We start from the raw sequence: 46,944 nt of genomic DNA, 5'->3' as shown, positions 1-46,944 counted from the left end.
TCGTCGCAAGCTGTCCCGCCTACTTAGTGGACGTGTCCACCAACGTCCCGGAGAACAACGCGGGGCCACGCGTCTTGAGCAGGGTCAGAGAAGTGTAATCAAGGATCGACAACCCGCCATCGATGGGGTGGTCATCGCGTTGCAGCGCTTCCTGAAAAAGAACTTGGCCGCTGGCAGATCGCGATGTTCGCTGAAGGACTTGCACCGTATCGCCGACGCTGCCGATGGCATGGTAGCTATAAATCCACTCCCACGAGCCTTGCCGTCCTCGACAATGCCTCTCCCCGCATGGCTGAAAGAGCCGCCCTGGTGTTCTCTGCTGTCCATGGCCACTCCCTCAGCCTGCTTTGGCCCCGATTTCCTTCTGAAGTGCGTGATCGTCTCGAAGCGAGTCGCTAACCTCAAGATAAGCCATCTCTAGGAAATAGTTGATTAATCTTTGATTTGAGCCCCTGGCAATCGGCAGCAGTTCGCGCAATGTCGATCGGATGTATTCGATATTTTTCCGTTCGGACGGTCTGAGCGAGCTACGCGGCATAGCTGTCTCCCGCAAAGCTGCTGGCCAGGCGTTGACGCGATTTGTGGGTATCCGAACGTTCGACAAACTCCTGCAGTTCACTGCGTATCTTGAGCATTGTTCGATCACCTGTCATGGAAAACTGGTGCTTCAACAGCCGCGCCTGACCAACTCACTTCCGCCAAGCTGAAGCGCGCTCGCCCCGAGCGGCGCAACCCCGGTCAGCGTTGACCGTCGCGCCAGTGGTTCTAACCACACGAAACTTTGCAACTGACAACGTTGTTCACCCCAACAAAACTGCGCCCGTTGGAGGGAGGATCCAACGGGCGCTCGCCTGCAGCCTGACTCCGAATAGGTGAGTTCGATGGCTGCGGCGTACGTCACGCCCCGGCTTTTTAGCAGCCTCAAGGGCCTTCGAAGTAGTGGCAAGGATGTCCGCAGCCAGCCGGTCGGAATTTGCGATCGCGACAAACCAGTTGTGACGCGGGTGGATGTGGGAGCAGCGGCGAACACATTCGCCGTCGGACTTCGCCGTCCAATGACATTTTTCTACGCTCGCGACGAACAGGGAAGTCGTGGTCGGATGATCGGTGATGTTTACTTTCAGGCCCAGTACACGGCGTGATCGGCCCTGCCATCGGTGATCATCGTGGCGATGCGATTCATGTACTTCACGCCGCCTACCTTCTTCAGGCCACCGACGCTCTCGATAAAAGACACAACTACAAGCAGCCTCGTTGAGCGAGTGAAAAAGTAGCGCGATCACGCCGTAGTGCGCGGCGCGTATCAAGCTTTGCCTCCACTGATCTCGCGCGACATCTGGGCATTTCCCGCCGTCAGGCCACCGTCAACGACAAGACTTGCCCCGTTGACGAAGGATGCCTCGCTACTTGCCAGGAAGATGATGGCCGACGCGATTTCCTCCGGCTCCGCTATCCGGCCGAGCGGATACCACTTCCGCAGTGTGTCGAGAACTTCGGGTTGCTCCTTGATGCGCCAATCCCAGGTGCCTGCCGTCCGGATCGTGGCAGGCAGAACCGCATTCGAACGAATGCCGTGTGGACCATAGTCCACCGCCAATTGGCGTGTGAATTGCAGCAATCCTGCCTTGGCCGCGCTGTAAGCCGGATTGCCGACGTTGAAAAGGGCGTTGACAGAGGCGACATTGACGATCGCGCCGGACCCTCTTTCGACCATACCGGGCAGGATCGTGCGCGCAACGATGTAGGAGGCGGTGAGATTGAGGTCAAGTTCTGCTCGCCACCGTTCGACGTCGAGATCATTGAATGTTTCGTATCGGGTCCTGCCAACATTGTTGACCAGGATGTCAACGGAGCCCAGCTTTGCGATCGTGCCGGCGACCGCAGCCTGGACCTGCGCCTCATCCATGACGTCAACGGCAAATGTGAGGCAATTCTTGAAGGCCGCGGCAGCGCGAAGCAGTGCAGCTTCGTCCTTGTCGACGATCGCCACTCGTGCTCCTTCGGAGAGCAGACGATCGACAACGGCATATCCAACACCGGCGGCTCCGCCAGTCACAAAAGCTACTTTTCCGGTCAAGCCTTGCATGTTGCTTCTATCGACCCCGTCGATTGCTGTGCTTACGGTTACGGTGTGGCTTTGTCGTTGATCTGCCGTTCAGCATCAACCGGCCGGCCAAGCAGCACCCTCGCAGAATTTGTGAGGCAGTTTGGTGTCTGGGTCTATTAATGATGTTTGTGTTCTGCATTAATGTTCGAGTTAATCCAGAAAATTGGGTGATTGCATGCTGTCGATCGATGACCTGCGTTTTTTCGCCACCTTGTCAGTAAGCTCATCTCTGGCGGGCGCTGCGCGTGAACTTGGCGTAACGCCTCCTGCGGTAACGCAGCGTCTTCGCCTGCTCGAAGCCAAGCTTGGATTGCGCCTCGTGGATCGCTCGACCCGGCACCTTCGGTTGACGGATGAAGGGCAATTCCTCGCTTCAAGGGGAGGCCGGATCGTCGAAGAGATCTTGAAACTCGGCGCGGACCTGGCGGCGCGAAAGGGGGACGTCGTCGGGCATCTCCGGATCGTCGCTCCCTTTGGGTTCGGTCGTCGCTTTGTGGCCCCGGCAGTCGCGGCTTTTCGAACCGAGAACCCGCAAGTGACCATCAGTCTCACGTTGTCGGAAAGCCCGGTCCGGCTCGGTGACGACCGCTGGGACCTCCTTGTGCATGTGGGCGAGCTCAAGGATTCCTCGCTGATCGTCCATCGGCTTGCGCCCAACGAAAGGGTGATTTGCGCCTCGCCGTCTTACCTGGCGGCGCGCGGGGAGCCGAGGCAGCCCGAGGATTTGAAAGGCCATGATTGTGCCGCCCTGCGCGAGAACGACGAGGACGTCACCCTGTGGCGCTTTACCGAGGCTGCGGGCGATACGCATGCGATCCGCATCAATCCGCAGCTCTCCAGCAATGACGGCGAGGTGGTCCGCCGCTGGGCGATAGCGGGTCTCGGCATCATCATGCGGTCCGAATGGGACGTGGCCGAGGACCTTCGGGAAGGGCGGCTAGTGCAGGTGCTGAATGACTATCATCTTGCTTCGGCCGACATCGTCGTTCTGCTGGGAGCGCGCGAGGGCCGTACAGCCCGTACGGCACTCTTTCTGCGCTACTTGTCGGACGCGCTCAGCCCCACTCCGTGGCGAAGCTTCGATGCGGGCGTGCAGCACCGCTAAGCAGGTTTCGTACGCACCTCATGCCACGCGCCGCAAGACCCGGCCGGATCGCCCGGGCTCCACCTTGCCGTCGAGCACAGCGGCCCTGCCGTTCACGAATACGGCTTTGATGCCGGCTGCCTGCTGTATCGGCACATCGAACGTCGCGGTATCGGCGATCGTGGTCGCGTCGAACAGGACCACATCCGCATAGCCTCCCGGGGCGATAAGGCCGCGATCCCTTAGCTTGAAGGTCGTTGCGGGCAGGCCGGTCATCTTGCGGACAGCTTCTTCGAGCGAGAACAGCTGCAGATCGCGGGCATAGTGCCCAAGAACGCGTGGAAACGTACCCCACAGCCGCGGGTGAGGATGCTGGTCATGCGGCAGTCCGTCCGAGCCGATCATGGTGGCCGGGTGGCCAAGAATGCGGCGGACATCCTCTTCGCTCATGTGGAAATAGATCGCTCCTGCCGGCACCAGGCGCTCTATCGCGTCTTCGATGCTGCAATCCCACTTTCGCGCAATGTCAGACAGATCCTCTCCCCGGATCTCGGGATGAGGCTTGGACCAAGTAATCAGGACGCGCGACGATTTCTTGACCATCGCACCCATCAGCACGGTTGAGCCGGCGACGTAGGGGTAGGCGTCAAGACCGACCGTCTGCGTAGCCCGCGCCTGGTCGATCAGCTTGAGGGTCGAAACGCTGCGCCCGTGATTTTCTATGCCCATGCATTTGTGATGCGAAATTATGAGCGGCACGTTCGCCCGCATAGCGGCGTCGAAGGATTCGCGGAGCGATTCCTCAACCCCCTCCTCTTCGTCCCGCATGTGCGTCGTGTAGACGGCACGCAGTCGCGAGACCACAGCGAGCAGTTCGATCACCTCTTCCGTCGGAGCGGCCCGAGCGAGCGGGTAGTAGAGGCCCGTGCTGAACCCTATGGCACCGGCCTCCAGTGACTCTTCGAGGAGCCTGCTCATCGCCTTGATTTCCGCTGGCCTAGCGGGGCGGTCGAGCGTGTCCATGGTGGCGACGCGCAAGGTGGTGTGGCCGACCATCGGCGCGACATTGACGGCGGGCGGACGGGCGTCGAGTTCGGCCAGATAGTCGGCAAAGCGCGCGTAGCGATAGCTTTCCTGTCCTCCGAGCAGGTCAAGAGGCGCGGGTGGCGAGCGGTGGAGCACGAGGGGGGCAAGGCTGATGCCGCAATTGCCGGTGACTACGGTGGTGACGCCTTGGGTCACTTTCGGCTCCATGGCCGAGCCGCCTATAGCCAGCGCGTCATCATGCGTATGGACATCGATGAAGCCCGGCGCCAGCACAAGACCGTCGGCGTCGATGTCCTGCCGCGCACGGGCGCCCGCGAGATCGCCCACCGCGGCTATGCGGTCGCCGGCAAAGGCGACATCGCCGATCCTTCCCGCAGTTCCTGTGCCGTCGATAATGAGCGCGCGGTGGAACAAGATATCGAAGGAACCATTGTTCTCAATCATTATTGGTCTCCTTCATGGGCTTGATGCGCAATTAAATTGGCGAGGCCGCCATAGGCCTGAAAACAGGTCGCGATGCGGGTCCGGTCATGGTCTGCGGCGAGTAGCAGCGTGAGCAAAAGCCGCGCCTTTGCCGTCTGCAGCCAGCCGCCGAGAATGATGCCGCGGCGCAACAGGTCGATCTCGGAGCCGACGAAGCCGTAGGTTCTCCTCAAAACCTCGCCGCCAGTGACGCGCGTCGAGAGCACGACCGGGATTTTTGTCGCGATCTTTTCGAGACGATCGGCGAAAGCCGGCGGCACGTGGCCGGCGCCCATGCCTTCGATGACGAGGCCAGCGCACCCACGCTCGACCGCCGCCTCCGCGAGATCGCCCTCTTCGCCCATAGAAGCTTTCAGGGCCGCGACGTTCGGCAAAGGACCGAGCTGTGCGACAGGAATGCGAGCGAGCCCCGCGACTGGACAAAGAGCGAATGTTGCGATGCCTTCACTCACCCAGCCGATTGGTCCTGTCGGAGTCGATCGGAAGGCGCCGACACTCAATGTGCCGGCCTTGTGAACGAAACGGGCGGCGTGGATCTGCCCATCGAGCGCGACGGTGACGCCGGCCCTTGTGGCGTCACCGCTCGCCGCCACGGCGATGGCATCGCGCAGGTTGGCCGGGCCATCGGCGCCAGGCGCATCGGCGTGACGCATCGCTCCCGTCACGACGATCGGCATTGTCCGGGTTGCGATGATGTCGAGCACGAAGGCTGTCTCTTCGATCGTGTCGGTGCCTTGCGTAACGACGACGCCTGCATAGTCCATCGCGGCGAGCCCGTCGATATGATGCGCAAGTTCAACGAGATCTTGGGGCCTCAATTGCGCGCCCGCCACCTTTCTGAGCGTGATCGGCTCGATCTCGAGGCCCGAAACAGCTGGCTGGAGACTGGCGAGGAGGTCCTTGCTCGTCAGCGAGGGGACGACGCCACCCTCGGCTTGCGCGGTCATGGTGATGGTGCCGCCGAGAGAGACCACGGCGATTCTCTTGCTTGAACTCTGTTGTGCGACCACGTCTATGTCCTCGGGATGTCAGCCACGCCGGCGCGGGGCGGCTGGGTCGCCAACCAATGGCGTGCGATGTCGATCCGACGCGCCACCCAGACGCGATCGCCAAGATCCTGAAGATACTGCATGAACTTCTCGAGCGCCCAGAGCCTGGCCGGTCGACCAACAATGCGTAAGTGCAGGCCGATATTGAGCATCTTCGGTTCGCCTCGCTTGCCCTCGTCGAGCAGGAACTCGACCGCACAGCGCAGGTAGTCGAAATAGGCCTGAGGGGAGCCCCACGGATCGCCCGCGATGAACTTGAAGTCGTTGCTGTCGAGCGCGTAGGGGACGATCAGCATCGGGCCACCGGGCAGACTGGTGTCGTAGTAGGGCAGGTCGTCGTTGTACGCGTTCGAATCGTAAACGAAGCCGAGTTCCTGCAGGATACGACGCGTGTTCAGGCTCGGCGCCCACATACTGTAGAAGCCGAGCGGCCGTTCGCCCGTCACGCGCTCTATCACCTCATTCGCCTTCTGCAGTTCCGCCTTCTCGGTCTCGTAGTCCTTGAACAGGGCATGGCAGACCCAACGATAGCCATGACATGCTGGTTCATGGCCCCGCTCGACGATCTCGCGGGCAATTTGCGGGGAGCGCTCGACCGCGCGACCACACATGTAGAAGGTGGAGGTGCGGGAATAGCGGTCGAAAAGATCCAGAATGCGCCAAACGCCGGCTCTCAGGCCGTATTCATGGAGTTGCTCCATGGCGAGGTCGCGCATGCCGTCGGGCAACGCAGAGACGAACTCGCCGAGCTTGTCGTTCGTCGGTTGCCCATCCTCGTGGGCGTTCTCCGCGCCCTCTTCGAGATTGACGACGAAGGAGATCGCCAGTCCAGCATTGCCAGGCCAGTCCACCTTCGGCTTCACCCTGCCGTAGCCAAGGAAATCGCGCGGACGGGAATCGGATTTTTCACTCATCGAAGTACCACTCGTATCGGTCAAAACATCACGTCCCCGCCATTTGGCGACAAAGTCTGGCCCACGTAGTAGTCTCCATCGCTCGAAGCCAACAGGACCGCCGTCGGCGCGATCTCGTCGGGCTTGCCGAAGCGGCCAAGGGGAAGCTGAGCACGTTTCCAGGCCCTGTACTCGTCGCTAAGCGTATCGTTCAGCCGCGTGTCGACGGGACCGGGCGCGATTGCGTTGACGAGTACGTTGTGTGGCGCGGCCTCATGGGCGAGCGCCCGCGTGAAGCCGATCAGAGCGGCCTTGGCGGCGCAATAATGTGTAAGACCCGGCGCGCCCTTGTAGGCAAGTTGGGATGTGATGTTGATGATCCGCCCCCAGCGGCGTTCGCGCATTCCAGGGTAGACCTGTTGGGCGGCGCGGAAGGAAGCCTTCACATGCACGTCCAGCATCCGATCGAGGCTGTCCGGCCGAATGGCCTCGAAGGGCGTCTCGCCGCTCACGCCGGCATTGTTGACGAGAATGTCTGTAGGCCCGAGCCTCGCCTCGGAGGCTGCGATGAAGGCGGTCAGCGCTGCGGCATCCGCGACGTCACAGCGTTGGGTCGCGCCGACGCGGCCCAGGCTGCATATCTCCTCGACAATCCGGCTACCGCCGTCGTCATCGTCATCGTGGCAGACCGCGACGTTGGCGCCCGCCCGAGCGAAGGCGAGGGCGATCGCCGCGCCGATACCACGACTACCCCCGGTAACAATGGCGTTGCGGCCAAGAAGGCCCTGTGTGGTCATGGGTTGCTCCATCAGGCGCTGGTCCGCATTTCACGCCCGGAAATCAGCATCATGACGATGATGATGACGCCATAAGCGATTTGACGGGCGGAGTCGGGCACCTGCATGACCGAAAGCATGCTCAGAAGGATGGTGATGAGGAGACTGCCGATAACAGTCCCGAGCACGGTCCCACGTCCTCCGAGGACATTGGCGCCTCCGATCACGACGCCAGCGATGGCCGGCAGGAGGTAGGGATCGCCCATGGCCTGATAGGCCATCCTGGAATAGCCAGCCAGCATCACCCCGGCGAGAGCGCTGCACATTCCCGCTGCGGCAAAGGAAAAGATCAGGACCAGGCGGGTATCGACACCCGAAAGATAGGCTGCGCGCTCGCGGTTCCCTATGGCGAAGATATAACGGCCGAGCGGCGTCAGGCGAAGGATGAAACCCGCAAGGATAGCGAGAAGAATCCAGACCAGGGTGGCATTGGGCACGCCGAGAATGCGCCCCCCGGCGAGCCATTGCATGAGGCCGGTCGCGCGATCCTGTGGCGCATAACCGCCCGTGTAGAGCACCATCAGGCCCTGCACGACAGCATTGACGCCAAGCGTGAAGATCATCGACGGAATGCGAAGAACCGCCACGCCTAGCCCGTTGACCGTGCCGACGATCAGCCCGCAGAGGAGGGCGAAAGGAATGGCCAGGGCGGTGCCTCCCGGCCCGAGATTGCCCGCCGCGGTTGCCATCATTCCTCCCATGGTCACCACCCAGGGAATGGACAGATCGACATGTCCGAGAAGCACGACCATGAGGACGCCTATGGCGATGATGCCGAGGAAGGCGCCGATCTGAAGCTGCTGGAGGAGGTAGGTCGGCGAAATAAAATTGCTGGAATAGAAGCTGCCCACCAGCAGCAGCAGCACAATGACCCCGACGGCGATCAACGAAGGGCGATCGATGTATCGGCCGAGTGCGCGAAACGGCATCATTGGAATACCTCCATACGGTTGCGAAGGCGGAAGATGCGCACCGCACCGAGACTGACGGCGCCGAGCAGGACGATCCCCTGAAACAAGGGCTGCCACAGCGGAGGCAGCCCGAAGGCAAGCAGCAGATCGTCGATGGTGCGGAGCGTGAACGCGCCGAAGATGGAGCCGAAGGCGCCGCCGGCCCCACCGTAAAGAGAGGTCCCGCCGATGACCACGGCCGCGATCGAGTTCAGCGTGTATGCACCGCCGATGGTGGCCCCGGCATCACCCGAATATGTTACGAAGGTCACGAAGAGCCCGGCTATTCCGGAGAGCAGGCCGGAAAGCGTGTAGGCAACGAGCTTCGCTCGGCTGACGGAAACGCCGGACATGTAGGCCGCGGATTCGGCCGATCCGGCAGCGTAGCAGTGGCGGCCGACGACGGACATGCGGAACGGCACCCAGACCAGCAGGACAACGGCAAGCAACAGCACGAGGGAGGTCGGGATCGCCCCAAAAAGATGCGAAGTCAGGAAGTCGGCGAGGTCCTCGTTGATGCTGCCGCCAGGTGTCGGCCGTATCGCCAAAGCAATGCCGGAATAGATCGAGCCGGTCGCCAACGTAACGATGATCGAGGGAAGCCTGCCGAAAACCACCAGGAGGCCATTGCACAGACCGGCCAGAGCGCCCGCCAGGAGCACGCCGCAGATGCCGAGCGCGACCTCGCCAGGCGTGCCGGTGACCAACGCCGACGCGATGCAATTCGTCATGATGAAGATCATGCCCGCCGAAAGATCGACGCCGCGCGTGATGATCACCAGCGTCTGCGCCATGCTGATGAGGGCCAGCGCCACGGCCTTGTTGGCAGCGGTGTCAAGTACGGCCACCTGCCAGCCTGCGGAACCTTTGGTGATGTAGGTCGCGAACATTGCGGCAAAGACGAGGCCGGCGAGGATAGGCGCATAATTTTGGGCGAGCCAGATGCGGACGTTGGTCATTGAGCCGCCCTTCCTTCATCCGAATGGGCGGCCGCATCGAGTGCCAGCGAGGCGGCAACGATGTTGTGCTCGACGATGTCGTCGCCATCAAGCTCCCGTCGCACCGCACCATCGTAGAAAATCGCAACCCGGTCGCAGCAGCCGATCAACTCGTCATAGTCCGTCGAATAGAACAGGATCGCAGTACCTTCGTCCGCGAGCTTTCGCATCAAGGCATAGATTTCCTGCTTGGTGCCGACATCGATGCCGCGCGTCGGATCGTTGAGAAGGAGGATCCGCGCGCCGGTCATCAGCCATTTGCCGATCAGGACCTTCTGCTGGTTGCCGCCGGAGAGGGTCCCCACCACGACATCGGGGTTTGCAGCCTTGATCGCCATGCGCTCGACCTGCCGGCCAATTTCGGCGTTCTCCGAAGCGCGATCGATCATAAGGCGCCGCACATAGCGCCCGATCGAAGCGAGCGACATGTTGTCCCGTACCGTCATCGGCAGGATGAGGCCCTCTGTTTTCCGATCCTCGGGGACAAGTGCGATGCCCACCGCCTTGGATTTCGCCTTGCGGGGGCTGGAGATGGTGACGGAGGCGCCATTGACGCGCACGGTACCGGTGACGCCGCGTAGGACGCCGAAAAGTGCAAGGAACAGTTCCCGCTGGCCTTGGCCGTCCAGACCGCCAAGGCCAACGATTTCGCCGGCATCCACAGAGAGCGAAACATCTTTGATGCGATCGGCCCAGCTAAGATGTTCTATCTCAAGGGCCGGCCGGGGCGCCTTTGTGCGTGCAGGTTTTTCTGGAAAGACATGCTTGAAATCGCGGCCGATCATCATGCGCACGATCTCGCCGTCGGTGTGCTCGCCATTGGCGAAAGTCGCGACGTTCTGCCCATTGCGAAAGACGGAGCACTCATCGGCCAGATGAGCGATCTCATGCATGCGATGGGAGATGTAAAGTATCGCCACGCCTTCGTTGCGAAGGCGTTCGATGAGGCTGTAGACCTTCTTAACATCTTCGCCCGTCAGCGCGGACGTTGCCTCATCCAGGATGACTAGGCGCGCCCTGCGGCCGAGCGCCTTGGCGATCTCGACCATCTGTTTGCGCGATAGCGACAAGTTCCGGACCAGTTCGCCGGGGTGGATGTCACCGCAACCCACGCGATCCAGGAGGTTCTTCGCGAAACGCCGCTGCGCCGCAAAGTTGACGAAACCCAAGCGTCCCGGCGGCGACGTCAAACAGATGTTCGCTTCGACCGAGAGGTCGGGGATCAGGGACAATTCCTGAAAGATGCCCACGATGCCGTTTTTCATGGCATCGGCCGGAGTCGCAAAGCTGACCGCTTGCCCGTCGAGGAGTATGGCGCCGTCATCGGGGCGAACGACACCGGAGATGATCTTGATAAGGGTCGACTTACCAGCGCCATTTTCGCCAAGCACCGCATGCACAGCCCCACGCTGACACGCGAAGTTCACGGTGTTCAGCGCCGTTACGCCGCCATAGCGCTTCGAGATACCCGAGAGTTGCAGGAATGGCGCCTGACTCAGCTCGCGTGTTCGTCTCGCATTAGTATCGATGGGCGTCATGGACATGGGCGTGGCTAGCTCCGAACACGATGGCTGCACCAAGGATGTGCGCCAAGGGACCCGAATGACCGGACAATGATGTGTCCGCGGCATGCCCCTGCGCAAGGCTTGTGAACAAGGCGAAAGTGCAGGCGCCCCCGCTCATGCGGTGCGAGGTGCGCCATGGCATTTCGTATCCGCCTTCTCCCCATTGCGGCGGGCATTGCCGAGGCAAAGCCCGCCCACGGACCGAACTGGTCATTCGACGACCTGCTTCATGATCTCCTCGGTGCTCTGGTCGACACTGCAGGCTGGAAACGTGTTGTCGGGGAAAAAGCCGCTGCCAAGTTCGGGGAAGAAGCTTATGCCCTGCTTGAAGTTCGGTGCCTTCGTGACCGGCAGAGGCAACGCGATATCCTGTGGCATCACCTCGCCTTGCAGCGCCGACAACGCGGCCTTGATCGCCACTGACGAGATGGCGGGCGGGGCTGCAACGGCGAGACATTTCAACCCCTCGGCCTCGTGCTCCGCGCACATCTGATTGAAGCCGTTCTCACCCTCGCCAGCGATCGGAATCATCGCATGATGAGCGTCCAGCAGGGCTTGCAACGTCCCGTCCGAGCCGCCCTGGTTCGCGATGCCGTCAAAATGGCCATAGACCGCGATGGCGTCAGCAGTCACCTTGTGCGAGGTACCTGAGTCCCAATTTCCGACGACTTGAATAACCTCGTAGTTCTTCCCGCTACCATCGACGATCTCGTGGAAGCCCTTGCTGCGATCGCGATCTGCACCCGTGCCTTGCAAACCCCGCACTTCCAGGATCCTGCCGCCCGGTTTCACATTATCGACCATCCAACGGCCCTGGATGCGACCCATTTCGAAGGTGTCAACATTGACCTGGAGGATCTTGTTGGAATCCGCCCTGTTGTCGAAATTGATCATGACGACGCCGGCTGCATTCGCGCGCCGGATAACGGGCGCAATGCCGGCGGGGCTCACAGCGTCGGTCAGGATCGCATCGAACCCCTGGTTGATGTAGTTGTCGACTGCGGCGACTTGGGCGGCGACGTCCGTTCCCGTGCTGATGGCAGCAAATTCCTTGATCTGGTCCTTAACGCCGGGTTCGCTCGCGTATCCCTTCGCGTTCTTGATCATCTGGATGCGCCATGTGTTGCCGACAAAGCCGTTTACAAGCGCGATACGGTAGGGTCCCGGCTTCTTGGCCCATTGAAAGAATGCCGATTTGGGGAAGGGCGTGAAGCAGTCGGGCAAATAGCCCGGCCCGGAAACCACTTTATAGCCGTCGGCAGCGCTTGCGACACCCGCCCCGAGGGCCAGGATCGATGCAAGAGCGGCGGTGACAAGATGATGGTGCTTTCTCATTTCAACCTCTCTGGATGTTAATTTCTTCTGTGGTCGCTGCCGATATGCTTCGGCTTCATTCGGGCAAAGTCAGGGGCTGTCTTGACCTCCCATGCTCGCCTTCGATGGGGTGGTATTCTCACGTTCGGCAGTCCGGATGGCGATGGCTTCGATCTCGATGAGGTAGCCGTCGTGGAGATGAGGCACCGGCACGACCGAACGCGCCGGACGGACCGCGCCGAATATCTCGCCGAACAGCTGGTTGAAGATCGGCCATCTCTCGATGCCGACCAAGAAAACGGTCACTTTGAGCACCTGCTCAGGACTGCTCCCCGCGGCGCGCAGAATTGTGAAAAGATTGCTTAGGGCCTGCCGCACCTGAGCTTCGAAGCTTCTGTCGCTTTCGCCGCCGTCGGGACGCACCGGCAACTGGCCAGAGACGAATACGAGGTCTCCATGTGCCGCGGCCTGGCAATAATGACCGGTCGGCGTCGGCGCATCCGCCGTCTGGACGCTGAGTGGAGTGCTCATATTCACCATCCCGAGAAGCGATCCCACACGGCGGTAACCTCGCGGGAGCCTTTTGATACGACATTGTAACGATGATGCTGCGCCGCTGTGGCGCATGCGTGATTTGGCAGGATCCGAACCAGCGTGCCAATAGGAAGGTCAGGCAACGCCCTGCGGCTGTCCGGTCGCAGCGAAAGGATTCCATGCTCCTGGCTCGCTCCGCTCATGATGAGATCGGGGATGATCTCACCGTCGAGGTCGCAGACGACGCCATAGCCCTGGCTGACGCGCTGACCTGCAGTGCCGAGATCGCGCGACATCGCCATCCACCCGGCATCTACCAGAATCCGCCGGCCGTCATGCTGATGACCAATGACAGTTGCAAGCACGCTCAACGCGATGTCATCGACCGAGCAGACGCCGAGGCCGGCCATAACCAGGTCGAAGAAGGCGAAAACGCCGGCGCGCACCTCCGTCACCCCCGTGAAGTCGCGAGAAAAAAGGGCTGTTGGCGTCGAGCCGACACTGACGATTGGGCAGGGCAGGCCGGCATTGCGCAGGAGCTCTGCGCTCCGTGTAGCGGCTCGCCGCTCCCGCTCGGCAACGGCCCTAATTTCGTCCACCTCACGACACTCATATGTGGCGCCGGAATAGGTGAGAATACCGCGTAGTTCTGCGCCGCCCTCATGCAATGCGCGCCCTACTGCGAGTACTGTCTCGGTCTCATCCGCGGGCACGCCACCCCGATAACCATCCGCGTCGATCTCGATCAGGACCGGAATCGGATCGCCCTCGAGCCGAGCCTTTGCCGCGACGGCCTCGGCCTGCGCAATGCTATCGACGAGGATCGAAAGATCGACCCCCTTTGCCCGGAGGGCCAAGACCGCATCGAGCTTGTTGGGCGCAATTCCGACAGCATAGAGGATGTCACGCACGCCGGCGTCAGCAAATTGTTCGGCCTCCTTGAGCGTCGACACAGTGATCGGGCCTCTGGGGCTCGTCATGACTCGCCGCGCAACCTCGACGCATTTCGCCGTCTTCATGTGTGGACGAAACGTGACGCTTTGAGCTTCGATCCTGCTCAGTAGACCTGATATATTATTCGACATCCTTTCTTCATCAAGAATGAGAGAAGGAGTCTTCACAAGATCGATTGTCGTATTATTGGACATGAATACGCCCATCCTTGTGTATTGTTACTTTGAGATGATGCCATAGTCGCTTGTGTAAGAAACTAAACTCGCCTCGATCTGTCAGTGTGATTGCTGCCATCCCAATTTAGAATAGGATGTCCGCTATCGTCGATTCATAATCGATGCGTTCTGCGTTAAGGCTGACCTTAATTCTGTCCCGCTTCCGGCTTTGCTGAACTTGCGCCCGAACAGGGTACGCGGAGAGCGGCGAGTGTCGCGCCCTTTCTGCAGAAGGAAGTCATCGCCCGGATTAGAATAGTTATGCGCCCAGCATGTCGAATTGCTTGGTCAGGACGCCTGCTCCAATATGCCTCGTTCCGAGCTAGGGATAAGGCGCAGACGGCGCAACCATGCGGTCATCTCGAGCGACTTAGCCGTGCGTATAAAATATCTGCTCGGATGAAGTTCGTCACTTGATTTCCTCCCGCTTGCCGACCGACCAAAGCGGAGCCCTACGTCGACACACAGATGTCTGCGCGTTGGTCGTCATGATGGCGAGCGATGTTCCGAGGGCGCCTTTCGAGGTCGGCGTGAAGGACGATGTTCGGAGCTTTGAGGGCTTCGACATATGACGATTTCAGAGCTTACGCTTAAGTCGAACGACTTGGAGCCGGTGCGCCAGTTCGAGGTGTTCGCGGGCTCAGGTCGGCGCCGCGAATGGCCTCCAGAGGAGAAGGCGCGGATCGTTGCGGAGAGCTACGAGGCTGGCGAGACGGTTTGGTGGCGGTGGCAGAGTTTCCATGCAGGCCACCCGGGTGGCAGAGCGCGCGGTATACCGGCTGATGTCACACCTGAAAATTCTTCCGCTGGCCAACGAATGGAAGGAGGAGAGCGAAAGCCGGCTGATGCGCGCCAGCCAACAGCACTATTTCTATGCCGATCGCGACGGAATCTTTGAGCCGGCCGCGGCCTTGGGCGATGAGGTCGCAAAGGGCGACCTTGCGGGCACAGTTCTCAACCCTGAAACCCCCGCACAACCCGGCACGAAAGTCCTGTTCCCCGCGTCCGGAACCTGGATTTGCGGCAGGGCAATCGGAAGGGTTCGCAGGGGCGACTGCCTTGGTCATCTGCTTGCCGATGTTTCGCGTGATGAAATCCTGGCCGCGGAATGAACAGGGATTTTCGATCCGACAATGTGGCTCCGCCGCTCCCGCAAATTCTTGATGCAGCCATCCGTAGCGGCGGCCTGTGGATGGACGCCTACGCTGACGACCAAGCCACTGGGCGTTTGGAGCAAAGACTAGCCGCTATGTTCGAGCACGACGTTGCAGCATTTCCGATCCTGACGGGAACGGCGGCGAACGCGCTTGCTCTCGCGCAGATATCGGGACGTTTCGGTCAGATTCTTTGCCACAGATCCTCGCATATCCATGTCGACGAGTGCGGAGCCGTGGAATTCCACAGCCAGGGGAACCGACTGAAGGCCCTTGAGGGCAAGGATGGAAAACTGGAAGCGGGACACATGCATCCGTGGCTTCGGACCTCTCGATGATGTGCATCAACTGCGCACGACGGCGCTCTCGCTCAGTCAGGCGACAGAAGTTGGGACATATTACTGCGCAGACGAGGTGCTGCGGCTGGCGGGCTGGGCCAAGGACAATGGCGCCGCGGTGCATATGGACGGCACCCGCTTCGCCAATGTCGTCGTCGCGTCCGGTTCGACACCCGCCGAGCTTACCTGGCGCGCCGGGGTCGATGTCCTATGTCTCGGAGGCACGAAGGGCGGCGCAATCGGTGCCGAGGTTGTGGTGTTCTTCGACCGCGAAATGGCTGTTGATTTCAAACGGCTGATGAAGCGCTCGGGCCACCTGGCATCCCGCTTGTGGTTTCTGGCGGTTCAGCTCGAGGCCTATTTCGGTGATGATCTTTGGCAAGAGACGGCTCGGCATGCAAACGCGATGGCGCGCCTGTTGGGAAACACGCTCTCGGAAAGCGGCCTGGTGTCACCTTGTTACCCTGTGCAGACCAACATGGTTTTTCTGAAGGCGGGGATGAGCACATATGAACATCTTCGAGAGCTCGGGTACAAATTCTATCTGATAGAAGATGAGATCGAGGGTAAGGTCGCCAGATTTGTTACGTCATGCGCTACAAAACCGGAAGATGTTGAAACGCTGGCTGATGTGATCATCAGTGCGCGCTCCATTGATGATTGATGATGATTATGCGGGCCGTCAAAAAGTCGGCTCGTGCCAGGCCCTGCCTACAATCTCGCCAATCAGCGCTTGAAGCGTGTGGTGAACCCGGAGTCACGGTTGACCACGACTTCAAGCTCTGGCGCAATGAGCGGTCATCCCTGCCGAACCGGGCGAGAAATAGCGGCGTGACATCCCCGCCTTTTCATGCTCCCATTCTCGGACGGAACGGTGTCCCCATCTTCGTTGGCCGCCCCAGCACAAGGGCGGTCAATGTCATCTCCTAAGCGGAGGACTACGAGTGGAAACCCGTCATATCTCTGTAACGAACACTTTTCATAGTAATCCTGTAGAGATTGCTCCTTGCGCATGGCACGTGTCATCCAAGTCGCGATCTGATGGCACTAAAGCCGATCGAGAGAGCCGACAGATCGTCTCCAAGCGTTACAAAGGTCGGCGAGAGCGCCAGTGCTGCTTCGCGCAACCTCGGATCTGCCGCGGGTAGTGCCCACTTTTTTCCCTCGCGCAGGGCTGCGTTTGCGATATGACTCAGGTCCGCCACATCTTCATCCGATGCTGTAAAAGCGCCTCGTGCTCGGGTCATCGAAAGATCCGCCGGCCCCATGAAGAGCCCATCAACGCACGGCAGAGCTGCGATTGCCGAGGCATCCGCGAAGGCTTCCGCCGTTTCGATCATCGCATAGCAATGACGCTGTTCGTTCTCTATCCGAAAAAAATTGTCGTCCGCACCTTGATAGCGCTGTGTCCTGCTGTAGCCCACTCCTCGCGTTCCGCGCGGAGTGAACTTGGCGTATTCAGTTACTTCCCTGGCATGCGCGATGTTACGAAGCTGCGGCAGGACGATGGCATCGGCTCCTATATCCAAGGCATTCTGGATATTAGGGCGTGTCGCTTCCGCGAGCCGTACATAAGCCTGCAAACCGATTGACTGGCAAAATGGTAGCAATTGATCCAAGGCACGCAAATCCAATGTGCCGTGTTCCATGTCGAAAAGCACAAGGTCGAACCCGGCCAAGCGGGCAATCTCACAGGCTTTTTGATTATCGCTTTCAAGCCAGAAGCCGATCGCAGGTTTCACCGATTCACGCGCACTCGTCATCGAGGTCTCAATCCTTCAATTTGCACGAAAGTAAGTTAGATCCGTTGTCAGGCGACGCTCTTGCGAACATGGGCAGCCAAGGCCTTCGCAACACCTTCGAATCCCTTGTCGCGGAAATAGATCACGACCTCCGCATCCGACAACCGAGGCAGGCCAGAATCGGCCCCCAAGACCCGCAGGCCTTCGGTCACCTCGGTCTTGCCCATTGCCGTGATCCCGATGCCCGCGATGACCGAGGCTCGGATTCCGGCCATTGTGCTGCTGTTGCAGACCGCAACCCATTGCTGTCCGACGCTTGACAGCGCCCGCACGGCAGCTTTCCGGTAGAAACAAGGATCCGGGAGGATGACCAGGGGAAGTGGCTGGCGCATGGGACTCGGAACAGCGCTTGACGCTACCCAGACCAGTTGCTCCGACCAGAGGGGGACCGAATTCGAACCATTTGCCTCGGCGGCGATGACGATGAGATCGAGGCGGCCCTGCAACATTTCGAGCATCAAATTGTTGCTCAGCTTGACCTGAACCTGAAGGTTGGCATCAGGAAACACTTTGGAAAAGGAGTGTAGGACGGCTGGAAGTCTGTAATTGCCGAGTTCTTCCAATATCCCAAGCCGCACGAACGCTTTGAGGCTAGGCAAGGTCAGTCTGGCCATTGCTTCGTCGTGCAATGCAATGATCTGGCGCGCATATTCCATCAGGGTCAGACCGACAGGTGTCAGCGGCACGCCGCGCGTCGAGGTTCGCTCGAACACCTGGCTGCCGACCCGCTCCTCCAACCGCTTGATCTGCAAACTGATCGCCGGCTGACTGCGGCCGAGAACCTCGGCTGCCTGTGAGAAGCCGCCCGATTGATAGACGGTGGCAAAAGCCCTGAGCAAGTCGACATCCAGATCGCCCGGCATTTTGTATTTCATTTCCATATGGAGTTTATAAAAACAATAAATTTGTAAAATACCATAACGGCAGATAGCCTTGCACACAAGATGCGGAGAGCGCTGGTGAACGTTGGAGAAAATGCACGACGACGAGGCGAGCGCGGGCAACTCGCGTGCCTGCTGGTTCCGCCATTGCTGACGCTACTCGTTCTGTTTGTCGCGCCCATTTCGCTGATGGCGGTCTACGGCTTCTGGGCAACCGACGAGAACTATCTGATCCAGCAGTCGCTACAGCTCACCCAATATGAAAAGATCGTCCACGATCCGCTGTATCTGGGGACGCTTGTTTCATCTGCCGGCATGGCGTTGATGACAACGGTCGGTGCACTGTTGCTCGCACTGCCGCTCTCTTACTATCTTGTTCGTTTCGTCTCGCCGCGATGGCGCGTCCTGCTGGTGCTGGCGCTGATCGTGCCCGGCTGGGTCAGCGTGCTGATCCGAACCTATTCTTGGAACCTCGTGATTGGCGAGGCTGGTCTGATGAACTGGCTTCTGCTCTCGACAGGTGTGATCAACGAACCAATCAGGCTACTATTCACCAAGACATCGGTCGTCATTGGTCTCGTCTATATTTACCTGCCCTACATGCTGGTGCCGATCTATGCATCGATCGAGCGCCTCGACGAGTCCCTGCTCGAAGCCGCAGAAAATCTCGGAGCAGGGCCGTTCCGACGTTTCCTTCACGTAACGCTACCCTTGATATCGCCTGGCATCGTTGCCGGCTGCGTGATCACGTTCATTCCCGCCGTGGGTGAATATGTGGTGCCGAACATGCTCGGCGGTCTGAAGGGCATGATGTACGGCAATCTCATCACGACGGCCTTCTCGAATTTCGATTGGCCCTTAGGGGCTGCGCTTTCGATGGTTCTCTTGGCGAGCATCTTGGCCTGCCTGTTGATTGTCGGTCGCTTTCTCGACGTCAACCGCAGCGTTCTGGGTCGCGAGTAGGTGGCATGTTGACACGTTGGGCTCTCGGAACATTTTCACTCATCATCTATGCAATCGTCTATCTGCCGATCGCACTCATCGTCCTCACCAGTTTCAACCAGAGTCCGATCACCACATTGCCGATCGAGCATCTCGACATCCACTGGTACAAAGCACTGTTCGACGACACGAAGACGCTGCAGTCGCTCTGGACGAGCCTTCAGGTCGGGGGGATCTCCACTCTTGTCGCCACCATTCTTGGCCTTATGTCCGCCCTGGCGATCGTTCGTCACAATTTTCGCGGCAAGAATGTTTTTCTGCTTTTGACCATCATGCCGATGCTTGCGCCAGGCATCATCATGGGTGTCTCGCTTCTGCTGTTCGCGCGCGCTGTGGGCTTCCAGACAGGGTTCGTCGCCGTCCTGCTCGGCCACATTCTGCTGGCGTTGCCCTACTGCACCTTCATCCTTATCTCCAGCCTGGCCCGTTTCGACCGGTCGCTGGAAGAGGCTGCGCGGGGTCTGGGCGCTGGTGAACTAGCGGTGCTGCGGTGCGTCACCCTGCCGGGCATCGCGCCGGGAATTATCGGCGCTGCACTCTTTGCCTTTACGATTTCGATCGGCGAGTTCGTCGTCAGTTTCTTCCTGACGTCAGCTGGCACGACGACGCTGCCCATCCGGATCTATTCGATCGTCAAGGTGGGAATTACCCCCGAGATTAATGCCGTGTCCACGCTCATCCTCGTGGCGACGCTCGCCTTGAGCGCCGTGGCACTCCGTCTAACTTGGTCCAAACGCAACTAATATCAGTGGGAGGTTATGCATGAATAGGCGTCAAATACTCGTGGCAAGCGCGGCAGCCATCACGATCGCGCTGCCCGGCGTCAGCTGGGCAGAGGATGAGAAAATCGGCGGTGAAATCAACGTATTGAGCTGGGGCAACTATATCGACTTCGCCTTACCTGCCTTTGAAAAGAAATACGGCGTCAAGGTCAACATCGACTACTACGCCGACGAGAAGGAGGCGATGAATAAGATACGAGCCACTGGCCTTGGCACTTACGACATCGTCTTTCTCGGCGTCGGACAGGAAGAGGTGGCTATGAAGCAAGGGCTGACCGATCCGATCGACGTCTCGAAGCTCAGCAACTTCAAGGACATGTATGAGCCATTCCAGAAGCCGAAGGCAGACGGCACGTATGATCACGTCACCTACTCGTGGGGTGCCAACGGCCTGATCGCCTACGATCCCTCCAAGACGGGCGGGCCAATCAAATCCTGGAAGGATGTTTATTCAGGCAAGTTCAAGGGCCGCATCGGCAAGATCGACAAGGCGAACGAGCAAGCCTACCGCAGTGTCTTCCAGGCCGGCCTCAAATACGGACCAATGAACGACGAACAGTGGGGCACGGTCGAGAAGACGCTGGGGGCCGACATGCCTCAGGTGCGCACCGTGTACCAGCACTATGATGAGATGACACAACTGCTCGCCGCCGGCGAAATCTGGATCGCCGACACCGACGACGGAGGCTTCCGTCAGGCGAAAGCCAAGGGCCTGAACCTCGAACTTGCTTATCCAGAGGAAGGCTTCATTGCTTGGTATGACGGTCCCTGCCTCATTAAGAACGCGCCGCACCCGGAAGCAGCCTATGCCTTCATTGATCACATGATCTCGGCGGAGACGCAGGCCCAGCTCGGCAAGGAACTCGGCTACGCGCCGGCCAACTCGAAGGCTGTCGCCTTGATGGATCCGGCGCTCCGCAAAACCCTCGGCGTCGATAAGAGCGAGGAGAACCTAGCGCGCGTCCAGTTCCAACGCGACCTCGGTGCCGCATATGAAAACAAGGCAACTGAGGTCTGGCAGAAAGCCAAGGCTCAGGTTCAATGAAGCGCGCGCGGCTAGGCGGGAAGCCGCCTAGCCGCCACTACTTTGGTGAAAAACAGTGACGCTCCAGCTCAATAGTATCGAAAAATCCTTCGGCGAGGCCCATGCTGTGAGGGGAGTTAGTTTCTCACTGTCACAGGGCGAAGTTTTAAGCCTGCTCGGACCCTCTGGCTGCGGCAAGACAACGACCCTGCGCATGATCGCTGGCTTCGAGCAGCCGAGCGCTGGCACGATCATGCTCGCCGGAAAGGACATTACTCATACACCGGCCAGACACCGGAATATCGGCATGGTCTTCCAGTCATACGCGCTGTTTCCGCATATGAACGTCGCTGACAATGTCTCTTTCGGACTCCGGATGCGCGGGATGGGACGCGCTGAACGTGAAGAGCGCATCAGGTCGGCGCTCGACATCGTTCGCATGGGCTCGTTCGCCGATAGGTCGACGAAGCAGCTCTCTGGCGGCCAGCAACAGCGCGTGGCCCTGGCGCGCGCGCTGGCGATCAGGCCGGACATTCTTCTTCTGGACGAGCCGCTATCAGCACTTGATCTGAAGTTGCGTGAAGAAATGCGCGACGAAATTAGTCGCATCGTGCGAGAACTCAAGATCACGACGGTTTTTGTCACCCATGACCAGAGCGAGGCGCTGGTTCTGGCCGACTACGTCGCGGTGATGAATGGCGGCGTCGTCGAACAGTTGGATACGCCAACGCGCCTGTATCGGAATCCGGAAACGCCATTCGTGGCCAATTTCATTGGTGGTGCAAACGTAATCAAGGGCGCGGTGTCGCGGCTTGGAAACTTCACCGCCGCAGGTGACATTGCCATTCCCTTGCCCTGCGGCGCCGAGTCGACCGTGAAGGCGATCGCCATCCGGCCAGAAGATATCCGCCTGCTGCCCCTGTCCGCGTCTGCTGACCTCGCCGGCACTGTTGAACAGTGCCGTTTCCTCGGGGGCATCACCGAATATGTCGTGAGTGTCTCACCAGCCCTGGCATTGACGGTCCGCACTGAAAGCTACGAGCCCTTCAAGATTGGCCGTCGCGTCCATCTCGAGATCCGGCGCGACAGAGTCATCTGTCTACGTACCAATTGAGTGATCAAGCATGAAAATTACCGGGCTGGAGACTTTCTGTCTCGACTATCGCATGCCTTACCCTCTCACCTATGCTCGTGGCGAGTACCGGTCCCGCGAGGCCGTGCTGGTCAAAGTCCACACGGACGATCCCGATATTTTCGGCTGGGGCGAGGCGGCGATGTGGGGGGGGCCTTGGGCTACCACCGCAACTGTCCTTGAGAAGCAGATCCAGCCGCTGATTGTCGGCCAGGATCCGCGACGCCTGGAGTATTTGTGGGAGAAGGTCTACCAGGAGACCTATTACCATGGCCGAAAGGGCATTTTGCTCTCTTGCCTGTCTGGGGTCGACATTGCGCTGTGGGACATTCTAGGCAAGATTGCGGGGCAGCCCGTCTGGCGGCTGCTGGGCGGCTTCGCGCGCCCCCTTAGGGCCTATGCCTCCTCGGGCTATTACCGGCGCGGCTATTCCACCAACGACCTCGCCAATGATGTCGCCGCGGCGCGGGCTGCCGGGTACCTAGGCTATAAGATGAAAGTCGGAAACATAGCCACGGCGGTACATGCCCGCGTTCTCGACGAAACGCCGCTGCGGGTTTCACTTGGCGAGGATTTTGCCCGCGTGCGAGCCGCGCGTGAAGCGCTAGGCGGCGACTTGGACCTGATGTGCGATGCAACGACGTCGCTCGACGCCAGGACGGCCATGACCTATGCGGATGAATTCGAGCGCATCGGGGTCCGCTGGTTCGAAGAGCCGACGCAACCAGAAAACATCGCCGGCTGCGCGGACCTCGCCCGCCGCACGCGCGTGCCGATTGCTGGCTTCGAAACCGAGACCAGCAAGTTCAATTTTGCCGCACTGATCGATGCTGGCGCCATTCAGATGGTCCAGCCGGACCTCATCCAGGTGGGCGGTATCACCGAGGCGCGCAAGATCGCTGCCTATGCGCAAATGCGACATCTCGGTTTTTCGAGCAAAAACTACAGCACTGCGGTCAGCCTTGCCGCCTGCCTGAACCTGCTCTACGCGCTGCCAAATGGCGACTACTTCGAATGCGACATGGATCCTTCACCTTGGCGGGAGCAAATCCTGAAGGCACCCCTGTTCGATTTGGACGCCGGCATGGCTCAGCCGTTTGACCGCCCGGGCCTTGGATTAGAGATCGATGAGGCCGTTCTCGCGACATGGCGGGTGACACCATGATGCGCCGGACATTCGATAGCGCGCTATTTCGCGGCAAGGTGGCACTGGTGACAGGCGCGGCGAGCGGTATTGGCGCGGGGACCGCGCGCGCCTTCGCCGATCTTGGCGCTCATGTCATCATCCAGGACATCGACACGCGGCAACTCGAACAGCGAGCGAAGGAAATTGGCAGGGACTGCCAGACGATCACCGCCATCGGCGGCGATCTTTCGGCTTGCGGGACGGCCGACGTGGTGTTCGACCAGGCGCTTGCGGCCCACAACCGTGTTGATTTCCTGGTCAACAACGCTGGGCGTTCCTGGGGTGTCACAACCGACGCCATTACCATGGACCAGACCAATGAATTGATGGAACTGAACTTCAACAGCGTCCTGTGGCTGTCGAAGCGATTTATCGCGCATGGTCGGGAACATGGTGAAGGTGGTTCCATCATCCAGATATCGTCGACGGCCGGCATCGCCGGGTTTCAGCGTCGGGCCGTCTACTGCGCGACAAAATTCGGCGTCATCGGCCTGACCAAGGTGCTTGCGCTGGATCATGCGCGCGACAATATCCGCGTTAACGCGATCTTGCCGCATGTCGTGGAGACCGACATGTTCCGTGCTGTGGCAACACCACTCGATGCGTCGACATGGCGAGCCGGCATTCCAATGGGAAGGTTCGCGCAGGTCGAGGACGTCGCCAATCTTGCGATGTTTTTGTGTTCACCGGCTGCAAGTTATCTTACGGGTGGCCTCTATCCCGTTGATGGCGGTGCCATGGCGGGATCATTTGGGGGGGAAGCATGACCGTAATACGTATGGCAAGCCGTCACACCGAACTGGCGTTCTGGTTGATGACGCCGAACGAGAATGCCTGCGAGATCGCATCGATCCTGGGCTACGGCACCGTCATTATCGACATCGAGCATGGTACGTTCGAACCATCGACCGCCGCGCGCAGCATTACGATCGCCAAGGCCCTTGGCATGACCGTCTATACACGCGTCGACAGCGCAGAGCGCGTGCCTATTCAACATGCGCTCGATTTTGGCAGCGACGGTGTGATACTGCCACAAATCACCGGCTTGGCTCATGCACGCGTGGCGACAGCCTTTGCCAAATTCCCACCCCTGGGTGTACGCGGCTTCGGCGGTGGCAAGACGGTCAACTACATGCCGGTTCCGCCGCAATTTGTTGCGGCCGAGAACCGACGCACGAAATGCTGGGTCATAATCGAGACCGTGCAGGCGCTTGACGATGTCGAGCAGATCGCAGCGTTGGAAACGGTTGATGGCCTTTTCATTGGTCCCAACGACCTGTCGCTGGCCCGCGGGCGCGGTGAATATCTCGCTGACGGCCGCGACCACGACGATATCCGGCGGATTGCCCGGGCGGCGCAAGCCCAGGAAAAGCCCTGGGCAATGCCGATCGCAAGCATCCCAGACCGCGACCTGGCACGCAGTCTCAATATCGCCTTCATGGCAACCACCGACGATCTGACAGCACTGCGCGACGGTTTGGTCGCCGGCTTGCAGATGGTGGAGGAGCCAAATTGACGGGCGACAAAACGATCTGGATCAACGGCGTTTGGGAACTTGGCTCGGAACCGGGCTTGCCTGTCATCAATCCAGTTACGGAAGAAGAAATCTCTATTGTTCTCAGCGCTGGTCACGATCAGATAACACGCGCGATTGAAGCAGCGGCATCGGCGCAACCGGCCTGGGCCAGTCTCGAACCGTGGCGGCGGGCTGAAGCGCTGCGCGCGATCGGCGCTTGTCTGCTACAACATCAACAGGAACTTGCGAATCTCATTTCGCTTGAGGTTGGGAAACCACTTCGCAAGGCGCGCGAAGATGTGGAAGGCGCCGCCAGTTACCTTGAATATATGGCGCAATGGGACCGCCGCATAGAAGGCGAGATCCTTCCAGCCGACAATCGTGATGAGACAATTTTGCTGACCCGCGTGCCGATCGGCGTCGTGGCCGCCATCACCGCCTGGAACTATCCGCTCGACCTTTTTATCCGCAAGGCGGCGCCGGCACTGATCGCCGGCAATACAATGGTGGTGAAGCCCACGGAGGTTACGCCGCTCGCTTGCATCAGAGCCATCCAGCTAATTGCCGCTAATGATTGCCTGCCTGCCGGGGTCTTGAATCTCGTCACCGGGGGCGGTGCGGTAGGGGCGGCCTTGTGCTCGCATTCCTTGGTGAACATGATCACGATGACGGGGCATCGCGACACCGGCAAGAGGATCATGGCCGCGGCAGCGGCAAATCTTTCGCGCGTTTCGTTGGAGCTTGGCGGCAGCGCCCCGGCCATCATCTGGAAGGACGCGGATCTAGACCTCGCAGCTGATGCCATCGCATTTGCCAGTTTCGAGAATACCGGTCAGGTCTGCACCTCGTCGGAGCGTATTCTTGTTCATCAGGATGTGCACGACGACTTTGTCGAGCGTCTGGTTGAACGCGCCAATGGAATGCGGGTCGGCAACCCTTGCGACGATGTCGATCTCGGTCCTTTGGTCAATCGCACCCACTTTCGTAAAGTGACCCACGCAATTGATCTGGCCCAAACAGAAGGCGGCGCACTTCGCTGCGGAGGGCACGGCATCCCGTCACTGCCGGGCAACGGATATTGGGTGCGTCCCACGGTGATTACCGGCGTCACGCAGGACATGTCACTCTTCAAGGAAGAAACCTTCGGGCCGATAGCGCCGATCATCCGCATCGCCAGCTACGAAGAAGCAATCAGCCTTGCCAACGCGACGCGTTATGGCCTGTCAGCCTTTCTATTCAGCAACGACTATCGCCTGATCATGCGCGCGCAGAACGATCTGCGCTTTGGCGAAATCTATATCAATCGGAGCATGGGAGAGGCACTGCAAGGGTTCCACAATGGGCATCTGGAGTCCGGCATGGGCGGCGAGGACGGCAAGCACGGCGTGCTGAAATACACTCAGATCCGCGCCGTCTACCACCGTTACACCTAGGCGGACCATGGAGGAGTTCGATTTCATCGTCATCGGTGCGGGCTCGGCGGGCTGCGTACTCGCCAACAGGCTCAGTGCTGACAGCCGAAATTCGGTCCTGCTCGTGGAAGCCGGCGGCAGCGACAGTTCGCCGATTATCAAGATGCCGGCGGCGACCGACCTTTACGGCATCGGTAACCCGAAATACGACTGGCGCTACCTCACGGAACCGGACCCGACCAGGAATGGCCGGCGGGACGTGTGGCCGCGCGGAAAGGTCATCGGCGGCAGCAGCTCGTTATGTGGGCTGGTTTATATGCGCGGCCAAGCCAGTGACTATGACAGCTGGGCGGCGCTCGGGAATGCCGGGTGGTCTTACGCAGATGTCTTGCCCTATTTCATCCGCAGCGAGGCGAACGAGAACGGTGCGAACCAGTTTCATGGTGGCGATGGTCCGTTGCACACATCCAATCTTCGAAGCCGCCATCCGCTGGCAGAGACATTCGTGCAGGCAGCAATCGCCTCCGGCCTGCCAGTCAACAATGATTTCAACGGGGTGTCGCAGGAAGGAGCTGGTTTCGTCCAGGCCAACCAGATATTCGGCCGGCGCCACAGTGCCGCCGACGCCTATCTGAAGCCAATTCGAGGTCGCAAGAACCTGCAAATCCGCTCCAAGGCGCAGGTATCACGTGTGCTGATTGAGGACCGGTGTGCGATCGGGATCGAATATTTTCGGCCCGACAACACTCACCATTTCGTCCGCGCGCGTCGCGAGGTCATCCTGTCGGCAGGCACGATCGCCTCACCGCAGTTACTTATGCTTTCTGGTATTGGCGATGCCGCTGAACTCTCTGCCTACGGACCGGTGACCCATCATTTGCCCGGTGTCGGCAAGAACCTGCAAGATCACGTCGGCGTCTATCTTACCTATCGCGTCGACCAGCCAACTTACAATTCTGAGGCGGGCTTGTTCAGGTCGGCGCTGCATGGACTCAACTGGTTGTTGCGGGGGCGCGGACCTGGAACAGCGCCTGGCGCGCAGGCCATGGCTTTTGTGCGATCAGACGTGACGCGGCCGGATCCGGATCTGCAGCTTCATTTCACGCCGATAGGCTACAAGCTGACGCCGGACGAACTCGTCATCCTCAAGGATCCGGTGGTGACCGCGATACCGAATGTCAGCCGTCCAGAAAGTCGCAGTCACCTTGCCCTGCGTAGTGCCGATTTCCGCGACACACCTCGGATATTCAGTCGACTCTTGGATGCGGAAGCCGATGTGCGGTTACTCACCATCGGCTGCCGACGCATTCGAGAGATATTCGCAGCGCCGCCGCTCGCACAGCATGTGATCGAGGAATTGGCGCCAGGACAAGGGGAGATGACGGACGAGGGCTGGGAGCGGTTCCTCCGCCGAGAAAGCGTTACGGTCTTTCACCCGGTCGGGACCTGTAAGATGGGGACTGATCCGATGGCGGTCGTCGACAGCTCACTGCGTGTGCGTGGCGTTGCCAGGCTGCGGGTTATCGACGCTTCGATCATGCCGCACCTTGTAAGCGGCAACACCAATGCACCGACAATGATGATTGGCGAACGCGGGGCCGATCTGATCTTGGCGGACAAGGGGGCGTCATCATCGTGACGCGCATTGAGACCATCGATTTGTTCCTGCTGCAGGTACCACGGTTCGATCCTGCCCGCGACCCCATCAGGGACTTGCTGCTGGTGCGGGCGCGGGCCGGGCAATACGAGGGCTGGGGTGAATGCGAGGCCGCGCCTTTCGTGTCGCTGGCGGCCTTTCTCACGCCGGAATCGCACAGCACCTGTCGGCCGGTCGGTGCCTCGGTGCTTGGCCAGAGGCTCGAAAGCCCAGCTGATATCGCCGATATTACGCGCCGCGTCTGGCAGGACAGCATGAATGTTCTTCAGGCGCCGCATATCTATTCCGGCGTGGAAATGGCGCTGTGGGACCTGCTGGGGAAGAGATACGAGGAGCCAGTCTATCGGCTGCTCGGCTATGACAAGGCTTTCGCCAAACAGCCTTATGTTGTGGTGCCCTTTGCCGCGGTGCCTGAACAGACATTCGAGCGAATGCGCCACATCCGGCAGGCCGGCTACAGAGCGGTCAAGACCGGTTGGAGCGGATTCGGTCACGGCAATATCGCCAGCGACCTCTCCCAACTTGCCGCGGCGCGGGAGGGTCTGGGCGCTGATGCTCGCCTGTTCATTGATGCGGCACGCATTTGGGGTTGTGACGTTGTCGCCGCAAAGCGCTACTGCCCACTGTTCGATCAGTTCTCCATCGAGTGGGTGGAAGAGCCATTCGACCCGACAGCGCTCAACGCCTATGCGGATTTTGCCGCTCATCACGGTCGCATGCGGCTTGCCGCAGGCGAAAACATCCACAGCATCCAACAGGCGCAGCAATTGCTCAACATCGCCGGCATTGGCGTCATCCAGATCGATTGCGGGCGTGTCGGTGGGATTGGAGCGGCCAAAGAGATTGCCCAATACGCCGATCTGCGCTGTGCTCGCTATATCAATCACACCTACACGTCCCACCTGGCCCTGAGCGCGTCCCTGCAGGCCTATGCTGGACTTGAACGGCAGGATCTGTGCGAATATCCGATGGATCCGACATCACTGTCGTGGTCGATCTGCCGAGAACACCTGTTGGTCGGTGGCGATGGCGAGGTTACGATTCCGAACGCACCGGGCCTCGGGATAACTATAAGTCTTGACGACCTGCAACGATACGTCGTGGACTTGGAAATCCGGATAGGCCGAACGACACTCTATAGAACTCCAAGCATTCGATAGTTTTGTCAGGCCGCCGTCGAACGTCGCGACAATACAACGGGGGCGCGATGATGACCGCTTGCGGGTCGGTTCAACGACTCCAATAATTTCGGTATATGTCCGTATGGCGCAAAGCGGCCGGTACTCATGCTTGCGCCGGCACCCAGTTCGCCAAGCACCGGGCCACCAAACTCCGTGTATTTCGCCAGGGTCCCCTGCTTCGATATCCGCGCTTCCGGACCGCCGCTGGGATGGACGTCTCCCGAATCTAGGACACGGCCGTCCGCCGTCGTGATCTGCACATCCGCCCAGCGGCGGTCGGAAAGCACTGCAGGTCGCGAACACCAGTGCAGTTGTATTTGATTTGGGAATCCCAGCCTCCCAATTCTCATAACCGCCAAACAGGACCGAAACGCGCATTCTCACATTTAAGTGCCAAGCGACTGACGCTATTTCGCTGATTCAGTGATTGTGTGATGCAGCCGACTGGGCGCCGAGCCAAAGCTGATACCATCGATCTGTCCACGAACAATCTGAGACGTGTTCCATCCGTCAGTCATTTGGTCGGTCGCTTTTGACCAGGCCCGGTTCGGATCCGGCCAAGGAATGGCATCTACAAGCGCGCGCGTATAGGGATGACGCGGTCGTTCGATTACCTCGCGGGGCGCGCCAGCTTCGACAACACGGCCCTGATGTAGTACCAAGACGTAGTCGCTGATGTGATATGCAGTTGCGAGATCGTGGGTGATATAGATGATCGAAATATTGTGCTCATCCTTGAGGGCTCGCAAATGCTCTAGGATCGACATCCGGAGAGAAGCGTCGATCATCGATACTGGCTCATCGGCAACGATCAGCTTAGGTCGCAGCGACAGGGCCCGCGCTACCATCAGGCGCTGCCTTTGTCCGCCCGAAAGTTGATGCGGAAAGCGGTCCAGCACCTCCGGCGCGGAGAGACCTACAGCCGCGCAGGCATTGGTCATGATTTCATAGATTTCGTCGCGATGTTTTGCGACCCCGAACTGCAGCAGCGGCAAAGCTAGCGTCCGGTCAACCCGGTAGAAAGGATTGAAAGACCCGTAAGGATCTTGGAAGATCGCCTGCACCTCTCGACGGTACCGGGCCGCAACTTTGCCATGCAGCCGTTTAATTGCCATTCCACGGTAAAGCACTTCCCCGCCGGAAGGCGACTCGAGGCCTAGGATCAGACGTCCCAGCGTGGTCTTGCCGGAGCCTGATTGGCCGACTACCGCGACCACGCTAGGCCGATCCTCCGAAAGCGAGAGGCTGAAGGGTTCCAGGGCAACTTTCTGTTTGCCACCGAAGATACCGCCAAAGGTCTTGGACACGTTCCCGAGGCTGAGAAGCATGCGACCTGAGGCCGGTTGCGCCTGCGCCTGATTTCTCTCCTTGCGGTTGCTGACCGTCGGAACGCTGCTGATCAGCAACTTGGAGTACGGGTGGGCAGGTTTGGCAAACATCATCCGGATCGGCGCGTCATCGACGATGCACCCATGCTGCATGACGACGACACGGTCGGTCGCTTGCGCCATTAGTCCCATGTCGTGGCCGATAAGGAGCAGACCGCTGCCAATGCGGTCCTGTATCTCGACGAGCATATTCATCACTTGCCGCTGCGAAATTACATCAAGGGCGCTGGTCGGTTCATCGGCAATGATTACTCTTGGCTGCATCGCCACCGCGATGGCAATACAGACGCGCTGTTTCATCCCACCAGAAAGTTCGTGAGGAAACATCTCAGCGACCGCATGGGATAGGCCGACGCCTTCCAGTCCCGTACGGATCGCTGCCGCCTCTTCGTCTCGCGAGCGCTTCTGGCCGTGGTCCCACAACCCATCGAGGAACTGCTCGCGGATGCGTAGGACCGGATTAAGCGAATTCATTCCACCCTGGGGGACATAGGCGATTGTTTGTAATCGTGCTCGCCGAATGCCTTCTTCATCCAGCTTCAGGAGATCTACCCCATCCAGATGAGCCGAGCCGCTCACGATTCGGCCGGGCTTCTTGATCATTCGCACCAACGCCAGCGCGGTGGTCGTCTTGCCTGATCCTGACTCACCTACGATGCCGACTTTTTCGCCGGCAGCTATAGAAAAACTGACGTCGCGTACCGCATGGATGAGACTCGTCGGAGTTGCGAAGTCGACGCTGAGGTTTAGAACGCGGAGCAATGTCATGGTCAGCCGAGCCGCCGCAATCGCGGATTGGAAAGTTCGTCGAGCCCCACATTGACGAAATAGAGACCGACAAAGAGCGTCATCAGGATAAGGACTGGTGGTAGAATCCACCACCACATGCCGGAAAGGAAAGCAGAATAGGTCATTAGCCAGTAAATGGTCATACCCAAGGTGGGTTCATTCTGCGGCCCTAGCCCCATTGCCTCCATGCCGATGCTGGCGAGAATCGCGTCGGCCATCGCCGCGACGAAAGCGGACATTAGGAATGGGAGCAGGTTTGGAGTAATTTCGGCCAAGATGATACGGAAGGGTCCTTCGCCGGAGATTCGAGCGACATCCACGAACATTGATGTTCTCATCACCAGCATTTGACTTCGGATCTGTCGCGCTGGAACCCGCCACGCTAAGGCTGCGATGATCAGCGCCATTCCCATCGAGGTCAGGCCCGTCTGAACCACCGACGAGATCATCACGAGGAAGAGGAGCGCTGGGACAGTCAACGATACGTCGATTAGCCAGCTAATGATGCGATCTGTCCATCCACCGAAATAGGCGGCAACGAAGCCGAGCGCGGCGCCGAGTAAGGTCCCGATGGCCCCCGCGATCAGCCCGGTTCTGACGGTCAAATAGGTTCCCTGGATCATGACGGCGATGAGGTTACGGCCCTGCGCGTCTACCCCAAACAGGTATTCGCTGGTGGGCGGGCTTGACGCCGGTGCTGATAAAGGCGCGGCGGTGGAGACGTCGATCACCAGCCGGCCCAACCCTGCAAACGCAGCAAGCACAAGCAACATCACCATTCCAAAGAGAAGTGAAGGATTGCGCCAAAGGTAACGGAGCACGGCAAGCGCTTTACCGTGAGCCGATCCCCACGCGGGTTCCATCCCAGTATGCTCGATACGGTTCGACGTGGGGGCCATCACGCTTCAACCCGGATTCTGGGATCGATCCATGGAGCGATCAGGTCAACAATGAACATCGATGCAGCAACCGTGACGACGAGGATCAGGACGATCCCATAGATGGTTGGATAGTCGAACAGAGAGATCGACTGGAACAATAGGGTGCCGACACCAGGGTAACCAAAAACCACTTCTACCAGGATCGCGCCGGCGACGATCTGTCCCATGCTTAGCGCGAGCGCTGTTACCTGCGGCAGGATCGCTGTTCGAATTCCATACCGGAAGAAGATCCGACTCGGTTTGAGGCCGCGGGCGCGCGCAAACTCGACGTAGTCCTCGCCTTGGACTGAGATCATCATGCCCCGCATGCCGATCGCCCAAACTCCGACCGAGGCGATCACGATGGACAGAGCGGGAAGAACGGAATGATCCAGCACTTCAAGCGCAAAGGACCAGGACCAGGTCGGAATAGAAAATATGTCGTAGCCGCCCGAGACCGGGAACCAGCCTGTAGTGGCGGCGAGGAGATAGATCAGAACGAGTCCAACTAAATAGAACGGCAGGGCTGAAAGCACCATCATGAGCGCATTTAGCGCTTGTAGAGCTCCCGCTCGGCGATACTTTGCAGCCGCCGCGCCAAGTAACGTGCCCGCGGCGAAGGCGATTACTGTTGCGCTGAATAACAAACCGAGTGTCCAAGGAAGAGCACGCCCTATCAGCTCGCTGACCGGCGTCGGATAGCTGATGATGGAAGGGCCGAAGTCAAACCGAACGGCGTTCCAGAGATAAGTCACGTACTGTTCCCATAGGGTCTTGTTGAGGCCGAACTTTTCAGAGAAGACCTCCGACATCTCCTTGATCCGGCTCGGACTGATGCCGGATGTGGCGGCCAGGAGGGTTAGTTTTTCCGCGATCGGATTTTTCGGGCTCATATGCGGAATGAGGAAGTTTATGGTCGCTGCCGCCCATATGGCTGTCAGCAGGATTATCGCTCTCTTCGCAAGATAATGACGATACATCAGATCCTCTCGCTTATCCTCCAGCCCCTCGTGATTGGGGCTGGATCGCTGATACACCCAGTTTCAATCGTCGCATCCCATTGGGAGCAGGCCTTCGCTATTGCACAGGCTTGAGCTGCCAGAGAACATAACCGAACTGGCCCGAAGTCAGCCAAAAAGTCGGCTGCATGTAGGGGTTCTGTTCGGAAGGCCAGTTCGTCCAATGCGTCTGGTTCATCGGAATGCGCAGATAAAATTCGCAAATCGGTGCCTCGACAGCGTCGCGGAGCCAGATTTCCATGGCAGCCTTCACGAGCGGCAAAATGCCGGGATCGCCAGGGCGGAGGTGCCCGACTTGGGCTACGATTTTGTCGTATTCAGCGTTCGACCAGCGCGCCAGGAACAAAGTCGGCTCGCCTACTGGAATTGCATTCTTGGATGTATACGCGTCGAGGGTCGCGAACGGATCGGTGTCAGAGCCACGATGACCGAACAGAGCGAGCTGATATTTTCCATCCCGCATGATTGCGCGGCTCTCCGGCGATGACTGATAGCCAATGTCGAGCCCGTGGTTCTTCAGCTGCTGGGCCACGAGCGGACCGAGAAAGCCGAGAGTCGGGATCGTCTCAATGGTCGACGAAAGCAACTTCCCGTCCTTCTGCCACATTCCGTTGCTGTTTTTGGCGTAGCCGGCGGCTGCCATTTCTTGGTCACCCCGCGCTGGATCATAGACGCCAATCCCGTATTTATCTGCCAGCGGCTTGATCGCATCGATGTATGGCTTGAGCGTGCCGAATCCCGGAAACGGCGAAAAGATCGGGTGAGTGGCACCCTCGAAGCCCACGTCCACCAGTTGTTTGCGGTCCAGGTAATAATTGACAGCGTGTCGAAGATGGGCGTCCTGCCAGATCGGATCCTTGTGGTTGAAATAGAGTGAGGGTGGCCAATCATCGGCCGAGCCGAAGGGAGGGTTATTGCCGGAGAAGGTGGTCACTTTCGGATTCCGGCTGAGGATCTGCTTTACGACCGGAACGGGCAGATCGAAAGCAATGTCGGCCTGATTGGCGAGCATCAATTGCGCCATATGGTCGTTGGTTCCGCCCGGCACGGTGATGATCCGTTCGATTGCCGGCATCTTGGCTAAACCGGCGTCGCTGGCCCACCACTTATCGCGTCGGTCCATAAAGATCTGGGTGTCGGTGAAGCGAACGACCTTCCAGGGGCTTGTCGTAACCGGCCAACCTTTCTGGGGATCGTAGAAGGAAAAGGATGCAGGGTCCGCAACATCTTTCCAGATGTGTTCCGGCAGCCATTGAAGTCCTGACTCGAAGCAGTTGATCAGATATCGGAAAGCGAAACGCGGATCGGGTTTGGTCAGATGGATCACGACCGTAGATTGGTCGATCTTCTCGACGGACGCGACATCCTCAGCGACTGCTGTCGCCTTTACCATGTCCTTCTTCGTCTCGCCGTTCGACTTCAGGAGTCTCAAGGTGAATACCACATCGTCGGCGCTGAACGGCTCACCATCACTCCAGGTGACCCCGGACCGTAAGTGAATGGTCAGCTGCGTATTGCTGTCGTTGTATTCGAGAGACTTCGCCAACCAAGGGATCAACTTGTCTGTAATTGTATTATAGTAGAATAGAGGTTCAAACATATTGATGATCGAGCCCCGCATATCGTCGATATTGATCGAATACGGGTTGGCCTGTCCTACATTCCTATAGGTCGGTGCCTCTGGATTGAAGGCGACGACCAAAGTGCGGTCTCGTGGGACATCCGGGATCGTCTGGGCATACGTCACGTCGCTCGCTATGAGCGCAAGAACGCCAGCGAGTGCAAATTGTATTCTTCGAGTCTTTATCATGAGAATTCCCCTTTCTTTTCTTTTTCGTTGGCATCAAAGATTCACGATAACTTGGGCAGGGACTCAGGCACACGGGATCGGAGTGCTTCCGTCTCGCGGTCGGAAAGCCGACCAGGTGGGCCGTCAGCCCGATTGGTTGGGATGTGCGCGCCCCCGGTCACCAAGATGTTCGTACCGGTGGTGAAGCCCGCTTTGTCCGAAGCAAGGTGGAGCACCCATTCCGCCACGTCATCAGGGCGGCCTGCTCGCCCCACCGGGTTCGCTTGGCAAGCGAGAGCGTTCCAAGCTTCCATGTCACGACGGCGATGGGCGTTGCGGTCAGTTTGGATCAACCCTGGCGCAACATTGTTGACGGTGACACCAAAGGGAGCGGTTTGCACCGCAAGATTGCAAACCAGATTCCACATCGCAGCTTTGGTCAACGCGTAGATGGGCATCTCCGCCGAAGGCGCCACCTCCTGCGCACTTCCTATCGTGATAATACGGCCCCACCGGCGCTCCAGCATGATCGGGATTGTCCGCTGCAAGATCAGGATGTTTGAGGTTAGGTTCACTTGGATCTGCGCGGCGATGTCATCTGCCGTCACGTCGAGGAATGGCTTGTTGATCTGCGCCGATGCACTCAACACCAGAACGTCAAGGCCACCGAGCACCTTCGCCGCCGAATCGACGATGTCCGTGGCTTGTGCAGGATTAGATAAGTCGCCCTCGATTACGTAAGCTCGGCCCCCTGCCTCCATAATTTCGGAGACGAGGTTTTCGCCGGCATTCGGCCATCCCGCGGACCTGTCGGCGGCCTCGCTAAAATTGATTGCAACGGCGGCGCCCTTTGTCGCGAAGGTGCGTGCAATTTGCGCCGCGATCCCGCGGCTACCCCCGGTTATGAGCACGCGCTTTCCGGAAACCGTCATGTTAATTCGCCCCTTTGCTAGACTGATGTCGTGGGTCTCTATGGATGATCATTCCAATGCTCCGGGATACTCTGTGGTGAAACAGGTGGCGTGTTGCGCGATCACGGAGCGGTTTGGCCCGCCGCCGATTCCGCCAGAGAGATCGACCACGATTTGACCGTCCTCGAAAACGGCGGGTTCCCCGCGAAGACGATCGTAGAAGGGGCTCTCACCGATCTGCCTTTCAAGAATACTGAAAGAGGGTATCGTAGCCGCCACCTGCAGGCTGACGAGATCTAGTATCGGTCCTGCGGGGCTATGAAGGCTGGTTTCCAACCCGCGGCAGATTGCGGATTGCAGGATGGCCTTTCCGGTTGCGAGGCCTGTCCAGCGCAGGTCCGGCAAAACAACATCCAGCGCTTCCAGGTCGAGCAGCGCTTCGGCTTCAGGCTCTGAACCGAGCGCCTCTCCTCCGGCGAGGCGGATTCCGGAGTTGTTGGCCAGGCTTCGTAGGGCGCGTGATTCTTCCGGGGGTGCTTCGGCCCAGTTGATCGGGTCTTCGACCCAATACAGATTCAGGCGTGCAGCTTGACGTAGAAACTCCCGTGCTGCTGCGGGCGTCAGCTTTCCGAAGCAGTCGACAAGGAGCCGGACATCAGCGCCGATCGCATCCCGGACTGCTTCGACGCGCAGCAGCGCGCTATTGATGAAGGCAGGCCCCTCCAGCACATCAGAACCGTCCGCGGGTACGCTATCGAACGGAGCGATTTTGATAGCTTTGTAATGACCGGAACTCGCGATTTCTTGGGCGCGTTTGGCAAATCCCTCGGCTTTGCGATCGACGATGCCCCGATTCAGATTGGCATAGACAGATACGCGAGCATTAACTGCGCCGCCCAGAAACGTTGCCATAGCAAGGCCGGCACGGCGAGATAGCGCATCAATGGCGGCTTGTTCCACGACGTGCGCCAATAGGTTTCCGGGCGAACCCGTCCGACCGTTTTGCATCGACGTAAGGGGTTCCAGCGGCAATTCGCAGGGCCTGCCAATGAGCAGAGTCCTGGCTTGCCGAATGACCGACTGCATTTCGACCTCCCGGCCGAAATATGAGGCTTCGCCGAATCCGACGGTGCCGTCCGCCAGTCGGATTTCCAGAAGCAGCCAAGTCGACTGCGCGGACGCCGTAATCGCATATCCTTCAAGAGCCTGAATAACGTCCATATGTCCTCTCTTTATGGAATTCATAGGTGTACATATGAGGAGTCGTTCCACGATGTAGAACTTTATATGGCTTGTCAACATGATCGTTTCAGGTGATAAGCGAAGGACCCCAACGAAGAGGCGTGCAACTTGCTGACGAATGAGCGTGAAGGTAACGACCCGGAAGTCCCAGGCGCGCAGGCCCTGTTGCGTGGCCTCGATGTCCTGCTTGCAATCGGAAACGCCCATTCGCCAATGCGGCTGAAGGACCTGGAACGGACCGCCGGCATCCCCAAAGGGTCGTTACACCGGCTCGTTAGTGCGCTTTCAAGGCGAAGGCTTGTGCGCTTCGATAGCCGGAGCCGAACTTATCATCTCGGCGTCAAAGTGCTTGAACTCGCTCGTGCCGCCTTGGATCGGGATCCGCTTATTCGAGTAGCCAAGCCGGAATTGGCGCGGCTTGCTCGTCGGCTCGGTCGCACCATCGTCTTATCGGTAATGGACGAAAGCAATGTTTTCGTTCTCGACTTCGAGGCGGTAGACCCGGTCTTTACCAGTTTGGCTCATATCTGGCCGCGAGGCCCAGCGATCGACTCGGCTGCTGGGCGAGCCATGATCGCGGCGCTCTCGAAATCGGATCAGATACCGTTTTTGGAAGCTGCCTCTGCGTCGGGCATCAGACAGGAGAAATTGGCCGCCGAGCTCAGCGTGGCCAAGGCCGTTGGCTATATTGTCGTGCCAAGAGAACCGGCTTCGGGCGGCCCCGCGGTCGCTGCCCCCATTGTTGATGACAGCGATCGCCCGATTGGTGCGATCGGATGCACCTTCGATGCTGATGTGACGCCATCGGAAGAACTGCACGAAGCCGGCAGGATCATGGCGGAAGCCGCGCGCCGCGCATCCGGCAAGCAGGGGACTTCGCTAGTCTGGCCCGAGGTGATCGACAAGCCCGAAAAGGCGATTTCTCCGGACCTGCAGGTGCTCCCGACGGGGCGCGACTTCATGGGGGAGAACCCGATTTGGTGTGAGGACCACAGCCGACTTTATTGGGTCGACGTCTTAGCGCCAGCGCTGCGTTGGTGGGAACCCGCTACACGACGCGCCAATAGTCTCGACCTTCCGTTTTTGGTCGGCGGGGTCGCCATCGACGACCGCGGCCGGCTGATCTTGACGGGACAGCGTGGCCTTCACCGCGTGGATCTGGAAACCGGGGAGACCTCCCGCCTTATCGATCCCGAGCCCGATCAGCCCGACAATCGTTTTAACAATGCAGCGATCGATTCGCGCGGCCGTTTGTGGGCTGGAACAATGGCGGTCAACCAGCAGATCGGTCGCGGCAGCCTATACTGCATCGATCCGCATCTGAATGTCGATGTGAAGCTTTCGGCTATCACCGGGCCGAAGAACGTCGCTTTTTCGCCCGACGGCACTCGCATGTACTTTACGGAGGGCGAAAATGCCGTCGTCCACGTCTTCTCGTTTAACGAAGCTTCCGGTGCGCTCGCTGATCGAAGGGTTTTCATCTCCTCCCAAGGATTTCCCGGGAAGCCCAACGGGCTGACGGTCGATGAAGAGGGTCATGTCTGGGTCACTTGCCTTGGCGGGTGGAGCGTTCGCCGATATGCTCCGGACGGTCTGCTCGTCGAAGAGATAGCGCTTCCTGTTCCAATGCCTACGAACTGCGCTTTCGGCGGCGAGGACCTCTCGACCTTGTTCGTGACCTCGACGTTTATCCGTCTCCCCCCGGGCTACTCCTCCCTTGCCCCGGAATCGGGCCGGATCATTGCGATCAAGACGAAAACGCGTGGCCAGCAGCCGCAACGCTTTCTCACTAAGACAGGGGTTACTGATGGACGCGCGTAGAGATCAGGACTTGGAGCCGCAGGCGGTTGTCGTTCACGACGCGAATGCCTTGACCGGTGAGTGCCCCTGTTGGGACCCTAGGTCCGACGTTCTCTGGTGGATCGACATTCAGGGCCAGCGGCTGCTCAGCTTTTCGCCGCGCAGCGGCGAGCGCCGGGCTGTCAATCTTCCTCTGATGCCGGGTCTTATCACCAATCGGCGCGCGGGCGGCCTGATCGTGGGTCTTGAGGACGGCTTCTATGCCTTCGATCTCGCCAAGGGACTAAGTGCCCGCCTGGTTGCTGCAGCCGAAGAAGACGGTCGCCTTCGCCTCAATGACGGCAAGGCCGACCTGCGCGGGCGGCTTTGGTTCGGAAGCATGGACAAGACCGGTGGAGGTGGCCGCTGGGGCGGCCTATTCGTCCTCGATACCGACGGCAGCGTCAGGAAGATTCTTAGCGACATAACGATCCCCAACGCAATTGCCTGGTCGCCAGATGGATCGGTCTTCTATTTCTCGGACAGCGTAACCAAAACGATAGACGCCTACGACTACGATCTGAATACCGGGAGCCTCAGCCACAAATGCCCCTTCGCCGTTTACGATGAAGGTGAGACGCCTGATGGCGTGTGCATAGACAGGGAAGGTGGGGTCTGGATCGCCGTCGTGCATGGCAACCGTGTAGAGCGGAGGCTGCCCGACGGACGCTTGGACCGGATTGTCCCTCTTCAGGTGAGCCGGCCGACGATGCCCATGTTGGGCGGGGTCAACGGCTCAACCCTATTCGTGACGTCACAGCGCCGCTTCCTCACCACCGCTGAACTCGCCGCCCAGCCTGCCGCTGGAGACTTGCTTGCGATCGACGTAGGCATCCCGGCGGCGCCCTGCGCAATGGCTGCAATTTAGAGGTCCTTATGCAATCACGTAGTTGCCTTTGTCCTGACACCAGTCCGCAGATCGCCAATTTGTGGCATCGATCATGAGAGTCGAGCAGCGGCTGTTTGAGCTCGGTATAGAACTTCCTCGCGTTCCGGCGCCGGCCGGCAAATATGCTTCGTGCTCGGCTTCCGGCAATCTCCTCTTCCTTAGCGGCCAGGGCCCTTTGCTCGCTGACGGCTTTTTCGCGCGCGGAAAGGTCGGGTCGGAAATAAGCTTGTCAGAGGGCCGGGAACGCGCCCGTCTCGCCGGGCTGCTTCTTATCGCGGTGCTTCGCGACACTGTCGGGAATCTCGACCGCGTGATGCAGATAAACAAACTCTTTGGCATGGTGAACGCTGTTCCCGATTTCGCCGAGCATCCCGCAGTAATCGACGGATGCTCGGATCTCTTCCTATCCGTGTTCGGGGAAAGTGGCCGACACGCACGATCGTCAGTCGGGGTGGCCTCGCTTCCCGGCGACATTTCGGTCGAAGTTGAGGCCGTGGTCACCATAGAGCGCTAGTGTGACACCAGACAGCAAGACGGAATGAGGCATTCAAGAAGAAGGCACACAAAGTCGAGTTTCGTGCGCGGCTTCACCCGCTTGATGTGCTCTCCGCTTTCTTCGCGTTAGACTAGGCGCAATATTTTTCCATTTCTCGGAAGGCAAAGACCGGTTGATCCTGCCATTTCTCGTCGCCGGATTGACTGAGCTGATGACGGCGGGAGCGCTCTTCACCTTTGCGACCACGATCATCCGCTTGCCTCTGAGTCTGACTCAAAAAGAGCTCAAGGCTGCTGACGAGGCGGATATGGCGAGGAGCAGCCGAGCCAGGAAGATGCCTTCGACAACACAGCGACGCGGCGAGAGTTCAAAACCCTTGGCGGTGTCGGAGCGCTTGACCGGTGTGGCGCAGCCACGGCCGGCGTTTCAGCATGGCTTGGGGACTTCAAGCGGGCGTCGCTATCTTGAATGTCCGCTGCATGGACAACCGATCCGACCATCAGGCCAAGCCTGTCGGTGACAATTTGGCGCTTGCGGCCCTTTGATCTTCTTATTTCCACCGAGCTGGGACTGGTTTGGGGATGCCTCAGCGGCATCCTTCAGGAGAGGCTTTTGGCTGAGCTTGCATGAAGGCAGGAAGGGTTGGGAGGCCGAGGTCGGCGCAGAGGCGCTTGCTTTGCCTGGGATCGCTCAGCACTGGACGTAGGCGCCGCAACTGTGTCCGGTGGCCGTCGATGGCGACAATCTGGGGAATCAGCATCGAACAGGAGCCACCTAGGATACGATTTCCTGTCTTATCCGCGCAGCACGGGCTTGATGATATTTTAAATCTGGTATATCAGATTTCTGCAAAAGGACGCTGATGGAACTTCGAAAGTTTTCCACCGAAGAAACACAAAATCTGCGCGCGCGCACCTTCACGGCACTTCGCGGGCAGATTCTGGACGGCAGCCTTAAACCGGGTGAGCGCGTGAGCGAGCGCAAAATCGCCGAAATGCTCGGAATTTCGACCACGCCGATCAAGGAGGCGCTGCGTCGCCTGGAGGCCGAGGGGTTGGTTGTCACGCTGCCGCGCCGGGGAACCTATATCGCGGCTTTCTCGACCGAGAAAGTCCACGAAATGGCTCTAATTCGCGCCGCCATCGAGGGTGTCGCCGCTCGCATCGCCGCCCAGAAAGCAAAGGATGCCGATCTCTCCCAGCTTCGGAGCCAAATCGAAGTGATGCGCGCGGCGACCGCCGCCGGAGATTTTGGCGATGTCGTCAACGCCAATGAAGGCTTCCACGAGATCATCCAGGGTCTCGCCGCCAACCAGTATCTCTCTCAGATCCTCGGCGTGCTGCGTGTCTATGATCGCTCGAACCGCGTTCGCGTCCTGTCGCGATGTGATGAATTCGAACGCGCATTTCGCGAGCATCTTCAGATCCTCACTGCGATTGAAGGGGCTGATCCCGACGGGGCGGAGGCGGCGATGCGCGCGCATATCCTGAGATCAGTGGAACTCATTCGAATCCACAGCGAGCAACACGGAGAGCCAACATGACCACGAGTCGCGCGGACGTGCAGGCAGCGTTGAACGGCATTTCCGGCGTGCACGTCACACCCTATGGGCGGGACGGATCAATCAATGCGGCGGCGGTTACCTCTATCGTGCGGCGTATCGCTTCCGCCGGCATCCACGCCGTTGTTTGCGGCGGCAACACCGGCGAATTCTTCTCGCAAACGGCGCGCGAAATCGTAGCAGTGCAGGAAGCGGCGAAGGAAGGCTGCCTGGAACGGACAGTGATGATCGCCGGCGTCGGCCGGGCCATCGATGACGCGATCGAACTGGCAAGGTCGGCGGAGCGGATAGGGTTCGACGCAATCATGGTGCATGAGCCTGCCGATCCCTTTGCCGGAGCAGTCGGAGTGACCGCCTACGTCCGCCGCATTTGCGATTCCGTCAGTCTGCCAGTCATCCTCTATGTGCGGTCGCCCGCTCTGGGCTTCAATGAACTCATGTCGCTTGCGGCGATCGATCAGGTCGTCGGCATCAAGTTCGCGCGGACCGATCTCACGCAACTGGCGAATTGCATTCGAGCGACCGAAGGGAGCGGCGTCGCTTGGGTATGCGGCCTGGCCGAGCAGTGGGCGGCCCCTTTCTATGCGGTTGGCGCCCGCGGCTTCACCTCAGGACTGGTCAATGTCGCGCCCGAACATTCAATGGTGATTCATGCCGCCCTTGAGCGCGGCGATTTTACTGAGGCGCGCCGTCTGGTCGGATTGATCGCACTCTTCGAGGAACTCCGCTCCACCGACGACAATGGCGCCAATGTGACTGTCGTCAAGGAAGCGCTCAGCCTCCTCGGTCACGAAGTCGGGCGGGTCCGCGATCCGGGCAGCGCCCGATTGTCCGACGCAAATCGCCAGCGTCTGGGTAAGGTGCTGGAAACGTGGCGGAAAAATGGAATTCTCGCTGAGCCGGTGAGTTGACTGATATGTCTGAATACATCGTCGGTTCTCTAACAGAGGCAAGCTAGGACGTTCTTCAACATCGCCTCGCGGTCGCCGTGATCGCGATAGCCGCCATTATCCTGCGGGCAGTATAGTTCTTAGGGGCAGGAGGTCATCGGCGACACCGATATCCTGAAAAACCCACGGCCACGCCAAAATAGCCTTTGCCGTGTAATGCAGAAGGTACGATTCCATGCAACCAGTTCTCTCCCTTTCGCGGGAAAACTCCGTCTATTGTTTCGACAAGGATGCCAAACCGCTCGTCGCCGTCGACGCGCCGGCGCGGCTCATGATCGAAACGCATGACGCGAGAGGGGGGCGCCTAACGCGCGCCGAGCAGGTCCACGAAACCACGCCCGACTTCAGCGATCGCTTTCCGAAGGCCAACCCAGCCACCGGCCCGATCTTCGTCAACGGCTCCGAACCGGGCGACACGATCACGGTCGACATCCACTCGATCGACCTAGACCCGCTCGGCTTCATTCTGGTCAAACCGGACATGGGGTTGGTGCGCGGCCTGAGCCCAAAGGCCATCGCCAAGATGTGCGCGATCGAGGACGGCGTCGTGCATTTCAATGATCTGAGAATTCCCGTTCGGCCGATGGTCGGCGTGATCGCCGTCGCTCCCGCCGACGAGCCCATCGCCACGGCCTATGTCGGTCGCCACGGCGGCAACATTGACAGCAGGCTGATCGCCGCTGGTGTCAGGCTTCACCTGCCCGTTCAGGTCGAGGGCGCCCTCGTCTACCTTGGCGACATCCATGCTGCGATGGGCGATGGCGAGGTGTCGGGCACCGGCATCGAGGTCGGTGCCCGCGTCGAGGTCACAGTCGGATTGGAGAAAGCTACAGGCAGAACTTGGCCTTATGCCGAGACGGAGGACCGGCTCATCTCGATAGGTTCGGCACCGACCTTCGAAGTCGCGTCTGAGATCGCGGTTCGTGAGATGATGAGCCTTCTTGGCCAGCGTCTCGACCTCTCGCCGACCGATGCATTCATGCTCATCAGCGCCATCGGGGATGTCGGCGTCAATCAGGCCTGCAGGTCAAAGATCGACGTCAGCGTTCGTGTCGACATGCCAAAGCTCGGTCACGGTCTTTCCCGAGCGAAGCCCGGGGCAGTGGTGAGATAGCCGGCAAACAATAGCAGATCTCCAATAATGCTAAGACTATCTAAATTGTGACGCCTGATCGAAAGTCAACTTTAAGTACTGGGCGTTAGCGTATCTGCAGCCAGTTTGGTCCTGAAGAACGACAGGTCAGCGCGCCTTGACCACTTTCGACATCAGCTACCGCCGCATCAGGCAGGCCGTGTTTTCACCCGCGAATATTCCGGCGGCCATCGCTGTTGCGGTCATTACAGTATGCGCCGTGTTTGCCGACCATCAAAACAGGCTCGTGTCAGATCTGGCCGCGCGGGCGGATGTGCTGGCGCGGGTCAATCTTGTCCGAGCCAAGCTGGAAGGCAACATCAACGGAACCCTTCACCTTGTCAGGGGCTTGGTCGCGACGATTGTGACCGAACCCTATATGGGGCAGCAGCGATTCGCCGCTCTCGCCAGCAGTGTTCTGAGCGGGGATTCGTTGGTGCGCAATGTAGGCGGCGCTCCGGATCTTGTCGTTTCGTTGATGTACCCCATGCAGGGCAACGAGAAGGCCATGGGTATCGATTACCGCACCGATGCAGTAATGGGTGAAACCGCTCTGCGTGCGCGTAACGAACGCAGGTTGATCCTGGCGGGGCCAATCGACCTCAAGCAGGGCGGCAAAGGCTTCATCGGTCGCTTTCCCGTTTTCGTCAAAGGCGCGAACGATAGCGACCGTTTCTGGGGCATCGTTTCCGCGGTCATCGATGTAGAGCGGCTGTACAAGGCCAGCGGCCTATTGGACCCTGGTCTTGGCCTCGACATAGCGATCACCGGCAAGGACGCGACGGGAGTTGCCGGAACGCGGTTCTTCGGCGATGACAATGTGGCCAAGAACAGTCCCGTAACAGCCGATATCCTGGTTCCATCCGGCTCATGGCAGATCGCCGCCATCCCCAAGAACGGCTGGGCGTCCACATATGACGGTGTCTGGTTGTTGCGCGCGATCATGGCCGCCGCGGCGGCGGCGATGGTGATACCAATCCTGGTCGCTGGCCGGCTGGCCGGAGAGCGGCAGCGCACGTATTCCGAACTTCGGCGCCTGTCACGGCGCCTGGAATTGGCGCTTGAGGCATCCTCGATCGGTGTCTGGGAGCATGATCTCGCCTGCAACAGACTGGTATGGGACGACAGACTCGATGAAATCTACGGCATTAGCAGCAAGGGCGGCTCGCGTGGATACCAGGACTGGGCTGGCGCGATCCACCCGCTCGACCTGGCCCGGGCAAAAAAGGATTTCGACGGCGCCGTCTCCACCAAGGGGCCTTACTCATCGGATTACCGAATTGTCCGCCCTGACGGCGAGATCCGGTATCTACGCACCAGGGCAACCTATTTTCAGGACGGCAATGACACGCCTAAGATGATAGGCGCCGAATGGGACGTGACTGCCGATGTCCTGCTGAACAAGGATCTGGAACGGGCACGGCAGCTTTCGGATTCACGAAATTCGGAACTCGAATTCGCCAAGTCGCGCATCGAGCATGACGCGCTGCACGATTCGCTGACCGGCCTTCCGAACAGGCGTTTCCTGGATGAGATACTGGAGAAATTTGCCACCACCTGCGGTTCCAACGCTCAGCATATCGGGCTTCTTCATATCGACCTCGACCGCTTCAAGCAGATCAACGATACGCTTGGCCATGCAGCCGGCGATGCGATGCTTGTGCACGCTGCTGCCGTTCTCAAGGCAAATGTCGGTGATCAGGATTTCGTCGCCCGCGTCGGCGGCGACGAGTTCGTGGTGGTCAGCCGGAATTGCGACGACACCCAGCTCTCCATGCTCGCCGAGCGGATCATTGCTCAGATGCGCCTGCCCGCCTACTATCAGGGCCACCAATGCCGCTTTGGCGTCAGCGTCGGAATTGCTGTCGACGATGGAAAGAACGGCGTTGGCGGGGATATTCTGGTTAATGCCGACATTGCCTTGTACCGGGCCAAGAGCAATGGCCGCAATCGATACGAATTCTTCTCCGATGCGTTACAGAAGAAAATCGTCAGCACAAAACGTATTGCCGACGAGATTCTTGGCGGTCTGGAGCGCAACGAATTCGTCGCCTATTACCAGCTTCAGTTCGATGCAAAGACGCTCAGCATCGCCGGTGTGGAGGCACTGGCGCGCTGGAGGCATCCGACAAAGGGAATTCTCACTCCCGACATCTTCCTGAACATTGCGGAGGAACTGAACGTCGTTTCCATCATCGATAGAACGGTTTTGGAACAGGCGCTCGGAGATTTCGACGAATGGTCGGCTGAGAAGCTGAACATCCCCCACGTATCGGTCAACGTGTCGGCGCGGCGCCTTCAGGACGAGGATCTGATCAAGGGCTTGCGCGACTTGAATATCAAGCAAGGAACTGTCTCATTCGAACTCGTCGAGTCAATCTTTCTCGATGAGAGCGATGATCTGGTCACCTGGAACATCGATCATATCAGGCAGCTCGGCATTGACTTAGAGATCGACGATTTCGGTACCGGCCATGCGTCTATCGTCAGCTTGCTGAAGCTTCAGCCACGTCGCCTCAAGATCGATCGCCAGCTGATCAGCCCGATTGTCGAATCCGAACGGCAACGGCAACTTGTCGCGTCGATCATCGACATCGGCAGGTCGCTTGGCATCGAGGTTGTCGCGGAAGGCGTTGAAACCATGGAGCACGTCCGCATCCTGCAGACGCTCGGCTGCGACATGCTACAGGGCTATGTTTTTGGCAGCGCCATGGACTCCAAAACGCTGAAGGCTTTTGTCCGGTCCCGACAATGGCGCACTTCGGGTTAGTCAAACTCGACGCACGCAGGCAAAACCCTAGAGTATCCGTGTTGGTCAAGGAAGGGATTGGGTCCAGTTTCGACCATCCCTGAGTAAAGCGTTTGCGAGGAGGATAAGCCTCCTCATGATGGCGGTGATTGCGACCTTGAAGGGTTTGCCTGC

General features: G+C 59.3%; 41 protein-coding genes and 2 pseudogenes. 22 read left to right on the top strand and 21 right to left on the bottom strand.

Features of this window, described 5'->3' with window-relative positions; genetic code table 11:
- Positions 1–881: 881 nt before the first annotated feature.
- Positions 882–1,142: a hypothetical protein gene (locus ABVQ20_RS39145; RefSeq protein WP_354465136.1), complete on the top strand. Its 261-nt coding sequence runs from the start codon at positions 882–884 to the stop codon at positions 1,140–1,142.
- Positions 1,143–1,303: 161 nt separating this feature from the next.
- On the opposite strand, the gene ABVQ20_RS39140 is transcribed toward ABVQ20_RS39145, so the two are convergent.
- Positions 1,304–2,086 (bottom strand): SDR family NAD(P)-dependent oxidoreductase, encoded by a 783-nt coding sequence (locus tag ABVQ20_RS39140; RefSeq protein ID WP_354465135.1) that lies wholly within the window; start codon positions 2,084–2,086, stop codon positions 1,304–1,306.
- 196 nt (positions 2,087–2,282) lie between these two features.
- Between ABVQ20_RS39140 and ABVQ20_RS39135 the strand changes: the two genes are divergently transcribed.
- On the top strand, positions 2,283–3,212 hold the full coding sequence (locus ABVQ20_RS39135; protein WP_354465134.1) for a LysR family transcriptional regulator: 930 nt from the start codon (positions 2,283–2,285) through the stop codon (positions 3,210–3,212).
- Between the two features lie 18 nt (positions 3,213–3,230).
- On the opposite strand, the gene ABVQ20_RS39130 is transcribed toward ABVQ20_RS39135, so the two are convergent.
- The 10 genes from ABVQ20_RS39130 to ABVQ20_RS39085 all read right to left on the bottom strand — a co-directional run bounded on the left by ABVQ20_RS39130 (position 3,231) and on the right by ABVQ20_RS39085 (position 14,008).
- Positions 3,231–4,682 carry an N-acyl-D-amino-acid deacylase family protein gene (locus tag ABVQ20_RS39130; RefSeq protein ID WP_354465133.1) on the bottom strand — a complete coding sequence of 484 codons (1,452 nt, stop codon included), beginning with the start codon at positions 4,680–4,682 and terminating at the stop codon, positions 3,231–3,233.
- The gene (locus tag ABVQ20_RS39125) at positions 4,682–5,731 is read right to left on the bottom strand and encodes an asparaginase (protein ID WP_354465132.1); all 1,050 of its coding nucleotides are present in this window, start codon (positions 5,729–5,731) and stop codon (positions 4,682–4,684) included. Before ABVQ20_RS39125 ends, ABVQ20_RS39130 begins: the two co-directional genes overlap by 1 nt.
- 2 nt (positions 5,732–5,733) lie before the next feature.
- Positions 5,734–6,684, bottom strand: coding sequence for a polysaccharide deacetylase family protein (locus ABVQ20_RS39120; protein WP_354465131.1), 951 nt, complete (start codon positions 6,682–6,684; stop codon positions 5,734–5,736).
- Between the two features lie 20 nt (positions 6,685–6,704).
- On the bottom strand, positions 6,705–7,460 hold the full coding sequence (locus tag ABVQ20_RS39115) for an SDR family NAD(P)-dependent oxidoreductase (protein WP_354465130.1): 756 nt from the start codon (positions 7,458–7,460) through the stop codon (positions 6,705–6,707).
- Between the two features lie 11 nt (positions 7,461–7,471).
- Positions 7,472–8,431 (bottom strand): ABC transporter permease, encoded by a 960-nt coding sequence (locus ABVQ20_RS39110; RefSeq protein ID WP_354465129.1) that lies wholly within the window; start codon positions 8,429–8,431, stop codon positions 7,472–7,474.
- Positions 8,428–9,408, bottom strand: a complete 981-nt coding sequence (locus ABVQ20_RS39105; RefSeq protein ID WP_354465128.1) for an ABC transporter permease — start codon at positions 9,406–9,408, stop codon at positions 8,428–8,430. The genes ABVQ20_RS39110 and ABVQ20_RS39105 overlap by 4 nt, the downstream gene beginning before the upstream one ends.
- Positions 9,405–10,991, bottom strand: coding sequence for a sugar ABC transporter ATP-binding protein (locus ABVQ20_RS39100; RefSeq protein ID WP_435528514.1), 1,587 nt, complete (start codon positions 10,989–10,991; stop codon positions 9,405–9,407). Before ABVQ20_RS39100 ends, ABVQ20_RS39105 begins: the two co-directional genes overlap by 4 nt.
- A 231-nt stretch (positions 10,992–11,222) precedes the next feature.
- The gene (locus tag ABVQ20_RS39095; protein WP_354465127.1) at positions 11,223–12,257 is read right to left on the bottom strand and encodes a substrate-binding domain-containing protein; all 1,035 of its coding nucleotides are present in this window, start codon (positions 12,255–12,257) and stop codon (positions 11,223–11,225) included.
- 159 nt (positions 12,258–12,416) lie between these two features.
- The gene (locus ABVQ20_RS39090) at positions 12,417–12,866 is read right to left on the bottom strand and encodes a RidA family protein (protein ID WP_354465126.1); all 450 of its coding nucleotides are present in this window, start codon (positions 12,864–12,866) and stop codon (positions 12,417–12,419) included.
- Positions 12,860–14,008, bottom strand: coding sequence for an alanine racemase (locus ABVQ20_RS39085; protein WP_354465125.1), 1,149 nt, complete (start codon positions 14,006–14,008; stop codon positions 12,860–12,862). Before ABVQ20_RS39085 ends, ABVQ20_RS39090 begins: the two co-directional genes overlap by 7 nt.
- A 761-nt stretch (positions 14,009–14,769) precedes the next feature.
- On the opposite strand from ABVQ20_RS39085, the gene ABVQ20_RS39080 reads away from it, so the two are divergent.
- From ABVQ20_RS39080 to ABVQ20_RS39070, 3 genes are read left to right on the top strand one after another with little or no spacing between them, the layout of a single operon-like run.
- Positions 14,770–15,141, top strand: coding sequence for a succinylglutamate desuccinylase/aspartoacylase family protein (locus ABVQ20_RS39080; protein ID WP_435528513.1), 372 nt, complete (start codon positions 14,770–14,772; stop codon positions 15,139–15,141).
- The gene (locus tag ABVQ20_RS39075) at positions 15,138–15,521 is read left to right on the top strand and encodes a beta-eliminating lyase-related protein (protein ID WP_354465123.1); all 384 of its coding nucleotides are present in this window, start codon (positions 15,138–15,140) and stop codon (positions 15,519–15,521) included. Before ABVQ20_RS39080 ends, ABVQ20_RS39075 begins: the two co-directional genes overlap by 4 nt.
- The gene (locus ABVQ20_RS39070) at positions 15,469–16,185 is read left to right on the top strand and encodes a threonine aldolase family protein (RefSeq protein WP_354465122.1); all 717 of its coding nucleotides are present in this window, start codon (positions 15,469–15,471) and stop codon (positions 16,183–16,185) included. Before ABVQ20_RS39075 ends, ABVQ20_RS39070 begins: the two co-directional genes overlap by 53 nt.
- A 358-nt stretch (positions 16,186–16,543) precedes the next feature.
- Here ABVQ20_RS39070 and ABVQ20_RS39065 read toward each other — a convergent pair whose 3' ends face one another.
- Together ABVQ20_RS39065 and ABVQ20_RS39060 are read right to left on the bottom strand one after the other, a co-directional pair.
- Complete coding sequence (locus ABVQ20_RS39065; protein WP_354465121.1) at positions 16,544–17,284, bottom strand: HpcH/HpaI aldolase family protein; 741 nt, start codon at positions 17,282–17,284, stop codon at positions 16,544–16,546.
- A gap of 47 nt (positions 17,285–17,331) precedes the next feature.
- Complete coding sequence (locus tag ABVQ20_RS39060; RefSeq protein WP_354465120.1) at positions 17,332–18,204, bottom strand: LysR substrate-binding domain-containing protein; 873 nt, start codon at positions 18,202–18,204, stop codon at positions 17,332–17,334.
- Between the two features lie 78 nt (positions 18,205–18,282).
- On the opposite strand from ABVQ20_RS39060, the gene ABVQ20_RS39055 reads away from it, so the two are divergent.
- The 10 genes from ABVQ20_RS39055 to ABVQ20_RS39010 all read left to right on the top strand — a co-directional run bounded on the left by ABVQ20_RS39055 (position 18,283) and on the right by ABVQ20_RS39010 (position 29,075).
- Positions 18,283–19,167, top strand: a complete 885-nt coding sequence (locus ABVQ20_RS39055; protein WP_354465119.1) for an ABC transporter permease — start codon at positions 18,283–18,285, stop codon at positions 19,165–19,167.
- Between the two features lie 5 nt (positions 19,168–19,172).
- On the top strand, positions 19,173–19,949 hold the full coding sequence (locus tag ABVQ20_RS39050; RefSeq protein WP_354465118.1) for an ABC transporter permease: 777 nt from the start codon (positions 19,173–19,175) through the stop codon (positions 19,947–19,949).
- 19 nt (positions 19,950–19,968) lie between these two features.
- Complete coding sequence (locus ABVQ20_RS39045) at positions 19,969–21,033, top strand: ABC transporter substrate-binding protein (protein ID WP_354465117.1); 1,065 nt, start codon at positions 19,969–19,971, stop codon at positions 21,031–21,033.
- A 55-nt stretch (positions 21,034–21,088) separates the two neighbouring features.
- The gene (locus tag ABVQ20_RS39040) at positions 21,089–22,126 is read left to right on the top strand and encodes an ABC transporter ATP-binding protein (protein WP_354465116.1); all 1,038 of its coding nucleotides are present in this window, start codon (positions 21,089–21,091) and stop codon (positions 22,124–22,126) included.
- Between the two features lie 10 nt (positions 22,127–22,136).
- Entirely contained in the window at positions 22,137–23,309 is a 1,173-nt protein-coding gene (locus tag ABVQ20_RS39035; protein WP_354465115.1) for a mandelate racemase/muconate lactonizing enzyme family protein, read from the top strand.
- Positions 23,291–24,097 (top strand): SDR family NAD(P)-dependent oxidoreductase, encoded by an 807-nt coding sequence (locus ABVQ20_RS39030; RefSeq protein ID WP_354465114.1) that lies wholly within the window; start codon positions 23,291–23,293, stop codon positions 24,095–24,097. The genes ABVQ20_RS39035 and ABVQ20_RS39030 overlap by 19 nt, the downstream gene beginning before the upstream one ends.
- Positions 24,094–24,846 (top strand): HpcH/HpaI aldolase family protein, encoded by a 753-nt coding sequence (locus ABVQ20_RS39025; RefSeq protein WP_354465113.1) that lies wholly within the window; start codon positions 24,094–24,096, stop codon positions 24,844–24,846. The genes ABVQ20_RS39030 and ABVQ20_RS39025 overlap by 4 nt, the downstream gene beginning before the upstream one ends.
- Positions 24,843–26,279, top strand: a complete 1,437-nt coding sequence (locus ABVQ20_RS39020) for an aldehyde dehydrogenase family protein (RefSeq protein WP_354465112.1) — start codon at positions 24,843–24,845, stop codon at positions 26,277–26,279. Before ABVQ20_RS39025 ends, ABVQ20_RS39020 begins: the two co-directional genes overlap by 4 nt.
- A gap of 7 nt (positions 26,280–26,286) precedes the next feature.
- Complete coding sequence (locus ABVQ20_RS39015; RefSeq protein WP_354465111.1) at positions 26,287–27,897, top strand: GMC family oxidoreductase; 1,611 nt, start codon at positions 26,287–26,289, stop codon at positions 27,895–27,897.
- Positions 27,898–28,037: 140 nt separating this feature from the next.
- Positions 28,038–29,075: an enolase C-terminal domain-like protein gene (locus ABVQ20_RS39010; protein WP_354465110.1), complete on the top strand. Its 1,038-nt coding sequence runs from the start codon at positions 28,038–28,040 to the stop codon at positions 29,073–29,075.
- Positions 29,076–29,503: 428 nt separating this feature from the next.
- Here ABVQ20_RS39010 and ABVQ20_RS39005 read toward each other — a convergent pair whose 3' ends face one another.
- The 6 genes from ABVQ20_RS39005 to ABVQ20_RS38980 all read right to left on the bottom strand — a co-directional run bounded on the left by ABVQ20_RS39005 (position 29,504) and on the right by ABVQ20_RS38980 (position 37,133).
- On the bottom strand, positions 29,504–31,252 hold the full coding sequence (locus tag ABVQ20_RS39005) for an ABC transporter ATP-binding protein (RefSeq protein ID WP_354465109.1): 1,749 nt from the start codon (positions 31,250–31,252) through the stop codon (positions 29,504–29,506).
- Positions 31,253–31,254: 2 nt separating this feature from the next.
- Positions 31,255–32,046 carry an ABC transporter permease gene (locus ABVQ20_RS39000; RefSeq protein WP_354465108.1) on the bottom strand — a complete coding sequence of 264 codons (792 nt, stop codon included), beginning with the start codon at positions 32,044–32,046 and terminating at the stop codon, positions 31,255–31,257.
- 125 nt (positions 32,047–32,171) lie between these two features.
- The gene (locus ABVQ20_RS38995; RefSeq protein ID WP_354465107.1) at positions 32,172–33,173 is read right to left on the bottom strand and encodes an ABC transporter permease; all 1,002 of its coding nucleotides are present in this window, start codon (positions 33,171–33,173) and stop codon (positions 32,172–32,174) included.
- 97 nt (positions 33,174–33,270) lie between these two features.
- A complete protein-coding gene (locus tag ABVQ20_RS38990) occupies positions 33,271–35,022 on the bottom strand; it encodes an ABC transporter substrate-binding protein (RefSeq protein WP_354465106.1) in 1,752 nt (583 codons plus the stop codon).
- A 41-nt stretch (positions 35,023–35,063) separates the two neighbouring features.
- Entirely contained in the window at positions 35,064–35,933 is an 870-nt protein-coding gene (locus ABVQ20_RS38985) for an SDR family NAD(P)-dependent oxidoreductase (RefSeq protein ID WP_354465105.1), read from the bottom strand.
- 48 nt (positions 35,934–35,981) lie between these two features.
- Entirely contained in the window at positions 35,982–37,133 is a 1,152-nt protein-coding gene (locus tag ABVQ20_RS38980) for an enolase C-terminal domain-like protein (protein WP_354465104.1), read from the bottom strand.
- 129 nt (positions 37,134–37,262) lie between these two features.
- On the opposite strand from ABVQ20_RS38980, the gene ABVQ20_RS38975 reads away from it, so the two are divergent.
- The 3 genes from ABVQ20_RS38975 to ABVQ20_RS38965 all read left to right on the top strand — a co-directional run bounded on the left by ABVQ20_RS38975 (position 37,263) and on the right by ABVQ20_RS38965 (position 40,396).
- Positions 37,263–38,975, top strand: coding sequence for an SMP-30/gluconolactonase/LRE family protein (locus ABVQ20_RS38975; protein ID WP_354465103.1), 1,713 nt, complete (start codon positions 37,263–37,265; stop codon positions 38,973–38,975).
- Positions 38,962–39,861: an SMP-30/gluconolactonase/LRE family protein gene (locus ABVQ20_RS38970; protein ID WP_354465102.1), complete on the top strand. Its 900-nt coding sequence runs from the start codon at positions 38,962–38,964 to the stop codon at positions 39,859–39,861. The genes ABVQ20_RS38975 and ABVQ20_RS38970 overlap by 14 nt, the downstream gene beginning before the upstream one ends.
- Before the next feature lie 73 nt (positions 39,862–39,934).
- Positions 39,935–40,396, top strand: a complete 462-nt coding sequence (locus ABVQ20_RS38965) for a RidA family protein (RefSeq protein WP_354465101.1) — start codon at positions 39,935–39,937, stop codon at positions 40,394–40,396.
- Between the two features lie 321 nt (positions 40,397–40,717).
- On the opposite strand, the pseudogene ABVQ20_RS38960 reads toward ABVQ20_RS38965, so the two are convergent.
- Positions 40,718–40,920 (bottom strand): annotated as a pseudogene (locus ABVQ20_RS38960) (IS5/IS1182 family transposase); the annotation flags it as partial.
- A 320-nt stretch (positions 40,921–41,240) separates the two neighbouring features.
- Between ABVQ20_RS38960 and ABVQ20_RS38955 the strand changes: the two are divergent.
- The 4 genes from ABVQ20_RS38955 to ABVQ20_RS38940 all read left to right on the top strand — a co-directional run bounded on the left by ABVQ20_RS38955 (position 41,241) and on the right by ABVQ20_RS38940 (position 46,791).
- Positions 41,241–41,921: a GntR family transcriptional regulator gene (locus ABVQ20_RS38955; RefSeq protein ID WP_354465100.1), complete on the top strand. Its 681-nt coding sequence runs from the start codon at positions 41,241–41,243 to the stop codon at positions 41,919–41,921.
- 29 nt (positions 41,922–41,950) lie between these two features.
- On the top strand, positions 41,951–42,850 hold the full coding sequence (locus tag ABVQ20_RS38950) for a dihydrodipicolinate synthase family protein (protein WP_354465099.1): 900 nt from the start codon (positions 41,951–41,953) through the stop codon (positions 42,848–42,850).
- 214 nt (positions 42,851–43,064) lie between these two features.
- Entirely contained in the window at positions 43,065–44,003 is a 939-nt protein-coding gene (locus ABVQ20_RS38945) for an acetamidase/formamidase family protein (protein WP_354465098.1), read from the top strand.
- 208 nt (positions 44,004–44,211) lie between these two features.
- Positions 44,212–46,791, top strand: coding sequence for an EAL domain-containing protein (locus tag ABVQ20_RS38940; protein ID WP_354465137.1), 2,580 nt, complete (start codon positions 44,212–44,214; stop codon positions 46,789–46,791).
- A 45-nt stretch (positions 46,792–46,836) separates the two neighbouring features.
- Here ABVQ20_RS38940 and ABVQ20_RS38935 read toward each other — a convergent pair.
- Positions 46,837–46,944 (bottom strand): annotated as a pseudogene (locus tag ABVQ20_RS38935) (IS110 family transposase); the annotation flags it as partial.

Source organism: Mesorhizobium shangrilense, assembly GCF_040537815.1.
Taxonomy (GTDB): Bacteria; Pseudomonadota; Alphaproteobacteria; order Rhizobiales; family Rhizobiaceae; genus Mesorhizobium; species Mesorhizobium shangrilense.
This window is presented reverse-complemented; position numbering and strand designations above follow the sequence as displayed.

Coding starts and splice junctions, on each gene's coding strand:
- ABVQ20_RS39110 (WP_354465129.1), bottom strand. CDS start 8,431: ATGATGCCGTTTCGCGCACTCGGCCGATACATCGATCGCCCTTCGTTG.
- ABVQ20_RS39015 (WP_354465111.1), top strand. CDS start 26,287: ATGGAGGAGTTCGATTTCATCGTCATCGGTGCGGGCTCGGCGGGCTGC.
- ABVQ20_RS39140 (WP_354465135.1), bottom strand. CDS start 2,086: ATGCAAGGCTTGACCGGAAAAGTAGCTTTTGTGACTGGCGGAGCCGCC.
- ABVQ20_RS39100 (WP_435528514.1), bottom strand. CDS start 10,991: ATGTCCATGACGCCCATCGATACTAATGCGAGACGAACACGCGAGCTG.
- ABVQ20_RS39050 (WP_354465118.1), top strand. CDS start 19,173: ATGTTGACACGTTGGGCTCTCGGAACATTTTCACTCATCATCTATGCA.
- ABVQ20_RS38990 (WP_354465106.1), bottom strand. CDS start 35,022: ATGATAAAGACTCGAAGAATACAATTTGCACTCGCTGGCGTTCTTGCG.
- ABVQ20_RS39060 (WP_354465120.1), bottom strand. CDS start 18,204: ATGGAAATGAAATACAAAATGCCGGGCGATCTGGATGTCGACTTGCTC.
- ABVQ20_RS39130 (WP_354465133.1), bottom strand. CDS start 4,682: ATGATTGAGAACAATGGTTCCTTCGATATCTTGTTCCACCGCGCGCTC.
- ABVQ20_RS39080 (WP_435528513.1), top strand. CDS start 14,770: ATGCAGGCCACCCGGGTGGCAGAGCGCGCGGTATACCGGCTGATGTCA.
- ABVQ20_RS39120 (WP_354465131.1), bottom strand. CDS start 6,684: ATGAGTGAAAAATCCGATTCCCGTCCGCGCGATTTCCTTGGCTACGGC.
- ABVQ20_RS39075 (WP_354465123.1), top strand. CDS start 15,138: ATGAACAGGGATTTTCGATCCGACAATGTGGCTCCGCCGCTCCCGCAA.
- ABVQ20_RS39030 (WP_354465114.1), top strand. CDS start 23,291: ATGGCGGGTGACACCATGATGCGCCGGACATTCGATAGCGCGCTATTT.
- ABVQ20_RS39085 (WP_354465125.1), bottom strand. CDS start 14,008: ATGTCCAATAATACGACAATCGATCTTGTGAAGACTCCTTCTCTCATT.
- ABVQ20_RS39025 (WP_354465113.1), top strand. CDS start 24,094: ATGACCGTAATACGTATGGCAAGCCGTCACACCGAACTGGCGTTCTGG.
- ABVQ20_RS38995 (WP_354465107.1), bottom strand. CDS start 33,173: ATGTATCGTCATTATCTTGCGAAGAGAGCGATAATCCTGCTGACAGCC.
- ABVQ20_RS39065 (WP_354465121.1), bottom strand. CDS start 17,284: ATGACGAGTGCGCGTGAATCGGTGAAACCTGCGATCGGCTTCTGGCTT.
- ABVQ20_RS39005 (WP_354465109.1), bottom strand. CDS start 31,252: ATGACATTGCTCCGCGTTCTAAACCTCAGCGTCGACTTCGCAACTCCG.
- ABVQ20_RS38945 (WP_354465098.1), top strand. CDS start 43,065: ATGCAACCAGTTCTCTCCCTTTCGCGGGAAAACTCCGTCTATTGTTTC.
- ABVQ20_RS38980 (WP_354465104.1), bottom strand. CDS start 37,133: ATGGACGTTATTCAGGCTCTTGAAGGATATGCGATTACGGCGTCCGCG.
- ABVQ20_RS39115 (WP_354465130.1), bottom strand. CDS start 7,460: ATGACCACACAGGGCCTTCTTGGCCGCAACGCCATTGTTACCGGGGGT.
- ABVQ20_RS39035 (WP_354465115.1), top strand. CDS start 22,137: ATGAAAATTACCGGGCTGGAGACTTTCTGTCTCGACTATCGCATGCCT.
- ABVQ20_RS39000 (WP_354465108.1), bottom strand. CDS start 32,046: ATGTTGCTTGTGCTTGCTGCGTTTGCAGGGTTGGGCCGGCTGGTGATC.
- ABVQ20_RS38970 (WP_354465102.1), top strand. CDS start 38,962: ATGGACGCGCGTAGAGATCAGGACTTGGAGCCGCAGGCGGTTGTCGTT.
- ABVQ20_RS39070 (WP_354465122.1), top strand. CDS start 15,469: ATGGAAAACTGGAAGCGGGACACATGCATCCGTGGCTTCGGACCTCTC.
- ABVQ20_RS39105 (WP_354465128.1), bottom strand. CDS start 9,408: ATGACCAACGTCCGCATCTGGCTCGCCCAAAATTATGCGCCTATCCTC.
- ABVQ20_RS38955 (WP_354465100.1), top strand. CDS start 41,241: ATGGAACTTCGAAAGTTTTCCACCGAAGAAACACAAAATCTGCGCGCG.
- ABVQ20_RS39045 (WP_354465117.1), top strand. CDS start 19,969: ATGAATAGGCGTCAAATACTCGTGGCAAGCGCGGCAGCCATCACGATC.
- ABVQ20_RS39135 (WP_354465134.1), top strand. CDS start 2,283: ATGCTGTCGATCGATGACCTGCGTTTTTTCGCCACCTTGTCAGTAAGC.
- ABVQ20_RS38985 (WP_354465105.1), bottom strand. CDS start 35,933: ATGACGGTTTCCGGAAAGCGCGTGCTCATAACCGGGGGTAGCCGCGGG.
- ABVQ20_RS39090 (WP_354465126.1), bottom strand. CDS start 12,866: ATGGTGAATATGAGCACTCCACTCAGCGTCCAGACGGCGGATGCGCCG.
- ABVQ20_RS38965 (WP_354465101.1), top strand. CDS start 39,935: ATGAGAGTCGAGCAGCGGCTGTTTGAGCTCGGTATAGAACTTCCTCGC.
- ABVQ20_RS39145 (WP_354465136.1), top strand. CDS start 882: ATGGCTGCGGCGTACGTCACGCCCCGGCTTTTTAGCAGCCTCAAGGGC.